The organism is Pseudomonas sp. AC172 (assembly GCF_979258595.1).
On the sequence record NZ_OZ409868.1, the window covers coordinates 5188983 to 5246653 of the forward strand.

Consider the following 57671-nt stretch of genomic DNA (forward strand, 5'->3'; position numbering starts at 1 on the left):
AACAGCGCCCAAGGCGCCGCAGGCTCTACTCTGCGGCAGACGGGAGTGAGAATGGCACGCGGATACCGGCGGCGCCAGTCTCCCCGCGACCTTTGTAGGGGCAAAAGCGGGGTGATTCCGACAGAACGACCGGTATTTACGCCAGCAAGGCCGGAAGCTGTTTGTTCAGGGCGAGTTTTTCCATCACCGCTGCGCCGGTCAGCGCGTAACCGAGCAATTGGCCGTCGGCGCTGTGGCACAGGGCCTTGATGTCGGCGCCCTGCCCTTCGACGGTCCAGACGCCTTCGCTGCCCCGTGGTGGCGGCGATACGACCAGCGGGCACACCGGGGTTTTCACGGTGATCGGCATCGGGCCGTAGCTCACGGCGGTCGGGTCACCGGCGAGGGTTTGTGCCAGCGCTCGCGCACAGCTCATGAGGGGCATCACGTACAGCAGATTCAGCCCATCGACCTCGGCACAATCGCCCAAGGCGTAGATGTTGGCGTGGGAAGTTTTCAGGTGCCGGTCGACCACGACGCCGCGATTGACCTGTACGCCGGCAGCCGCCGCCAGATCGATACGTGGGCGCAGGCCGATGGCCGACACCACCACGTCGCAAGGGATGACCTGGCCGTCGGACAGATGCGCTTCCAGGCCGTCGGCGACTTTTTGCAGGCGGGTCAGCACCGGGCCAAGGTGGAATTTCGCACCGAGGCTTTCCAGCCCGGCCTGCACCGCTGCCGCAGCGGCGGGGTGCAGCAGCATCGGCATGACTTGTTCACAGGGTGCAACCAGTTGCACTTCGTAGCCGCCGAGGATCAGGTCGTTGGCGAATTCGCAGCCGATCAGGCCGGCGCCGAGCAGCAGCACCCGGCGCTTGCCCGCCGCAGCGGCACGGAAACGCGCATAGTCTTCAAGATCATTGATCGGGAACACCCGATCGCTGCCATCACCTTCGATCGGTACGCGCACGGTTTCTGCGCCCCAGGCGAGGATCAGGTCGCGGTAGTACACCGCCTCTTCACCGATCCACAGGCGCTTGTGGCCGGCGTCGATACCGCTGATACGCGTGTGCGTGCGCACTTCGGCCTTCAACTGCTCAGCCATCGCGCCTGGTTCGGCCATGCTCAGGCCATCGGCATCCTTGTTCTTGCCGAAACCGGTGGAGAGCATCGGTTTGGAGTAAGAGCGGCCGTCATCGGCGGTGATCAGCAGCAACGGGGTTTCGCTGTCGAGCTTGCGAAACTCGCGGGCCAGGTTGTAGCCCGCAAGGCCAGTGCCAATGATGACGACAGGTGCGCTCATGCCTTACTCCTTTGTTTTTCTTGCTTAGTTGATTTCGATCATTTCGAAGTCCAGCTTGCCGACGCCGCAGTCCGGGCACAGCCAGTCTTCCGGCACGTCCTGCCACAGGGTGCCCGGCGCAATGCCGTCCTCCGGCCAGCCGTCGGCTTCGTTGTAGATCAGGCCGCAGACCACACATTGCCACTTTTTCATTCAGGTACTTCCTCAGGGTTCAGGCTTGGTGCCGGCGCGGACGGTCGATGGGTGTTGCACTGCCATCCGGCTCAGGGCGTTTTGTACTGATGGAGCCGGTCAGATGCAAGCCTGTTCGACGCAATGGCGACCCGGATCAATCAATAGCGCAACTCGCCATGGTAAGCTCGCCGCCTCATTTGCGGCCAATAATGACTCATTGTGCAACATTCAAATGCCTGCCCGACCCCGCTCTGGCTGACCCAAAGCCGACTGACGCCCCTCCCCGATTCGTTGACCCTCGACTGGTTGTTCGACGAAGGCTCCCTGACCCGCCGCCTGACCCAGCTGTCCGACGATGGCTTCAGCGTTACGCCGTTGTTCGAAGGCTGGGACACCCTGCGCACTGACGAATGTGCAGCGCTGGATCTGGCTGAGGGCAGCGAAGGCTGGGTGCGCGAAGTGTATTTGCGCGGCCACGGTGAAGCCTGGGTGTTTGCCCGCAGCGTCGCCTCACGCGCCGCCTTGCAGGGTGACGGCTTGCACATGGACGAGTTGGGCAGTCGCTCGCTGGGCGAACTGTTGTTTTGCGATCAGGCGTTCCAGCGCCGCGCCCTCGAAGTTTGCCACTACCCTGAACAATGGCTGCCGCCCGCCGCCAAAACGCCTGAGCTGTGGGGGCGTCGTTCGCGCTTTGATCGTGGCGCGCTGAGCGTCCTGGTTGCGGAAATCTTCCTGCCGAGCCTGTGGACCGCCGCCCGCGCCCATCCGGAGAACTGCTGATGTATCAGAGCCTGCTCAAGTCGCTGAACCGCTTGAACCCGCGCGCCTGGGATTTCATTCAGTTGACCCGGATGGACAAGCCGATCGGCATTTACCTGCTGCTATGGCCGACCCTGTGGGCACTGTGGATCGCTGGTAAAGGTTCGCCGTCGCTGGCCAACGTGGTGATTTTCGTCCTCGGCGTGGTGCTGACCCGCGCCGGCGGCTGCGTGATCAACGACTGGGCCGATCGCAAGGTCGACGGCCACGTCAAACGTACCGCGCAGCGGCCATTGGCTGCCGGCAGAATCAGTTCGAAAGAAGCGCTGGTGTTCTTCGCCCTGTTGATGGGCGTGAGTTTTCTGCTGGTGCTGTGCACCAACGCGCCGACCATTTGGTTATCGCTGGGCGGTCTGGCGCTGGCCTTCACTTATCCATTCATGAAGCGCTACACCTATTACCCGCAAGTGGTGCTGGGCGCGGCGTTTTCGTGGGGCATGCCGATGGCGTTCACCGCCGAGACCGGTGAGCTGCCGGCGGCGGCGTGGCTGCTGTGGATCGCCAATCTGCTGTGGACGGTGGGTTACGACACCTATTACGCGATGACCGATCGCGATGACGATTTGAAGATTGGCGTGAAATCCACGGCGATTCTGTTCGGCGAGGCGGATCGGGTGATCATCCTGAGCTTGCAGGCGTTGTCGCTGGGCTGTCTGTTGCTGGCGGGCTCCAGATTTGAGCTGGGGATCTGGTTCCATCTCGGCTTGCTGGTGGCCGCTGGCTGCTATGCGTGGGAGTTCTGGTACACCCGCGATCGTGACCGCATGCGTTGTTTCAAGGCGTTTTTGCACAACCACTGGGCCGGGTTGGCGATTTTTGTCGGGATCGTGCTGGATTACGCATTGCGCTGAAGATTTAAACCTGTGGGAGTGAGCTTGCTCGCGAAAGCATTGGGTCAGTTGCCACATAGGCTGACTGAGACGACACCTTCGCGAGCAAGCTCGCTCCACAGGGGATTTGCGTTTATTTGTGCTCGTGCACTACGTGCCAAACTTCCTTCATGCCATCGCCTTTCATTTCTCCAGGCTTCTCATCCTTCATGAAGGTATACAGCGGCTTGCCGTCGTAGGCGTATTGCATCATGCCGTCATCGCGCTTGATCACTGTCCATTTGCCTTCAGCCTTGGCACCCGCCGGCGCCATCATCGGCGGCCAGTTCTTCGCGCAATCGCCGTTGCACATCGACTTGCCGCCAGCGTCCTTGTCGAACGTATAAACGGTCATGCCTTTGTGGTCGACCATCATGCCGTCCTTCATCATGGCCGGCTCGGCGGCCATGGCAAATCCAGGCAGAGTCAGGGCCGCAGCCATCAGCAGTGCTTTAAAAGAAACAGTCATTTGAGTCATGGAAGCCTTCTTTTGTGGTTGTCAGGATTCGGACTTAGAGCTTAGTTCAGGATTTGCACAATCGCTGCCGGACTAAAATACTGTCACACGACTGCAATAATTCCGTTATCTAATGCGGCGCAAGACAGTTAAATGACAAGAGGATTAAGGCATGGTTGGCAGGAGCATTCTGATCGTCGACGACGAAGCGCCCATTCGCGAAATGATCGCCGTTGCGTTGGAAATGGCCGGCTATGACTGCCTCGAGGCAGAGAACTCGCAGCAGGCACACGCCATCATCGTTGACCGCAAGCCAGACCTGATTCTGCTCGACTGGATGCTGCCGGGCACCTCGGGCATCGAGCTGGCCCGTCGTCTGAAGCGTGACGAGCTGACCGGGGACATCCCGATCATCATGCTCACCGCCAAGGGCGAAGAGGACAACAAGATCCAGGGTCTGGAAGTCGGCGCCGACGACTACATCACCAAACCGTTTTCCCCGCGCGAACTGGTCGCCCGTCTCAAAGCCGTGCTGCGCCGCGCCGGCCCGACCGACGGAGAAGCGCCGATCGAAGTTGGCGGTCTGCTGCTCGACCCGATCAGCCACCGCGTGACCATCGACGGCAAACCAGCCGAGATGGGCCCGACCGAATACCGTCTGCTGCAATTCTTCATGACCCACCAGGAACGCGCCTACACCCGTGGCCAGTTGCTGGATCAGGTCTGGGGCGGCAACGTCTATGTTGAAGAGCGCACCGTCGACGTGCACATCCGCCGCCTGCGCAAGGCCCTCGGCGACGCCTACGAAAATCTGGTACAAACCGTGCGCGGCACCGGCTACCGGTTTTCCACCAAAGCATAAAAAAACAGCTGCAAGCTTCTAGCTGTAAGCGGCAAGAAACTGCGAGCCGCTCAAGCTTGTAGCTTGCAGCTTGAAACTTGAAGCTGCGGCTAAGGACGCCCCCGTGAATCAAAACTGGCATGGCACCCTGATTCGCCACATGCTGCTGCTGGTCACCGCCTGCCTGGTGATCGGCCTGATCACCGGCTATTACGGCTGGAGCCTCGCGGTGGGTCTGGGGATTTATCTGGGCTGGACGCTCAAGCAATTGCTGCGGCTGCACGAATGGCTGCGCCAGCACCAACCCGACGAAGCACCGCCCGATGGCTATGGCCTGTGGGGTGAGGTGTTCGACAGCATTTACCATCTGCAACGCCGCGATCAACGCGTGCGCGGGCGCCTGCAAGCGGTGATCGACCGGGTTCAGGAATCCACTGCTGCGCTGAAAGACGCGGTGATCATGCTCGACAGCGACGGCAACCTGGAATGGTGGAACCGCGCCGCCGAAACCCTGCTCGGTCTCAAGACCCCGCAAGACAGTGGCCAACCGGTGACCAACCTGGTGCGCCATCCGCGCTTCAAGGAATACTTCGAGCAGGACAGCTACGCCGAGCCGTTGGAAATCCCCTCGCCGACCAATGATCGCGTACGCATTCAGCTGTACCTGACCCGCTACGGCAACAACGAACACTTGATGCTGGTGCGCGACGTCACGCGCATTCATCAGCTGGAACAAATGCGCAAAGACTTCATCGCCAACGTCTCCCACGAATTGCGCACACCGCTGACGGTGATCTGCGGCTATCTGGAAACCCTGCTCGACAACGTCGAGGAAGTGAATCCGCGCTGGAGCCGCGCCCTGCAGCAGATGCAACAACAGGGCGGGCGCATGCAGACGCTGCTCAACGACTTGTTGCTGCTGGCGAAACTGGAAGCCACTGATTACCCGTCGGACAACCAGCCGGTGCAGGTCGACACCTTGCTGCAATCGATCAAAAGCGATGCGCAGCAATTGTCCGGATCGAAAAACCAGCGCATCACGCTGGAAGCCGACGCCGGCCTGTTGCTCAAGGGCAGCGAGGCGGAATTGCGCAGTGCGTTTTCCAATCTGGTGTTCAACGCGGTGAAGTACACCCCGGCCGAGGGCAACATCCGCATTCGCTGGTGGGGCGACGATCAGGGCGCGCACCTGAGCGTGCAGGATTCCGGGATCGGCATCGACAGCAAACACCTGCCGCGCCTGACCGAACGCTTCTACCGCGTCGACTCCAGCCGCAACTCCAACACCGGCGGCACCGGGCTGGGTCTGGCCATCGTCAAACATGTGTTGCTGCGCCATCGCGCGCGCATGGAGATCAGCAGCGTGCCCGGTCACGGCAGCACGTTCACCTGCCATTTCGCCCCGGCTCAGGTCGCCCAGGCACGGCCGATCAGCGCCGCTGAGTAATGTCGCACTAGGCAATCGCCAGGTCAGCCGCTACATTGGCTGACTTGTGCCTGCCTTTCAGGCACGACTTTTCTCTCTCTTGAATCACACGGAACCCGCAAAACTCCATCATGGACCCTTCCCCTGGCTTGTCCCTCGCAACAATATTCGCCGATTTCGGCATGATCCTTTTTGCTCTGATCCTGGTTTTGCTCAACGGCTTTTTCGTTGCGGCAGAATTCGCCATGGTCAAACTGCGCTCGACCCGGGTCGAGGCCATCGCTGATCAGAACGGCTGGCGCGGACACATCCTGCGCACCGTACACAGTCAGCTCGATGCGTACCTCTCGGCGTGTCAGCTCGGTATCACTCTCGCCTCCCTCGGCCTCGGCTGGGTCGGTGAACCGGCCTTTGCGCACATTCTCGAGCCGCTGCTGAGCGCGGTCGGCGTGCAATCGCCGGAAATCGTCAAGGGTGTGTCGTTCTTCACTGCGTTCTTCATCATTTCGTACCTGCACATCGTGGTCGGCGAACTGGCTCCGAAATCCTGGGCGATCCGCAAACCCGAGCTGCTGTCGCTGTGGACGGCGGTGCCGCTGTACCTGTTCTACTGGGCGATGTACCCGGCGATCTACCTGCTCAACGCCAGCGCCAACGCGATTCTGCGTATCGCCGGCCAGGGCGAACCCGGCCCGCACCACGAACACCATTACAGCCGTGAAGAACTGAAACTGATTCTGCACTCCAGCCGTGGCCAGGATCCGAGCGATCAGGGCATGCGCGTTTTGGCCTCAGCGGTGGAAATGGGCGAGCTGGAGGTGGTTGACTGGGCCAACTCCCGTGAAGACCTGATCACCCTCGAATTCAACGCGCCACTGAAAGAAATCCTCGCGATGTTCCGTCGCCACAAGTTCAGCCGTTATCCGGTCTACGACAGCGAACGCCAGGAGTTCGTCGGCCTGCTGCACATCAAGGATCTGCTGCTGGAACTGGCGGCGCTGGACCACATTCCCGAGTCATTCAACCTGGCCGAGCTGACCCGACCGCTGGAGCGCGTGTCGCGGCACATGCCGCTGTCGCAGTTGCTGGAGCAGTTCCGCAAGGGCGGCTCGCACTTCGCCGTGGTCGAGGAGGCTGACGGCAACATCATCGGCTACCTGACCATGGAAGACGTGCTTGAGGTGCTGGTCGGCGACATTCAGGATGAACACCGCAAGGCTGAACGCGGGATCCTCGCCTATCAGCCGGGCAAGCTCTTGGTGCGTGGCGACACGCCGCTGTTCAAGGTTGAACGCCTGCTGGGTATCGACCTTGATCACATTGAAGCGGAAACCCTTGCCGGGCTGGTCTACGAGACTTTGAAGCGCGTACCTGAAGAGGAAGAAGTGCTGGAAGTCGAAGGCCTGCGGATCATCATCAAGAAGATGAAAGGGCCGAAGATTGTCCTGGCGAAGGTGTTGATGCTGGATTGATGGGCTGATCCGGCACAGCGCCGCCCCTATCGTGAGCAGGCGCGCTCCCATGCTTTCCAGGGTGGGAGCGAGCCTGCTCGCGAAGGCGTCAGATCAGACACCTCATCACTGCTTGCCCAGCGCAAAGTTGGGCAACGCCCCCAGTGGCTGAACGAACTGATACGGGATCGACACCAGCCCCTCCCCCGTATTGCGCTGCACCACAAAGTGCAAGTGCGGGCCACTGCTATTGCCGGTATTACCGGACAGCGCCAACGGACTGCCCACCGCCACCCGTTGCCCCTCACGCACGCTCACCGAACCCTGCTTGAGGTGCAGGTACACGCCCATCGTGCCATCGTCGTGCAGCACCCGCACAAAGTTGCCGGACGCATCGTTGCCGCGTCCGCTCTGTGCGTTTTCGGTTTTCACCACCACCCCGGCCCGCGCGGCAATGATCGGCGTGCCTACCGGCATGGCGATGTCCATCGCATAACGATTCTTCGGCCCATAGTGGCTGTATTGGCCGTTGGCGCCCTGACTCAGGCGGAACGGCCCGCCTCGCCATGGCAGCGGATAGCGATAGCCCTGCGCGATGCCAGCGGGGTCGCCGAGAGAATAGTGAAATTGTGGCGTGTACACCAACGGTTGCTTGCCAGACACCGCCGTCAGCAGCGCCAACCGGGTATTGCTGCGCGCTGGCAGCACGCGGTGGATGGTTTGCGCCGGGGCGCCACGCACATTGCTCAGTCCGGTGAATGCCAGGGCAATTTTGACTGGCGCATACAGATCGTTGCGCACGAAGACCACGTCAGTGCCCTTCTGCTTCTTGATATCGAGGTACACCTGGCGCTCCAGGCGTTCGACCATGCGGTCCTGAAAGACGAACACCTGCGCACCTTTGCTCGGCCGGTCGCTGTAGGAGACCACGCCGTTGGCATCGGTGGATTTGTAAATGGTCATGGCCACAGCCGAGGTGCAGGCCATGAAGAGACCACAGAAAAACAGCAGGCGCGCGAGCATGGGCAAGAGTCTGTCGAAAGGAAGGCCTGGAAATGAGCCTAGCAGGTGAAGCAGACCAGGCTAGTCGACAGATGTTTCAAATTAGGCAGTCTGGAAAATGGATGGCGTATGGGATGGCCCCTTCGCGAGCAGGCTCGCTCCCACATTTGGAATGCATTCCAAGGTGGGAGCGAGCCTGCTCGCGATAGCGGACTGTCAGGCGACGAAAATTACGCGCCCGGAACGAAGTGCTTCTGCGCCGTGCCGCGCGCGATCAGGCGGGAGATGTAGTCGAGCTTTTGCGCATCCTGATCGACGAAACGGAAGGTCAGTTGCAGCCATTCGCTGTCCGGTTTCTGCTCAAACGCGACGACCGCGTGCAGGTAACCATTGAGACGGGCAATCTCGGCGTTGTCGCCCTGCTCCAGATCGAGCACGGCGCTGTCGAGGATCTGCGGCAGGGTGTCGGTGCGTTTCACCACCAACAACGCTTCCTTGATGCTCAGAGCCTTGATCACACATTGCTGAGTACCACTTGGCAGGCGCAACTGACCCTGGCCACGACCGCTGGCCGGCGCCGACGCGGCGACTGGCGCCTTGACCGGTGGGCTGTTAAGCAAACCACGCGATGGCGCAGCGGCGGGTGCTGGCGCGGCAGCAGCCGGCTTGGCAAACGGGTTGACCGCCGCTGCTGCCGGTGCACCGCCGACCACGGCAGGCTTGCCGCCGGTCAAGGCGCTCAGGGAATCGTTGCCGAACGCCGAGTTCATCTTGGTCGGCGCGCTGTTCATCAGGGTGTCGAGTTTGCCAACCTTGTTCAGCGCCTGTTTGACCTTGGTCAGCAGTTGCTCGTTGGTGAACGGCTTGCTGACGTAGCCGGAAACGCCGGCCTGAATCGCCTGCACGACGTTTTCCTTGTCGCCACGGCTGGTGACCATGACGAACGGCATGGTCTTGAGGTTGTCTTGCTCGCGGCACCAGGTCAGCAGTTCGAGGCCAGACATTTCCGGCATTTCCCAGTCGCACAGGACCAGGTCGAACGCCTCTCTGGCCAGCATGGCCTGGGCCTTTTTACCGTTGACGGCGTCCTCGGTGCGGATCCCCGGGAAGTAATTACGCAGGCACTTTTTCACCAGGTCACGAATGAACGAAGCATCGTCCACGACCAACACACTGATCTTGCTCATCCAACACCCCTATTAAAATCCCGGCAAGCATAACGCTGGCTGATGGCACATTGCCAAAACTCTTCAGTCACGCCGGGACTTTTCGTTCGCGGGTGCTGCTTTTTAATTCGCTTCTGCCTATGAAAAGCACAAACAAAAACGCCCGGCCAAAGGGCCGGGCGCTTTTCTCAGGCAATCTTACTTATCGTCAGCATCGCCCGGAACATTAGCGGTTTCGCCGCTTGTACCTTCAACTTCTTCTTTCATGCGCTTGAGGCCCATGTGGCGCACGTCGGTGCCGCGCACCAGGTAAATGACCAGTTCGGAGATGTTGCGCGCGTGATCGCCGATGCGTTCCAGCGAACGCAGCACCCAGATAATGCTCAAGACCCGCGAGATAGAGCGCGGGTCTTCCATCATGTAGGTGGCCAGCTCACGCAGCGCGGTCTTGTATTCGCGGTCGATGATCTTGTCGTACTGCGCCACCGACAACGCCAGATCGGCGTCGAAACGGGCAAACGCGTCCAGCGCATCGCGGACCATGTTGCGCACCTGGTCGCCAATGTGACGAACCTCGACGTAACCGCGCGGCGCTTCGCCTTCTTCGCACAGTTGAATCGCTCGACGAGCGATCTTGGTCGCTTCGTCGCCGATGCGCTCGAGGTCGATCACCGACTTGGAAATGCTGATGATCAAACGCAGGTCGGATGCTGCCGGCTGGCGACGGGCGAGAATGCGCAGGCATTCTTCGTCGATGTTGCGTTCCATCTGGTTGATCTGGTCGTCGATCTCACGCACCTGCTGAGCCAGACCGGAATCGGCCTCGATCAGCGCGGTCACCGCGTCATTGACCTGCTTCTCGACCAGCCCGCCCATGGCCAGGAGGTGGCTGCGCACTTCCTCAAGCTCAGCGTTGAACTGCGCGGAGATGTGATGAGTGAGGCCTTCTTTGGAAATCATGCATTCGCTCCGAAAAAGCGTTTAACCAAAAGCTGCAAGCTACAAGCTGCAAGCTGTTATGTGGTGATCCATGCCGCTTCGCTTCTAACTTGCCGCTTGAAGCTTGCCGCTCGCAACTGCTTCAATCAGCCATAACGACCGGTGATGTAGTCTTCGGTCTGCTTCTTCGCCGGATTGGTGAACAAGGTATCGGTGTCGCCGAATTCCACCAGTTTGCCCATGTACATGAACGCCGTGTAGTCGGACACCCGCGCGGCCTGTTGCATGTTGTGCGTGACGATGACGATGGTGAACTTGGACTTCAGCTCGTAGATCAGCTCTTCGACTTTCAGCGTCGAGATCGGGTCGAGGGCCGAGCACGGTTCGTCGAGCAGCAGCACTTCCGGCTCAACCGCGATGGTGCGGGCGATGACCAGACGCTGTTGCTGACCACCGGACAGACCGAGTGCCGATTCATGCAGACGGTCTTTGACTTCGTCCCACAGCGCCGCGCCTTTCAATGCCCACTCGACCGCTTCGTCGAGGACGCGCTTCTTGTTGATGCCCTGAATGCGCAGGCCATAGACCACGTTTTCGTAGATGGTCTTCGGGAACGGGTTGGGCTTCTGGAACACCATGCCGACACGACGACGCAACTCTGCAACGTCTTCGCCTTTGCGATAGATGTTGTTGCCGTACAGGTTGATCGCGCCTTCTACGCGGCAGCCGTCAACCAGATCGTTCATGCGGTTGAAGGTGCGCAGCAGCGTGGATTTACCGCAGCCGGACGGGCCGATGAACGCGGTCACGCGCTGTTTCGGGATGTTCATGCTGACGTCGAACAGTGCCTGTTTCTCGCCGTAGTACAGGCTCAGGCCCGGTACTTCGATGGCCACGGTTTCCTGTTCGAGGTTCAGGCTCTGCTTGTCGCGGCCCAGGGCGGACATGTTGATGCCGTGGGTATGTGTTTCGTGCTGCATGGGAGGCTCCCTGTGCTAACAAATTCGGTTCGGAACACTGCTTGTTGCAGCTTCCATCAATATTCCAGTGGACGCGGTTCAATGTGGGAGCGAGCTTGCTCGCGAAGGGGCCCTTACGGCCGCCAAAAGCTTCGCGAGCAAGCTCGCTCCCACAGGGTTCGTGTCGTCCTTAGCTATCCAGTGCTTTGTATTTTTCACGCAGGTGGTTGCGGATATACACCGCCGACAGGTTCAACGTGGCGATCACCAGCACCAGCAACAGCGCCGTGGCGTACACCAGCGGACGCGCCGCCTCGACGTTCGGGCTCTGGAAGCCGACGTCATAGATGTGGAAGCCCAGGTGCATGATTTTCTGGTCCAGGTGCAGGTACGGGTAGTTGCCGTCCACCGGCAGCGACGGCGCCAGTTTCACCACACCCACCAGCATCAGCGGCGCCACTTCACCGGCGGCGCGGGCGACGGCGAGGATCATGCCGGTCATCATCGCCGGGCTGGCCATCGGGATAACGATCTTCCACAAGGTTTCAGCCTTGGTCGCGCCGAGGGCCAAAGAGCCTTCACGCACGGTACGCGGAATACGTGCCAGACCTTCTTCAGTCGCGACGATCACCACCGGCACCGCCAGCAGTGCCAAAGTCAGCGAGGCCCAGAGCAGACCCGGTGTACCGAAGGTCGGCGCCGGCAGCGCTTCGGGGAAGAACAAGCGGTCGACCGAACCACCCAGCACGTAAACGAAGAAGCCCAGACCGAACACGCCGTAAACGATCGCCGGAACACCGGCGAGGTTGTTCACCGCGATACGGATGATCCGAGTCAGGGTGTTCTGCTTGGCGTACTCACGCAGGTACACCGCTGCCAGCACGCCGAACGGGGTGACGATCATCGCCATGATCAACGTCATCATCACGGTGCCGAAGATTGCCGGGAAAATCCCGCCTTCGGTGTTCGCTTCACGCGGGTCGTCGGAGAGGAATTCCCAGATCTTGCCGAAGTAGAAACCGACTTTGGTGAAGGTGCTCATCGCGTTCGGCTGGTAGGCGTGAACCACTTTGCCCAGACCGATTTCAATCTCTTTGCCGTTGGCATCGCGAGCGGTCAAGGCATCGCGGTTGAACTGCGCATGCAGATCGGCCAGACGCGCTTCGATGTCCTGATAACGCGCATTCAGCTCGGCACGCTCGGATTCCATGTCCGCTTGTGCGGTGGCGTCGAGTTTGCCTTCCAGTTCCAGCTTGCGACCGTGCAGACGGATGCGCTCCAGGCCTGCGTTGATCGCACCGATATCAGTCTTTTCCAGCGACTTCAGTTGCGACGCCAGACCGTTCACACGGTTGATCCGCGCTTGCAGCTCAGGCCAGGCCGCCTCGCCCTCGGCGATGACTTTGCCGTCCTGTTTGACGTTGACCAGGTAGCCGTAGAAGTTGCCCCACTCGCGACGTTCGATCGCCATCAGTTCTGGCGGCGTGGTCTGGTTGGTCAGCCACTCGCCGACGATCCAGGTGAAGTCGTTGCCATTCAAATCACGGTTGCCGACCTTGATCAGCTCGCGGGTCATGAATTCCGGACCTTCATCCGGCACCGGCAAACCGGCGCTCTTCAGACGGGCACGGGGTACTTCTTCCTTCTGTACCACCTCACCGATGACCAGGTGATTGGCCTGACCCGGTACGTCGTAATTGGCATGCACCAGATCCGCCGGCCAGAAATGGCCCAGACCGCGCACGGCAATCACGGCCAGCAGGCCAATGGTCATGATGACCGCGATGGACACCGCGCCACCGCTGATCCAGACGCCCGGGGCGCCGCTCTTGAACCATCCTTTCAGGGAGTTCTGTTTCACAGACTTCTACCTTTGCTTAAAGCGACGAGTATTTCTTGCGCAGACGCTGACGAATCAGTTCTGCGAGGGTGTTCATGACGAAGGTGAACAACAGCAACACCAGCGCCGAGAGGAACAGCACGCGGTAGTGGCTGCCGCCGACTTCCGACTCGGGCATTTCCACCGCGACGTTGGCGGCCAGGGTGCGCAGGCCTTCGAACAGGTTCATTTCCATGACCGGGGTGTTACCGGTGGCCATCAGCACGATCATGGTTTCGCCGACCGCACGGCCCATGCCGATCATCAGCGCCGAGAAGATCCCCGGGCTGGCGGTCAGGATCACCACGCGGGTCATGGTCTGCCACGGCGTGGCGCCGAGGGCCAGCGAGCCGAGGGTCAGGCCGCGAGGCACACTGAACACGGCGTCTTCAGCAATCGAGTAGATGTTCGGGATCACCGCAAAACCCATGGCCAGACCGACCACCAGTGCGTTGCGCTGGTCGTAGGTGATGCCCAGATCGTGGGAGATCCACATGCGCATGTCGCCGCCGAAGAACCAGTTCTCCATGAACGGGCTCATGTACAGCGACAGCCAGCCAACGAACAGAATCACCGGAATCAGCAGCGCACTTTCCCAACCGTCCGGGACTTTCAGGCGGATCGATTCAGGCAGACGGCTGAAGGTGAAACCGGCGACCAGAATGCCGATCGGCAACAACATCAGCAGGCTGAAGATGCCCGGCAGATGCCCTTCTACATAAGGTGCGAGGAACAGGCCGGCGAAGAAACCGAGGATCACCGTCGGCATCGCTTCCATCAGCTCGATCACCGGCTTGACCTTGCGGCGCATGCCCGGGGCCATGAAGTAGGCGGTGTAGATCGCCGCGGCAACGGCCAGTGGCGCGGCCAGCAGCATCGCGTAGAACGCGGCTTTCAGGGTGCCGAAGGTCAGTGGCGAGAGGCTCAGTTTCGGTTCGAAATCGGTGTTGGCGGCGGTCGATTGCCAGACGTATTTAGGCTCGTCGTAGTTCTCGTACCAGACCTTGCTCCACAGCGCGCTCCAGGAAACTTCCGGGTGCGGGTTGTCGAGCAGCAATGGTTGCAGCTTGCCGCCGGCTTCGACGATGACACGGTTGGCGCGCGGTGACAGGCCGAATACGCCTTGACCATCGACCACCTGATCAACCAGCAGCGTGCGGTGTGCGGTGCTGTGGAACACGCCGAGCTTGCCGCTGGCATCCAGGGCGAGGAAGCCTTTGCGCCGCTCTTCGGCGGTGATTTCAACGATCGGCGTGGTGCCCATCTGGAAGGTGCGGATCTGCTTCAGGCGCAGCTCGCCATCGGTGTCGCGGGCCATGAACCACTGGGCCAGACCACCCTTGGAGTCGCCGACGATCAGCGAGATGCCACCGACCAGTTGCGTGGTTGCGGTGACTTCGGCGTCAGCGTTTTCCAGCAGTTTGTAGCGACCGTTGAGGCTCTTGTCGCGCAGGCTGAACACATCGGCCTGGGCGCGACCGTTGACCACGTACAGCCACTGCTGGCGCGGGTCGACGAAGATGTTTTTCACCGGTTCAGTCATCTGCGGCAGATCGATACGCTTCTGCTCGTTGGTGACTTCGCCGGTCATCATGTTTTCTTCGCTGGTCAGCGACAACACATTGAGTTGCGAACCGGTCGAACCGACCAGCATCAGCGTCGTGTCGGTGGCATTCAGGCTGACATGCTCCAGCGCACCGCCGGCTTCGTTCAGGGCGATCGGCGTCTCGCCATATGGATACTCGATGGCCGGGCTGATGGTTTTCTTGCCATCGGGGTAGCTGACTTTATAGGTGTGACGGAACACCAGCGCCTGACCGTTGGACAGGCCCACGGCCACCAGCGGATGGCCCGGCTGGTCCTCACCAATGGAAGTCACGGTGGCACCGGCCGGTACCGGCAGATCGACACGCTTCAGCTCAGCGCCACTGTCGATGTCAAAGAACAATGCCTGGCCCTTGTCGGAAACGCGCATGGCCACCTGATTCTGCTCTTCGAGCGAAATCATCAGTGGCTTGCCGGCGTCCTGCATCCAGGCTGGGGTGATCGAGTCTTTCGCGGTCAGGTCGGCACCCTGGAACAGCGGCGCAACCACGTAGGCGAGGAAGAAGAAGATCAGGGTGATGGCTGCCAGCACCGCGAGACCGCCAACGAGGACGTACCAACGGGTGAAGCGATCCTTGAGCGCGCGAATGCGGCGCTTGCGTTGCAGCTCAGGCGTATTGAAATCAATGCGCTTGGGAGGATTAGTAGTCATGTGGGAATTGGCCAGATCATTCATGCGCTCACCCTAGCGATCCTGTATGACAGAAAGATGACAATGCAGTGACGCAGCAAATCCACCGCCAGCGGGACTGGCAGAGGATCAAAAATTTGAGGTGTGGAAAAGGCCGGCCTGCAAGCAGATCCGGCCTTTTACCTGAGTCCGGTGGGGTTCACCCCGGACTCAATTTGTTACTTCTTTGCGACTTCAGCGCCGCCTTCCTGCAGACCCAGGTCAGCCAGTGCTTTTGCAGCAACCTTGGCTGGCAGCGGGATGTAGCCGTCTTTCACTACCACTTCCTGGCCCTGTTTCGACAGCACCAGTTTCACGAACTCAGCTTCCAGCGGAGCCAGAGGCTTGTTCGGGGCTTTGTTGACGTACACGTAGAGGAAACGCGACAGCGGGTACTTGCCGTTCAGGGCGTTTTCTTCGGTGTCTTCGATGAAGTCAGTGCTGCCCTTCTTCGACAGCGCAACGGTTTTCACGCTGGCAGTCTTGTAGCCGATGCCCGAGTAACCGATGCCGTTCAGCGAGGAGCTGATCGACTGCACAACCGACGCCGAACCTGGTTGTTCGTTGACGTTTGGCTTGTAGTCGCCTTTGCACAGGGCTTCTTCTTTGAAGTAGCCGTAGGTGCCGGATACCGAGTTACGACCGAACAGCTGCACTGGCTTGTTGGCCAGGTCGCCAGTCACACCCAGGTCACCCCAGGTTTTCACGTCGGCTTTGGCGCCGCACAGACGAGTGGACGAGAAGATCGCGTCAACCTGTTCCATGGTCAGGTGCTGGATCGGGTTGTCCTTGTGCACGAATACGGCCAAGGCATCCACGGCCACCGGGATAGCGGTTGGCTTATAGCCGTACTTTTGCTCGAAGGCCGCCAGTTCGGTGTCCTTCATCTTGCGGCTCATCGGGCCCAGGTTGGAGGTGCCTTCAGTCAGCGCAGGTGGCGCCGTGGCGGAGCCAGCGGCCTGAATCTGGATATTTACGTTCGGGTATTCTTTTTTGTAGTTCTCAGCCCAGAGGGTCATGAGGTTGGCCAAGGTATCGGAACCGACGCTGGACAGGTTGCCCGACACACCAGTGGTCTTGGTGTAGCTCGGGATAGCAGGGTCAACAGCGGCGAACGCGTTGGCAGTCGCAACGCCAGCAGCGACAAAAGTCATTGCCGCCATCAAACGCTTCAGTTTCATGCCTTACTCCTAGCAGATAGGGTGTGTTAAGTCGGGGCCAAGTATCAGCAGGCCGTGTGAACACTCTATGGCTGAAATATGACAATTGGATGAAAGGCCAGCATTCGGGTTTTACAAGATGATTCGTGGTGCCCTCATTCGCGAGCAGGCTCGCTCCCACAGTTGAAATGCATTCCAAATGTAGGAGCGAGCCTGCTCGCGAAAGGGCCGGTATTACTGGAGGAAATTGCGGATCAGCGCCCCTTCTTCCAGAGCCACGCCCCCACCAGAATCCCCATCGCGCACAGCACCGCCACATAGTAGGCAGGCCCCATCGCACTTTCTTTCAGCAGAAGGCTGACCACCATCGGCGTCAACCCGCCGAAGATCGCGTAAGCCACGTTGTACGAGAACGACAAGCCGCTAAAGCGCACCACCGGCGGAAACGCTTTCACCATCACATACGGCACCGCACCAATCGTGCCGACCAGAAAACCGGTCAGCGCATACAGCGGGAACAGCCAGCTCGGGTGATCGGCGAGGCTGTGATAGAACGTCCATGAGCTGATCAGCAAGCCCAGGCAACCGAACACAAACACGCGGCCGGCACCAAAGCGATCCGCCAGTGCGCCGGAAATGATGCAGCCGATGCTCAGGAACACGATCGCCAGACTGTTCGATTGCAGCGACTCGGTTGGCGAGAAGTGATAGACCGTTTGCAGCACGGTCGGGGTCATCAGGATCACCACAACGATGCCAGCGGAGAGCAACCAGGTCAGCAGCATCGAGATCGCAATCGCCCCGCGATGATCACGCAGCACAGCGCGCAGCGGCACTTCTTCAGCCAAGGCTTTACGCAACTGCAGTTCGGCGAACACTGGGGTTTCGTGCAGCCAGCGGCGCAGGTAGACCGAGAACAGGCCGAACACACCGCCCAGCAGGAAAGGAATCCGCCAGGCGTAATCGGAAACCTCGGCAGGCGTATAAATGCTGTTGATCGCCGTGGCGACCAGCGAGCCGAGCAGAATGCCGGCGGTCAGGCCGCTGGTGAGGGTGCCGCAGGCATAACCCATGTGCTTTTGCGGGACGTGTTCGGAAACGAAGACCCACGCCCCCGGCACTTCCCCGCCAATCGCCGCGCCCTGAATCACCCGCATCAATAAAAGAAGAATCGGCGCCCACATGCCGATCTGCGCATACGTTGGCAGCAGACCCATGATCAGGGTCGGCACGGCCATCATGAAAATGCTCAGGGTGAACATCTTCTTGCGCCCCAGCAGATCACCGAAGTGCGCCATGACGATGCCGCCCAGCGGCCGCGCGAGGTAGCCGGCGGCGAAGATGCCGAAGGTCTGCATCAGGCGCAGCCACTCGGGCATGTCGGCCGGGAAGAACAGCTTGCCGACCACGGTGGCGAAGAAGACGAAGATGATGAAATCGTAGAATTCCAGCGCGCCGCCAAGAGCGGACAGCGACAGAGTCTTGTAGTCATTGCGGGTCAACGGTCGTGCGGGTTGCTCGGGCTGCGCGAGGCTCGAAGGCGCTGTGGTCATGGCAAGGGCTTCTCTTATAGTCGGATCTGCCGCCACAACAACGCTGGCGGTGGCTTGGGCAGGTTCGGCACCATAGCAAATTGTTCGAAAAAGCACATAGAGGCGCGTAATTGACGGTCGAAATGAGAACCGGATGGTCGTCGCGGAGTCTACCGACCGATATACTCGCAACCTGCTCCGGTTTGTAGGGGGTTGCTGTGCGAAAACGTCGTTGGCCCGGCCTTTGCTCGGGATTAGCCGGTTTCGCAGAGTTTCTCCTTAGGCGCCTGATGGAAAACGTGACGAACGTAGTAGGTTCGGTGCTGAATCGTTTTTCCCGAAGACGGCTACCACCCGCAATACCAACAAGAGTCACGGGTCAGAGGCACCCTCGGCATGATAGAGCTCGAACAAGAAGATCCGATCCCGCAAGGCGACCTGGCCTTGCAAATCACCGCACTTCCACGCGAAACCAACGGCTTTGGCGATATTTTCGGCGGCTGGCTGGTGGCGCAGATGGATTTGGCCGGTACCGCAATGGCCAGCCGTGTCGCCGGTGGCCGTGTCGCGACCGTGGCCATCGACCGCATGGCGTTCCTTGTGCCTGTGGCAGTCGGCGCGCAATTGTCCTTTTATACCCAGACCCTGGAAATCGGCCGCAGCTCGATCCAGATGATGGTCGAAGTGTGGAGCGACGATCCGCTGTCCAGCGAGTGGCGTAAAGTGACCGAAGCGGTGTTCGTCTTCGTCGCCATCGACGGCAGCGGCCGCACTCGCTCGGTTCCGCCACGCGCGCGTTAAACCTCGCGGCCGTTTTGCGGTCGATAATCGTCCCAAGTGTCTGATCGAGAGCTGTCCCATGAACACGCCCAACGTTGAAGCGGTGAAACTGGATGAACTGAACTGCTGGCGCATTCGCCACGGTCAGGCCGAAGTGCTGGTGGCCCAGCAAGGCGCGCACATCCTCAGTTATCAGATCGATGGCCAGCCGCCGATCATCTGGCTCAACGACAAGGCCGACTTCAAGACAAGCAAAAGCATTCGCGCCGGCGTGCCGGTGTGCTGGCCGTGGTTCGGCAAGTTCGAACGCAACCCGCAGAGCGTGCAGGCCATGTACACCGGCGAGCAACCGGCACCCGCGCACGGTCTGGTGCGGGCGATGGATTGGGAGCTGGGTGGCATCGAAGCCGAAGAACATGGCATCAAAGTCGAGTTCAAACTGCCCTACCCCGACGGTGGCCTGCCGGGCTGGCCGCATCAGGTCGATCTGACCCTGACCCTGCATTTGTCCGAGCAACTGAGTTTCAGCCTGACCAGCCACAACCGTGGCAGTGACACCGTCAGCCTGAGTCAGGCGCTGCACACTTATTTCGCAGTGAGTGATGTGCGCAATGTGCATGTCGACGGCGTGGATGGCTTGAAGTACATCGAGACGCTGGATGACTGGAAAACCAACAGCCAGCAAGGCGACCTGCAGTTTGCCGGTGAGACCGACCGCATCTACCTCGACGCTCCGCCACAACTGAGCATCGTCGATCCGGCCTGGGAACGGCGCATTGTGCTGACGGCTACCGGTTCACGCACGGCGGTGATCTGGAACCCGTGGATCGACCGCGCGGCAGCGCTGGCGGATATGGATAACGATGGCTGGCAGCGCATGCTGTGCATCGAGACCGCGAACGTGATGGACGACATCGTCACGCTGTCACCGGGGGCGAGCCATACCATGGGCGTCAGCGTCGCGAGCAAATCACTCTAACCAGCACCGCAATACAAAATGTGGGAGCGAGCCTGCTCGCGAAGGCGTTGTATCAGTCGACATTCAAATGTCTGACACACCGCTTTCGCGAGCAAGCTCGCTCCCACAGTTGTTTTGTGGTGACTGTTAGAGATCAGACTCCTGCACCACCCGCACCTTGTCCGCTTCCAGCGCATACGCCGCGTCCGCCAGATCATTGCTGACCTTTTCAACCTTCAGCGTGCCGGTCACCCACAGCGGCGTGTAAATATCGTCCAGCTTCAAACCCTTCGGATAACGCACCAGCACCAGTTGATTCGGCGGCGGTGGCGGCACGTGGATGCACGCGCCCGGATACGGCACGAGGAAGAACAGCGTGCTGCGACCTTTGGCATCGGATTCCAGCGGCACCGGATAACCACCGATGCGGATGTGTTTGTCGTTCATCGACGCCACGGTTTTGGTCGAATACATCACCGCCGGCAGACCTTTGGCCTGTTTCATCCCGCCCTTCTCGGTGAAGGTGCCGGTGGCTTCCGGGGAGTTGTGGTCGATTTCAGGCATGGCCTCGAGGGCCTTTTGATCCGACTTGGGCATCAATTCGAGCCAGTCGGTTTCCGGCAGTTCGCCGGCGTGGGCCAAACCGCTGCCCAGAAAAAAAAGAGTCAACAGAAGACGGCGCATGAAGGTGCTCGGTATAGAAAGGAAGGAACAGTGAATCGCCGAGCATTCTAGCCCTCCCGGCCACTTTGGCAGAGAGGGCTTTGTCGCTTTGGATCAGTTCTTTTTGATCAGGCCGTAGATCACCAGCAACACGATCGCGCCGACCAGTGCGCCGATGAAGCCTGCGCCCTGACCTGCCTGATAAATACCCAGAGCCTGGCCGCCGTAAGTGGCTGCCAGCGAACCGCCGATACCGAGCAGGATGGTCATGATCCAGCCCATGCTGTCATCGCCCGGTTTCAGGAACCGCGCCAGCAGGCCGACGATCAAGCCGATAAAGATGGTTCCGATAATTCCCATGGCAATTCCCTCTCAGTAGTAGATATGCGAAGCCTAGTCAGACTTTGGCATCCTGCCATGAGAGAACGGCGGCCCCTGAATGGTTCCGCCGCTGCCACATGAAACTGCCGTTACTCGGCGATCAGCGCTTCGACCTTGACGATCTGCGCCTGCAGCGTGGCCATGTCGGCGCAACGCAGGTTGGCGTGACCGACCTTGCGCCCGGCCTTGAAGGCTTTGCCGTAGTGATGCAGATGGCAGTCTTCGATGGCGATGACTTTCTCAACCGGCGGTACCACGCCGATGAAGTTGAGCATCGCGCTCTCGCCGACCTTGGCCGTCGAACCCAGCGGCAGGCCGGCAACGGCGCGCAGGTGGTTTTCGAACTGGCTGCACTCGGCGCCTTCGGTGGTCCAGTGCCCGGAGTTGTGCACGCGCGGGGCGATTTCGTTGGCTTTCAGGCCACCGTCGACTTCAAAGAACTCGAACGCCATCACGCCAACGTAGTTCAACTGCTTGAGCACACGGCTCGAGTAGTCTTCGGCCAACGCCTGCAACGGGTGATCGGTGCTGGCCACCGACAGCTTGAGAATGCCGCTGTCGTGGGTGTTGTGCACCAACGGATAGAACCTGGTTTCACCATCACGAGCACGCACAGCGATCAGCGAGACTTCACCGGTGAACGGCACAAAGCCTTCCAACAGGCAGGAGACGCTGCCCAGTTCGGCGAAGGTGTCGACCACGTCTTCCGGCTTGCGCAGGACTTTCTGGCCCTTGCCGTCATAACCCAGGGTGCGGGTTTTCAGCACGGCCGGCAGACCGATCGAAGCCACTGCAGCATCCAGATCGGCTTGCGATTGAATGTCGGCGAAGGCGGGAGTCGGGATGCCCAGATCCTTGAACATGCTCTTTTCGAACCAGCGATCGCGAGCGATGCGCAGAGCTTCGGCGCTCGGGTAGACCGGGACGAATTGCGACAGGAATGCCACGGTTTCGGCCGGGACGCTTTCGAACTCGAAGGTCACCAGATCGACTTCATCGGCGAGTTGGCGCAGATGATCCTGATCGCCGTAATCGGCCCGCAGGTGTTCGCCCAGTGCCGCGGCGCAAGCGTCCGGCGCAGGGTCGAGAAAAGCGAAGTTCATGCCCAGCGAAGTACCCGCCAGGGCCAACATGCGGCCCAACTGGCCGCCACCGATTACACCGATCTTCATCTCAACAACCTCAGGCAATACGTGGGTCTGGATTGTCCAGGACGCTGTCTGTCTGCTCGGCACGGAAGGTTTTCAGCACCGCGTGGAACTGTGGATGCTTGGCACCGAGGATGCTCGCCGAGAGCAAGGCTGCGTTGATTGCGCCGGCCTTGCCGATAGCGAGGGTGGCGACCGGAATGCCTGCTGGCATCTGCACAATCGACAGCAGCGAGTCGACGCCCGAGAGCATGGCCGACTGCACTGGCACGCCCAGCACCGGCAGGTGGGTCTTGGCCGCACACATGCCTGGCAAGTGGGCTGCGCCACCCGCACCGGCGATAATCACCTCGATGCCGCGGCTTTCAGCCTCTTCGGCGTACTGGAACAGCAGATCCGGGGTACGGTGGGCAGAGACCACTTTGACCTCGTACGGGATGCCGAGCTTTTCCAGCATATCGGCGGTGTGGCTAAGGGTGGACCAATCGGACTTGGAGCCCATGATCACGCCAACCAGTGCACTCATCGTCGCGCCTCTTCTCTCTGGAGCGCCAGCAGGCGCGTCATAAAACAACAAGCCACGCAGGTTGCGTGGCTTGATTGTACGAAAAATGGCCGGACGTGCCGGCCGAAGGCCGCGCAGTATACCGCAAAGAAAGCAATAAACAGCCCCCCGCGCGACCATCTGTCATCTGCTGCAAATGCCCGGTTTTATTGACTTGAAGGTCAGCGCAGAGACACCCCCCGATCCCTGTGGGAGCTGGCTTGCCAGCGATGGCGTCGCATCAGTAAAAAGAGAGGGTGACTGACCCTCTGCAATCGCTGGCAAGCCAGCTCCCACAGGGTTTTTCATCAACCTCAGGTTCCGGTTGTACCTTGTGCAGCGCCGCCCTCAAGCTTGCGCCACAACAGGCGAACGTTGGCCTTGCGCACCAGCGCGCAGCGATACAGGCGAATCTCCAGCGGCACATGCCATTGCGGGCCACCGCAGACCACCAGTTCGCCACGCGCCAGCTCAGCACGCACGCTCAGTTGCGGCACCCACGCAATCCCAAGTCCTTCCAGCGCCATGCTTTTCAGGCTGTCAGCCATTGCGGTTTCATAGATGGTGGTGAAGCGCAGCTGACGCTGACGCAGCAAGCCATTCACCGAGCGACCGAGAAACGCCCCAGCGCTATAGGCCAGCAACGGCACGCTCGCCTCCCCTTCAAGATCGAACAACGGCTTGCCATCAACATCCGCCGCGCACACCGGCAACATCTCGGTCTGGCCCAAATGCAACGAGGGGAAAATCTCCGGATCCATTTGCATCGCCGCATCCGGGTCATAGAACGCCAGCATCAGATCGCAGCCGCCTTCACGCAACGCATGCACCGCGTCGCCAACGTTGGTCGCGACCAACCGCGTGGCGATGTTCAAGCCTTCATTACGCAGTTGCGCGATCCAGCGCGGAAAGAAACCCAGGGCCAGCGAGTGAGCGGCAGCGACTTGCATCACCTCGCCCTGCCCGCCTTCCAGATGATGAAGGTGACGCAGCACCTCGCCGAGCTGTTCGACCACGGTGCGTGCGGTCACCAGAAACAGTTGCCCCGCCGCCGTCAGTTCGATCGGCGTGCGCGAGCGATTGACCAGGGTCAGCCCCAGCGCAGCCTCCAGACTGCGGATCCGCCGACTGAACGCCGGCTGGGTCACGAAGCGCCGTTCGGCCGCTTGCGAGAAGCTGCGGGTGGCGGCCAGAGCACTGAAGTCCTCGAGCCATTTGCTTTCCAGATTCATCACGTCCTCCCGGACACGCACCAAAACAGGTCACACGTCTGCCGCACGCGCGGCGTCACATGGGCATTATGCCGAATGTGCATAGGGCAGTGCTTAACAGCATTGGCCCAAAATTTCCCACAAGCCTAGCATCGCAGCGTTCCGGCACAGACCGGGTCCATATCGAGATGATTTCTATCATGTCCTCCGCTGCATCTTTCCGCACAGAAAACGACCTGCTTGGCGCCCTCGAAGTACCGGCTCAAGCGTATTACGGCATCCAGACCCTGCGAGCGGTGAACAACTTCCGTCTCTCCGGCGTTCCGATTTCGCATTACCCGAAACTGGTTGTCGGTCTGGCAATGGTCAAACAGGCCGCTGCTGACGCCAACCGCGAGTTGGGTCACCTGAGCGAAGCCAAGCACGCTGCCATCAGCGAAGCCTGTGCCCGATTGATCCGCGGTGATTACCACGAAGAGTTCGTGGTCGACATGATTCAAGGTGGCGCCGGTACTTCCACCAACATGAACGCCAACGAAGTGATCGCCAACATTGCACTCGAAGCAATGGGCCACGAGAAAGGCGAGTACCAGTTCCTGCACCCGAACGACGACGTCAACATGGCGCAGTCGACCAACGACGCCTACCCAACGGCGATCCGTCTGGGTCTGTTGCTCGGTCACGACACCCTGCTGGCCAGCCTCGACAGCCTGATTCAGGCGTTCGCAGCCAAGGGCAAAGAATTCGATCACGTCCTGAAAATGGGCCGTACCCAGCTGCAAGACGCCGTACCGATGACATTGGGTCAAGAATTCCGTGCCTTCGCCACCACCATGGGCGAAGACCTGGCCCGTCTGAAGACGCTGGCCCCGGAACTGCTGACTGAAGTGAACCTGGGCGGCACCGCGATCGGTACCGGCATCAACGCCGACCCGCGTTATCAAGCGCTGGCGGTACAGCGTCTGGCCCTGATCAGCGGTCAACCGCTGGTTCCAGCCGCCGACCTGATCGAAGCGACTTCCGACATGGGCGCCTTCGTGCTGTTCTCCGGCATGCTCAAGCGCACTGCGGTGAAGCTGTCGAAGATCTGCAACGACCTGCGCCTGTTGTCCAGCGGCCCACGCACCGGCATCAACGAAATCAACCTGCCAGCGCGTCAGCCAGGCAGCTCGATCATGCCCGGCAAGGTCAACCCGGTCATTCCGGAAGCTGTGAACCAGGTTGCGTTCCAGGTCATCGGTAACGACCTGGCGCTGACCATGGCAGCCGAAGGCGGCCAACTGCAGCTGAACGTGATGGAGCCGCTGATCGCTTTCAAGATCTTCGACTCGATCCGCCTGCTGCAACGCGCCATGGACATGCTGCGCGAGCACTGCATCGTCGGCATCACCGCCAACGAAGCGCGCTGCCGTGAACTGGTCGAACACTCGATCGGTCTGGTCACCGCACTGAACCCGTACATCGGCTACAAAAACGCCACCCGTATCGCCGGCCTCGCCCTTGAAAGCGGCCGCGGCGTGCTGGAACTGGTGCGCGAAGAAGGTTTGCTCGACGAAGCCATGCTCGCCGACATCCTGCGCCCGGAAAACATGATTGCTCCACGTCTGGTTCCGCTGAAAGCCTGAACCGACACATTACTTGTAGCACCGCTCACCAGGTCGAGGGACTAGACACCTCTCACCTTTTGAGGGCTTGGGGATTTAGTCCCCAGGCCCTTTTTTTTAACTTCTTTGCGGGCAGGACGTTAAATGTTTTGTTTATTTGATACCGCCAAGATCGCAGCCTTCGGCAGCTCCTACATTGATTGACGTACACCTGTAGAAGCTGCCGAAGGCTGCGATCTTTTGATCTTTCAGCACCCTCGTTTCGTCGCTTGCACCACTACCGTGCAGACGGGCGCGTCACTGATCGGTATAGTGCCGCCCCTCTTCGCATGAGCGGTCGTCGGTAACGAGGCCACAACCCATGTGAAACCCGAACTAATAACAAACCCGCGAAATGGACCGGGACGAAACCTTCGCCTCACCCGTCGTGCCGCGCGCACACCGGTGTAACACGATGTTTCTCCCATCCAGCATTTGCTTACACAATAAACAGCGAGGAAAAATCCATGCTCGAAGTCATTAACGACTTCCTCTCAGGGAAAGTACTGATCGTGCTCATTGTCGGGCTCGGTAGCTACTTCACGATTCGCTCGCGTTTCGTTCAATTGCGTCACTTCTTCCACATGTTCGCGGTGTTCCGCGACAGCCTCAAGGGTAGCGCCGGGCAACTCAGCTCGTTCCAGGCCCTAATGCTCAGCCTTGCCGGCCGCGTCGGTGCAGGCAACATCGCCGGTGTCGGCATCGCCGTGACCTTGGGTGGTCCAGGTGCAGTGTTCTGGATGTGGGTGACCGCACTGGTCGGCATGTCCAGCAGCTTCTTCGAGTGCACCCTGGCCCAAGTCTACAAGCGCGCCGATGGCGACGGCCTGTACCGTGGCGGCCCGGCCTACTACATCCAGCACGGCCTTAAACTCAAAGGCATGGCTGTAGTGTTCTCCGTCCTGCTGCTGGTCACCTACGGCTTCGCCTTCATTGGCCTGCAGTCCTACACCGTGACCCACTCGCTGCAGAACGCGTTTGAATTCAACCCACAACACACCGGTATCGTCCTCGCGGTACTGCTGGCCATCACCTTCATCGGCGGCATCAAGCGCATCGCCTCGGTGTCCGACCTGCTGGTGCCGGTCAAGACGCTGGCCTATATCGGCGTGACCCTGTACGTGATCGGCACCCAGATCGAACACGTGCCAGCCATGCTGGAAACCATCTTCAAGAGCGCCTTCGGCCTCGACCCGGCCTTTGGCGGCCTGCTCGGCAGCGCCATCGTCATGGGCGTGAAGCGTGGCGTGTTCGCCAACGAAGCGGGCCTGGGCAGTGCGCCGAACGTCGCCGCCGTGGCCGCCGTGAAACACCCGGGCGCGCAGGGCGTGGTTCAGGCTTTCAGCGTGTTCCTCGACACCTTCGTGATCTGCACCTGCACCGCGCTGCTGATTCTGCTGTCGGGTTTCTACACCCCGGGCTTCGAAGGTGACGGCATCGTCCTGACCCAGAACTCGCTGGCCGCCGTGGTCGGTGACTGGGGTCGCATGTTCGTCAGCGTCGCGCTGTCGCTGTTCGTCTTCACCTGCATCCTCTACAACTACTACCTGGGCGAAAACAGCCTGCAGTTCCTCACCCGCAACCGCGCCGCGCTGATGATTTTCCGCGGCCTGGTGCTGGCGCTGGTGGTCTGGGGTTCGATGCAGGATCTTTCGACCGTGTTCGCCTTCGCCGACATCACCATGACCTGCCTGGCCTTCGTCAACCTGGTGGCCCTGGCCATGCTGTTCAAGGTCGGCATGCGCGTGATGCGCGACTACGACGGGCAGCGTCGCGCCGGCGTCAAACAGCCGGTGTTCGACTCCAGCAAATTTGCTGATCTGGACCTCGACCTTAAAGCCTGGCCGACCAACCCGTCTGCCGCTGCCGGCAAGACCGAAGCCGAGCCGCAAGGCGTACCTGCAGCGCAACGCTGACAGGTAAATGACGGGCGCATCCCCTGCGCCCGTCAGTTATTGTGGTGCAATAACTTGTAGGAGCGAGCCTGCTCGCGATAGCTGACTTTCAACCAACATCAATGTTGAATGATGAACCGCCATCGCGACCAGGCTCGCTCCCACAAGGACCTCATCCTTCCGGAGAATCCCCATGAATTCGTCGACCTACCCCGCCGCTCAAAACGTCATGGTGCTCTACACCGGCGGCACCATCGGCATGCAGGCCAGCGCCAATGGCCTGGCCCCGGCGTCCGGTTTCGAAGCGCGGATGCGCGAATACCTGCACAGCCAGCCTGAGCTCGTCGTGCCGCAGTGGCGCTTCCGCGAAATGTCGCCGCTGATCGACAGCGCCAACATGACGCCGGCCTATTGGCAGCAATTGCGTGAAGCGGTGGTCGATGCTGTTGATGTGCAAGGCTGCGACAGCGTGCTGATCCTGCACGGCACCGACACCCTGGCTTACAGTGCGGCGGCGATGAGCTTCCAGTTACTGGGGCTGAATGCTCGCGTGTGTTTCACCGGTTCCATGCTGCCTGCCGGTGTTACCGACAGCGATGCCTGGGAAAATCTCGGCGGTGCGCTGGTTGGCCTGGGCCAAGGTCTGGCGCCGGGTGTTCACTTGTACTTCCACGGCGAACTGCTGGCGCCGACCCGTTGCGCGAAAGTGCGTAGCTTTGGCCGTCACCCGTTCAAGCGTCTGGAGCGTCAGGGCGGCGGTGTAAAAGCGCCTTCGATTCCAGCGTCGCTGAATTACACCCAGCCGAAGCAACTGGCCAAGGTTGCCGTGTTGCCACTGTTCCCCGGCATCAGTGCCGAAGTGCTCGACGGCCTCCTCGACAGCGGCATTCAAGGTCTGGTGCTGGAATGCTACGGCAGCGGTACAGGGCCGAGCGACAACCCTGAGTTTCTGGCAAGCCTTGGCCGGGCGCGGGATAACGGCGTGGTGGTGGTTGCCGTGACGCAATGCCATGAGGGTGGCGTCGAGCTGGATGTTTACGAGGCTGGCAGTCGCTTGCGCGGTGTCGGCGTATTGTCCGGTGGCGGCATGACCCGTGAGGCGGCGTTTGGCAAGTTGCACGGGGTGCTCGGTGCGGGGCTGGAACCCGCGGAAGTGCGTCGGCTGATCGAACTGGATTTGTGTGGTGAGTTGCTCTGAGCAAGGCTCTGGAATGGCCCTCACCCTAGCCCTCTCTCGGAGGAAGGGGGGGACTGACCTTAGTGTCTGGCGCTATACGCCGACCTCAAAAAAACAGTCGATTATGGATTCGCCAGCGTTTTTTCAGGTCGGCGTATCTGGCCAATATTCCCCAATCGGCCCCCTCTCCCTTTGGGAGAGGGTTGGGGTGAGGGGCTGCTGCGGCATGCAACTTGCTGCATTCCAGCCATCCTCAGGCTGGAAGATCTTATGCTCCACTCCCACCTCACCACCCTCAACGCCGTCTCGCTGATCCTCAACACCTTCAAAGCCGAAGGCCTGTCGAGCGAAGCGCTGCTGGCCGGCAGCGGGATCAGTGCGGCGGATCTCAGCCGTGCCGACACGCGCATCACCACCAATCAGGAGATGCAGGTCTGCGCCAACGCGGTCGCGCTCAAGCGCGATATCGGTCTGGAATTGGGCCGGCGCATGCATGTTTCCTGCTACGGCATCCTCGGTTACGCACTGTTGACCTGTGCCACCTTCGGTGACGCTTTGCGCCTGGCGATCCGTTATCCGGCTCTGCTGGGAACACTTTTCGAACTGAGTCTGGAAGACGATGGCGAGCACGTCTGGTTCGTCGCCGCCGATTACCGCGAGAGCCCGGCGATGGCGGTGTTCAACGCCGAGTTCTGCCTGGTGTCGTTGAAAGTCATTTGCGATGACTTGCTCGGGCATCCGCTGCCCTTGCGCGCGACGCGGTTCGAGCACGCCGCGCCGGACTATCGCGACAGCTATGCCGAGCACTTCGACAGCCCGCTGCACTTCACCGCCAAGGACAACGCCTTTGCCTTCGACCGCCACTGGCTCGATCAACCGCTGCCGCTGGCCGATCTCATCACTCATCAAGCCATGGCCGAACGCTGCCGCAAGCAGAACCTGGAATTCACCGGGCGTCAGGCGTGGCTGGGGCGGATTCGGCAGCTGCTCAGCGCGCAGTTGAACGCAGCACCGGGGCTGGAAGGTCTGGCGCAACAGATGAAGTGTTCGCCACGCACCTTGCGCCGGCATCTCAAGGACATGGGCAGCAGCTATCAGGAACTGCTCGACGAACTGCGCTTCGAGCGGGCCAAGCAGATGTTGTGTGAGGACCAGTTGCCGATCTACCGCATCGCAGAAACTCTGGGCTTCAGCGAGACAGCGAGCTTCCGCCATGCGTTTGTGCGCTGGAGCGGCGTGGCGCCGAGTCAGTTCAGGACCTGAAGGGGCGAATTTCGGTCATGATTTTTGGCCATATCCATCCCCTTTTGGCCTTTCCTGCCGTTCTCCGATTCAGCTCGCACCGCAACACTGGGAGCAACCGAATCAGCCCTGCGGAGAACAACAAATGCTGACGATCTACTCGGACGATCACCACCTGCACCATGGCCGCTGTGAACTCATCGATGGCCAGCTCAAGCCGTGCTTCGAGATGCCGTCGCGCGCCGACCACGTCCTGCAGCGCGTCGAGAACCAGAACCTCGGCCCGGTCGAGGCGCCACAGGATTTCGGCCTGGAACCCATCGCCCGGATCCACAGCCGCGACTACCTCGACTTCTTCAAAGGCGCATGGGCGCGCTGGACTGAATTCAATACCGACGGTGACTTGCTGCCCTACACCTGGCCGGCGCGCACCCTGCGTGCAATCAAACCGACCAGCCTGCACGGCCAGCTCGGTTACTACAGTTTCGACGGTGGCGCACCGATCACCGCTGGTACCTGGCAAGCGGCCTACAGCGCGGCACAGGTCGCCCTGACCGCACAAGCGCAAATCCAGCGTGGCGCACGCAGCGCCTTCGCCCTGTGCCGCCCACCTGGACACCACGCCGCGAGCGATTTGATGGGCGGTTATTGCTACCTCAACAACGCTGCCATCGCCGCGCAGGCGTTCCTTGATCAGGGCCACAAGAAGGTCGCGATCCTCGACGTCGACTATCACCACGGCAATGGCACGCAGTCGATTTTCTACGAGCGCAGCGACGTGCTGTTCACCTCGATCCACGGCCATCCGGAAGCGGAGTTTCCGTTCTTCCTCGGCTACGACGATGAGCGTGGTGAAGGCGCCGGCGAAGGTTTCAATTTCAACTATCCGCTGCCCGCCGGCTCCGGCTGGGACGTGTGGAGCGCGGCGCTGGATCAGGCCTGCGACGAGATCGACCGCTACGGCGCCGACGTGATTGTCGTGTCGCTCGGCGTCGACACGTTCAAGGACGATCCGATCTCGCAGTTCAAACTCGACAGCCCGGATTATCTGGCGATGGGCAAGCGCATTGCCGCCCTCGGTAAACCGACGCTGTTCGTCATGGAAGGTGGCTACGCCGTAGAAGAAATCGGCATCAATGCGGTGAACGTGCTTGAAGGGTTCGAGCAATAAACGGATTCAAGCCAGACACACAAAACCAGACCTGCCGGTGCGGGTCTTTTTTTGGCCCGCTATATTTATCTACCGCACGCTTCACGCCGCCTGCCTCTACCTTGCCCGGATTCGCCGCCGTCCCGGCGCGCGCCCATCAGTGCAGAGGTGTTGCCCATGCCCGAAATCCCCTCGCCCAGCGCCGTAGATATCCTGACCCAACTGGTGACCGGCCCTTCGCTGCGAGAAGTTGCCTCGAAAGCGTTGCGACCGGCACTCAAGACGCTGTACCCGGACCTCGATATCGACCCTCAACTGGCCATGGTGGTGAGACCGGCCTGGGTCATTCAGGATAATGAGGTCGTCCCCGGACGCCACTTGATTGAATCGCTCACCGACACACTGGTGCGCCTGGGCCTCTCCGGCACTGCCGTGACATACCTCGACGGCGAACATTATCTGACCTTGCAGCCCGACCAGCCCGCCGCCATCCAGTTGCCGGTGAAAATCAGCGCCGTCGGCAAACTGCTCAACGAACTGGCACCTTTGTTGTTCATTGCCTTCAAGGAACAGCAAGTCGACTATTGGGACGAGTTCACCTACCCGGGGCAACCACGCTGGCAGCAACTGTCGCAAGCCTTGCGCAACCTGTGGAACGTCGAGGCCCATCCCGACTGGAATGCCAACCAGCGTGCCATGATCGAGGCGGTCTACCGGCACCCGGACAAACACCAGCGCCTGCCAACCGGCAAATACCAGGTACGCGCCTGCCTGATTGATCTGGACCGTAACGAGGGTCACGACCCAGAGCATCTGGCCCTGCTCGATACGGCGGTGCTGATCGGTACCGACGGCGAAAGCACCTGGATCATGACGTATTCCGTGATTCAGGGTTTCGAGTCTTTCGAATCACTGGATGAACTCGGCAAAGCCTTGCCCCGTCGCTACTGGAAAGAAGCCTCCGGTGCCGGGTTGAAATGGCGCTTGTTCGAACCACAGGGCAACTTCTTCGACTATCAGGCCTGTACCTTGATCGCGCTTGAAGCGGACGCCCTCGGCGAGATCAGTTTTTTTCAGGATTCGAACGCCAACCCGCTCTACCCGCATGCCGGGACGGTCGGCGATCCTCGAGAGCCGACACCACGCCTCAAACCTCATTTCGAGCGCTTGCGTCCGATGCTGCCCGCCTGGCTCGACAACGCGGCGCCTGCCGATCAAACCCGTTACAGCCGACATCTGCTGGACCTGACCATGGTGCAGCATACGAACAAGGGAAAATCCTTCCAGAGCGAAGTCATCAGCCTGCACGCCTTCGCCCGTGATGCCCTGAAACAACAGATGCTCAAGGAGCATCCGAACGCCGCCGAGGTAAAGATCGAGGACATCGAAATCAGCGTCACCAGCCTCGTGGTCTGGGGCACATTCGTGCTGCCCGGCAACACTCAGACCCAGACGCTGTCGCTGATTGAACTTGCCCTGCAAAACCTCGCGGGACAACCGATGGGCAATAAAACCGTACGCTACAAGGATGGCAGCGAGTTGCCTGACTGGATGACCGCGAGCTACCTGGAACAACTGGTGAGCACCGTCGATATCGGCCAGACCTACACCGCGCACCTGCAAAACCTGTTGATTGACGACAGCGAGCAAGCGCCGATTCTTCAAGGCCTCTACACCAGCCAGTTACCCATCGAACTGCCGCTGCTGGCGTTGCAGCAAAAAATACAAGGCAAGGCCGGCATCACTGATCAGGGCTACCGCTATGTGGTTGCAGCACTGTCCGGTAGCAGCGATGAACGCCATGTTGATCGTGAGGAAATCGTCATTCGTCCGCTGGCTTTCGTCGTCCACCGCACCACCTCAAAAGCCGACACTGTCTACAACATGTTTGTCATCGGTCCACGCGACGTCGACAAAGGTCCCTGTGTGCTTTACCGGCCGCTGTTCGAGATGGCGCTGATGCAGTTCCCTTCGCATGCCAACCTGCTGTACGAAATCCAGCAATCTCGCCATCTGCGTGAGTCGATTCTGGCCTGGTTGCCGGACGACGTGCGTTTCAATTACAGCCAGTTTGTCTTCACCGCGAGACTGCCTTCGGTTTGGACGATTCCGCAATTGCTCATCAACCCCAGTACCGCCCTCGATATGTCCGGTCCCGTTGCCCTGGGCACTGCGACGATTGAACAGGATGTGCTGGCGACGCTGCACAACAGCAACGTCCAGGCGCTGATGACCCAGGCCGACCGACAGTCGGTCTCCGATGCAGAGGCGCGCTGGGCCACGCTGAAACACGGCGGCTGGATGCTGTTCAACGCGGCATTGCCGTTCCTCGGCCGCAGCGTCGGTACAGCGGCGTGGATCTGGCAGATCATGGACGACCTGCAAGAAGTCAGCGATGTCGCCAATGAGCAATCCGGCAAGACCGCCTGGACGGCTATCGCCGACATCCTGCTGGCGTTGGGCATGGTACTCGCCCATTGCGCAGCGGTCGGCGACAAACCACACCGCGAATCGATCACGCTGGAAGACTCCACCCAGCCCATCACGACCACCCCGGTCATCAGCAAAACACTGCAGCTGCCGGATATCACCGGCAGCGCGCTGCCCGGCGCTCATCAAATATCGATCAACCCTTTTGCCGCACTGAAGCGATCGCCCGTCGCGCTGACCACGTTGCTCGACAGTTTTCAGATTGCCAAACCCAGGGGCATCGGCGATGCCACCAGCGAGGGCACGCACAGACACCTGCATGCGCGCCAGAAACAATGGTTCGCCCCCGTCGGCAAGCGCTGGTTCGAAGTCACGCTCAACGAACACGCGGATGTCCAGATCATCGACTCACGCCCACCGACGCGGCGGCTCGGGCCCTTGCTGAGCCGAACCGCCAATGGTCAATGGGTGGTCGATCTGCGCTTGCGTTTGCGCGGCGGCGGACTCGACTCAGCGCTTGAGAAAGCTCAGGACTTCAGTAAAAAAACCGCCAAACAGTTGAGCATCACCATCAGCGCTTTCGACAAGACGATGAAAGCCAAAGGCACTCAGCGTGACGCCGACCACGACGCGTTCAACAACGCACCAGCGCAAGACCGTGCGCAAGCGCGTCAGCGGTATCTGGATACGCTCGACTCACAGCACAAGGCCTATGGTGCGAGCATCGAACAGATCAAAGCGTTGAATAACAAGGAAACCATTCCCAACTACCGGGAGGTCATGATTCAACGACTTGAAATGCAGTTGTTCCTCGGCCAGGAATGGCTCCAGCTGCATACCAAGGAGTTCCAGGCGAGTCTGGAGACGATGCAGACAATGATTGCCGATGAAAGCGGTTTCGCCGTAGAGGTGTTTGTTCAGTCGTTCGAAACAATGACCGATCAGACCCAGGCCATTATTGAAAAGATAGAGTCGGCCCAGACCCGCTTTGACGAGCTGATGTTGCTGGGAAGTGATGCGGCCAAGGTGACTCAAACCTATCGCGAAGTGCTGCCCAAATATGATCTGAATGACCTCAAGCTGTTGCAGATCAGCCTCGGCCAGGAGATCTGCATCAAGGCAGGTGATACCACCACGGGCACCAACGCCTATCAGACCCTGTCCACGCTCATCGAAGATGCTGCACTGAATATCCAGAGCGCATTGAACCTGACCGCCGATGAAAGCCTCGACAACCTGCGCGAACGCAAGGACGCCTTGAGCAATGTTGCCGAACAATTTACCTCGATCAATCAACGTTTTGGCGATCTGCTGATCGACTATCCCGATCGGATCAACACCGAGCGACTGATGCATGTGCGCAATCGCGTCAAAGCGTTCAAGGCCCGCACAGATATAAAGTTGGCCGATTTGCTGCGCTACAAGCATTTGCTGGAACCGGCAGGGGGTCCTTCCCGGCAAACCTCGGCACGACAGATCATCAAAACCAAATCCAGACGTACGCTGGTTGGCCAGCGCAAACAAAGTCTCGAAGGCCAGGACACCGATCAGGTGGAAGTGCGGACCGCCCTGACGGGGGTCATCGCCACATTTGAGGAAGAATCACCCGGTGTCTGGGTCGAACAGCGCAGAGCCACACCGCAGCCACCCAGAATCCGTTCTGACCTCAACCACAGCATCCGGGATGGCCAGGCCCTGCTCGACGGCTTGGCCGCGTTCCACCGGCGTATCGAAGCCCAACTCAAACGAGGACCACGGATACCTGTCGAGATCGAAGAGCAATACCACAACCATGCCACCGCTTTGCGAGACGCCAACGCGGCCATCGACGAAGCCCTGACCCTGAGCAATCTGACGGCCGACCTGAAGAAACCCACCGAAGCACTCGGCCACAAACTCGACGAGGCTGCTCACACCCTTGAAACCAAAGGCACCGCCACGCGTATCAGGATGGTCAAGCAACAATTGCCGACGGCGGCCGGGATCGAGTGGCTGAAGAACAAGGGAGAGGTGACGATCGCACAAACCGTGACTCGACACCGACTCAACGTCCAGGCCAGAGACTTTCTCGATGAATATGAAATTCGCGATGCTCACACGCACAAAGTGTTGTGCTACGCCCATTTCCATTACAGCAGCGCACAAGCGCCTGTCGCCCCTTTCCCCGTCGGGCACATGAAAACCGTAGCGCAACGGTATATGCGCGGTGCCTATGAGCCACGTTTACTGAACGATCAGGCTCTGATCAATGTTCATCGCAGCGGCATTTCCAACCTGTCCGCGCAGGCGCTGTTCCTCACACTTGCCAGGCCTGTCGCAACCGAGCCAACGCAGCGTTGATCGCTGGCTCAGGAACGGCGGCGAAGCCCAGCACCAGTCCAGCGCGTTGCGCCAAAGGTGTCGTGGAATCGGGCAGCCAGTAGCTGCTCAAGCCGTTGATCTCGACATCGACGCGAGCAGCTTGCGCAATCAACTGCTGCTCGCGCTCGATGCTGTTAACAGCCACGGTCAGATGCAGCCCGGCGGACACCGCGGGCAAGTCGCCCACGCCGGCAATGGCGGTCGGCCAACCGTCGAGCAAGGTATTGCGCCGGCTCAGGGCGGCGCGGCGCATTCGCCGGATATGCCGCTGGAAATGCCCGGCCGCCATGAACTCGGCCATCACCGCTTGCGTACTCACCTCGGAATGCCGGACGTCCACGGCCCGGCGTTGCGAGAAGGCATCGACCAGCGCCGGGGGCAATACCAGATAACCGAGGCGCAATGCCGGGAACGCAACCTTGCCGAACGTTCCGACATACAGCACCCGCCCCTGACGATCGAGTGCCGCCAACGGTGCCAGCGGCGCCCCGGTGTAGCGGTACTCGCCATCGTAGTCATCCTCGACGATCCAGCCTTGGTTGCGCTCGGCCCAGGCGAGCAGTTCGAGGCGTCGGGCAAGGCTCATCACTACACCGGTCGGGTATTGATGAGAGGGCGTCACATAGGCCACGCGGCAATTGCCAGTGGCCGACAACGCCGAGCAATCCATGCCCTCTTCATCCACGGCAATACCGTGCAAACGAGCGCCCGCCACGGCGAACGCATGACCGGCCGCGCGGTAGCCCGGATTCTCGATCGCCACACCGTCGCCCGGCTCCACCAGCAACTGTGCACAAAGGCTAATGCCCTGCTGTGCGCCGCTGGTGATCACAATTTGTTCAGGCGAACACTGCATGCCGCGCGAACTGCGCAAATAAGCGGCGATCATTGCACGCAGGCGCGCATCGCCGGACGGATCGCCGTAACACAGTTGCTCCAGATCCGGTTTACGCCAGAAAGCCGCATTCAGCTTGGCCCACACCTCGAACGGGAACAGATCAAACGCCGGAACCCCCACCCTGAACGCTCGCGGCGGACCACTCGGTGGCCGGGCCAAATGGTTCTTTTCAATGCGCGAAAAACCACCGCTGTGGATAACTTTACTGGATGAAAGCACAGGTAAATCCAGCCAATTTGTGGATAAGGCTGTGGGTAAGCCTGTTGAAAACCCTGTGGATACTTTTGTGGATAGTTTTTTTGCTGGAGCCGTTATCGGCATCAATTGCGCGACATAAGTCCCGTCCCCGACCCGCCCTTCGATAAACCCTTCGGCATACAGTTGATCGTAGGCGCGCACCACGCTGTTACGCGAAATCCCCAACGCCGCCGCCAGATCGCGACTGGCCGGCAACCGCGTACCACTCGCCAACCGCCCATCCAGCACCCGCAGGCGCAACGCCTGATAAAGCTGACGACTCAATCCCTGGCGGCGATCAAGCTCGATACCGGCAGGGTTGAAGGGCATGGATAGCGTCGGCGAATCGGGCATGGCAATGGACCTATGAAATTGGTCATCAATGGCTCTTACAACAGACCAATAGCCTGCCTACGATGCAGGCATTCGCCAAGGAAAATCTGTCCATGTACACGCCACGCGCCTTTGCCATCGAAGACCTGTCCCAACTGCACGAACTGATCCTTGCTACCCGCCTCGCCATTCTGGTGACCCATGGCGAAAGTGGCTTGCAGGCCAGCCACGTGCCGGTGCTGCTGCATTGCGAACAAGGCGAGTACGGCACGCTGTACGGGCACCTGGCCCGCGCCAACCCACAGTGGAAAGACTTGCGCGACGGTGCCGAAGCCATGCTGATCTTCGCCGGCGCCGATGCCTACGTCAGCCCGGGCTTTTATCCGAGCAAGGCCGAGCACGGCAAAGTCGTGCCGACCTGGAACTACATCGCCGTGCATGCCTATGGCCACGCCGAAACTTTCAGCGACGGCGGACGCCTGCTCGACATCGTCAGCACCCTCACCGATCGTCATGAAGCCGGCCGCGCGCAACCGTGGTCCGTCGCCGATGCGCCTGCCGATTACATCGACGGCATGCTCAAAGCGATTGTCGGTTTCGCCATTCCCATCGACCGCCTCGAAGGCAAACGCAAGCTCAGCCAGAACCGCAGCGCCGAAGACATTGCCGGCGTACGCGAAGGCCTGGCGGCCAGCCCGGAAATCAATGATCAAACCCTCGCCCGATTGATGCGCTAAGGAAATCACCATGAGTCAGATCGACATTCGCCAGGTCAGCGCCGACGACCACGCCGCGTGGCTGCCGCTGTGGCAGGCCTACCTGCGGTTCTACAATAGCGAACTGCCGGAAGCTGTGACGGCAAGCACCTGGCAACGTTTTCTCGAACCGAGCGAACCGACCCACGCGGCATTGGCCTGGGCCGATGGCAAAGCGGTGGGCATGGTGCATTACATCTACCATCGCTCGAACTGGAGCATCGAAAACTCCTGCTACCTGCAGGATCTGCTGGTGGCGCCGGAGACTCGTGGCAGCGGTGTCGGCCGCCTGTTGATCGAACACGTTTACGCCACGGCCAAGGCTGACGGCTGCTGCAAAGTGCACTGGCTGACCCACGAATCCAACACCACCGCGATCCAGCTCTACGAGCGCATCGCCGAACGCCCGGGCTTCATCCAGTTTCGCAAAGCCATTTAAGGAGACGCGTACATGACCGCATCACTCGCTGACTGGAAAGGCGTCCCCGCCCCTACCGCCACCCTGCTCGAAGGTCGCTTCATTCGCCTGGAACGACTCGACCCGGCGCGCCATGGCGACGAATTGTTCGCCGCCCTCGAAGGCCCCGGCGCCGACCCGAAACTCTGGGATTACTTGCCCTATGGACCTTTTCCGGAACGCCGCACTTTCGACGCTTGGCTGAACAACCACGCGGCCGCCAGCGACCCGTATTTCTTCAGTGTTATCGACCGCGCGACCAATCAGGTGCAAGGCATTCTCAGCCTGATGTCGATCGTCCCGGGCCAGGGTCGCATCGAAATCGGCCACGTCACCTTCGGCGCGCCAATGCAGCGCTCGCCGAGAAGTACAGAGGCGGTGTACCTGCTGGCCAAGCATTCCTTCGACCTTGGCTACCGCCGCCTCGAATGGAAATGCAACAACGGCAACGCCCGCTCCAAGTACGCCGCCGAACGTCTGGGTTTCAGCTTCGAAGGCGTGTTCCGTCAGCACATGGTGGTCAAGGGTCAGAACCGCGATACCGCGTGGTACTCGATTCTGGATGGAGAGTGGCCGGCAATTGCGGCAGGTTTCGAGCAGTGGCTGTCGGATGAGAATCAGACGTCCGACGGGCAGGTGAAAGGCTTGGTCGAGTGCCGTAGTTAAATCGTCAAAGCAAAAGATCGTCCGAACGCGGCCTGAGCCTTCGGCAGCTCCTACACGGGATTGACGTTCACCGTGTAGGAGCTGCCGCAGGCTGCGATCTTTTGATCTGTTTTCAGCCCAGCTTTTGCGCAAGCACCGCGATGTGTTCCGGCCCGATCCCGCAGCACCCGCCCAAATGGCTGGCACCGCGCTGCTGCCAATCAATTGCCCAATGCAAGTAACCCGGCGGATCCAGATCCTCACGCAACGGATCGAGCCCGTCATTGGCCGTGGCTTCTTTTGGCTGCGGTGGAAACGCGTTGGCATAAGCGCCAATCTGAATCTTCACCCCCAGACGCTCGAAGGTGTCACGCGCGGCATCAATCGCGGCACCGATCACTTCCGGCTGACTGCAATTGAACAACAATGTTTCGACGCCCAATTCAGCCGCGACCGCAGCGGCTTCGGCGACTGGCTCTCCAGAGCGCAGGCGCGGCACTTCGTCGGTGTCTTCATCCTTCAAGGTGAACGACAACCAGAATGGTTTGCCATCCTTCGGCAACCCGGCGTGAATGGCTCGCGCCTCGATGATCGAACTCTGGGTTTCCGCCAGCCACAGATCAACGTGGGGGGCCAGGCCATTGACCAAGGGCGCCAGCAACTCGGTCACTCGGGTGGCCTCGAACAGATCCGGACGATAGGAGCCGAACAGCGGCGGCAATGAGCCGGCCACCCGCACGGATTTTCCCGAGGCCTGCACCGCACGTCGCGCCAGCTCTCCGGCCAACGCGGCAAGCGCCTGACCTTCAGCGGCGAAGCGCGCTTCGCCAATATGGAACGGCACCACGGCATAACTGTTGGTGGTAATCACATTGGCGCCACTGGCGATATAAGCAGCATGTACCGCCTCCACCGCTTGTGGTGCTTCACTCAACGCCAGCGCCGACCACTCCGGCTGGCGAAATGGCGCACCGGCGCGCTGCAACTCACGGCCCATGCCACCATCGAGAATAATCGTGCTTGCTGCGCCCATATGCTTTTCACTCATATGCTTATGAAAATAACTCACTATCAGAGTCGTTCTTATAACTATTTAATACGCACCATCCGGTTAATAACAACCTCTTTTTTGCTCAGGGATCGACTGTGAAACTTCAACCGCTACTGGCCCTGGGCCTGACCATTCTGGCCGCCTCCACGCAAGCCTTTGCTGGCACCACGCTGGACCGTATCGAGCAAAAAAAAGAACTGGTCGGCGTGCTGATGGAAAGCTATCCACCGTTCTCGTTTCTCAATGACCAGAACCAGCTTGATGGCTTCGACGTTGATGTCGCCAAAGCCGTGGCTGACAAGTTAGGCGTCAAGCTGCGACTGGAAACGCCGTCCTGGGACGTCATTGCCGCCGGCCGCTGGAGCGGGCGCTACGATATCTGCATCTGCTCGATGACACCGAGCAAGGCCCGCGCCGAGGTGTTCGATTTCCCGGTCGAGTACTACGCTTCGCCAGCGGTGATCGTGGTCAACGCCAAGGATGAGCGGATCCACAATGCCAGGGATCTGAGTGGCAAAAAAGTCGGCCTCACCAGCGCGTCCAGTTACGAAAGCTATCTGAACAAGAACCTGGTCATCGAAGGTGCCGAAGACACGCAGCTGCAATACCCGTTCGAAGATGTGCAGGTCGCGCCGTACGATACCGACAACGTCGCCTTCCAGGATTTGGGTCTGGGCGCCGGCGTGCGCCTGGATGCGATCCTCACCAACCTCGTCACCGCGCAGCCACGCCTGAACCAAGACAAACGCTTTAAACTGGCCGGCACGCCGCTGTATTCAGAGCCGAACTCGGTGGCCATCGAAAAGGGTGACGCGCAATGGGATGCCAAAGTGCGCGAGGTGTTCGCGCAACTGAAACAGGACGGCACCCTGAGCAAGCTGTCGCAAAAATGGATCGGCGCTGATATCAGCCAATGACTTCTTTCCCGACACCGCCACAGCCACCGCAACCGGTGGCTGAATCACGCCTGCAACGCTTGTTCGGTTTTCGTACGCGGCTGTACCTGACCTGGGCAACGCTGTTCTGCCTGTTCGCCGGGTTCTTCCTGAGTTTCGATCTGAAGTTCTCGATCATCCTCGACAAACTGCCCAATCTGGTCGGCCTGCACCTGGCGCCCAACGGTTTTCTACAGGGTGCGGCGCTGACGCTTTTCCTCTGTGTGTGCTCGATTGTCGCCTCGTCCCTGCTGGGCTTCATCACAGCATTGGCACGCCTGTCGAACAGCGCCGTGGCGTTCGGCATCGCCAGTTTTTACACCTCGTTCTTTCGCGGCACGCCACTGCTCATACAGATCCTGCTGATCTACCTGGGCTTGCCGCAACTGGGCATCGTGCCTGGCGCCATCGTCGCGGGCATCATTGCCCTGTCGTTGAACTACGGCGCCTACCTCAGCGAGATCTTTCGCGCCGGCATCCTCGGAGTCGACCACGGCCAACGCGAAGCTTCGCTGGCATTGGGAATGCGCGAGACGGTGATTTTCTGGCGCATCACCCTGCCGCAAGCCATGCGCACGATGATCCCGCCCACCACCAACCAGTTCATCTCGATGCTCAAGGACTCGTCACTGATCTCGGTGATGGGCGTCTGGGAAGTGATGTTTCTCGCGCAGTCCTATGGACGCTCAAGTTACCGCTATATCGAAATGCTGACGACGGCGGCGATCATTTACTGGTTGATGTCGATTGGCCTGGAGTTGATTCAGGCACGAATGGAGCGGCATTACGGCAAGGCTTACGTGCGGCGGAGCTAGGGGGATCGGCACCTTGCGGGCTGCGTCGGGTTTTAATGGGGCTCTCGGCGTACCCGCACAACGCCCATTTTCAGGCCAAACGGACGAAACACTGCATTCAACGATTTAAGTGTCTGGTTGCCCTCGCCGTGTTCGATATGCACCAGCGTGCGCACCGATATTTTGCACATCTTCGCAAACTGGGTCTGATGCAGACCGGTCACTTCCACGCGCAAACGGCGAACGGCTTCACCGATCTCCAGTGTCCCTTGGGCCAGCGCCTCTTGAATGCTTTCGATGAGCACCGTGCGCTCAGCTACCGTCATGCTCATTGCAGATCCCACTCTTTCAAGCGTTGCTCCAGATTTTTCAGATGAATGCCTGGGTGGTTCATGGTTCTGTCGGGCAAACCACTGGCCGTCAATATGTCTGGCAGCGCCGCCAGACGTTGGGCATCTTCGCGCAATCGTTCGAAAAGAGCCGGCGCATCACATAGCGCTGCCAGTGGGTCATCCGGTTCAGCAATGTCCGCCAATGCGCGGCAAACTCCACGCCAATCGACGTCTCCCGCTCGCTCCAGATCTCTTGGCCACTTGGTCGTACGGGTCACGCCCTCGTCATCCATGACCATAGGCGCCAGGTCATAAATCGGCGCCAGGCGAAAGTTGTTTGCCTGACGAATGATCGCGGTGTTACGACCATGGTTATCCGAGTTACCAAGGATTTTGTTGATCAGATCCCGGCGTAAGTAGTCCGTCACAAGAGCGGGTATCTGGCTGGCCTGCCCTGCTCTGCGCCAGAGCCCGGCGAGCATGTGAATGACCTCCATATGGTTCATCGCACTTCCCGGCGTCGTCACTTGAGCCAACGAGTAAATCGATTCGACAGCCAAGCGGCTTACCTCGCCGTCGCTCACCTTGCGATCAAAACGCTGCATCCACAAACTTGGTTTGTTCGCTTCTTCCAGTGCCAAGCCTTCGGCCGCGATCGTTTCGATACCGAGCTTCTGAAGCGCCTTGTAGTAATGGAATTCGCTTCGCAGGATGTCTTGATCGGTCAGACCGCCTCTGTTTCTGGCAAATTTCACAAACCAGTGCTGTCTGACTTTGTTGTCATCCAATACGGCATCGGGATACAGGAGACCAGCCTTGTTCTCGGCCAATAAAAGCTTCGGCGCTTCACCACCCGCGCCGGTAGCTCCACCGATTGCCGCACCCAGCTCATAGGCATATTCGAGAAAGCGGTTGTCACGCTGGATGACATCCTCACGCTTGAATCCGATTGGCTTGCGCTCATCGATCACCTCGGCCGACTCTTTTATGCGCATATTGCCGATGGGGGCTGGCGTGCTGCGACCGAGCAGATATAAATCGGCGCTGATGTTCGCCGGTTTTTCTTGACCTAGACGTGCAAGCAAAAAGCGTTTGGCTGCCCCTGCGGGAGCAATGTCGTGCACAAATGCCGGCGTTTTGGAACGATAGCCGTCCCAATCCAGTGGGTACAACGCACTGACGGCCTTGGAAAACGGAGAACCTATGACTTCAATATTTTCAGCAAGGTAGGCCGTTTCGTAGCCAAAACTGCAGCGACTCTCGAAACCCTTTTCAGGATCGTCGAAACTCAGAATCATCGCGTCTTGCCATCTACCCGCCGTGAATATCTGTAAGGTCAGGTTGTACATACTTTCCCACCTGCATTTAAATGCATTTCAGCAAAAGCTTTTTTACTGTTAGATGCAATATAGTGCATTTTAAAGCCAATAGAGCGCATAAATCTGCAACAAAATGCAGATAAAACCCTGATCATCAAGCTCTGAACGCAAAACAATGCAGATCAACCACCGACATCATTCTGTAAAAACCCTTCGCTATACAGGACGGCCCGCTTATAACAAAAAGGCCGTCCGACCATGCCGTTCCCGCCCCAGCGTCTGTCCCTCGCCATTGCCCTGTTGATCGCTGCCACATCGGCAAACGCTAAAACCGTGCAGATCGACACAGCCACCACTTCAGCGCAAACGCTGGGTGGTAGCGACACATTGACGATTTCCGCGCCGGGCAGCATCACCAACAGCGGCAAGGCCGTGAGCCTGAAAGACAAGACCAGTGGTGCGGGTGTGGTGATCGATAACGCCGGCAAAATCGTTTCCAGCGGTGGTCGGGCCATCGACAGCAGCGGCGACCTGACCCAGGCTCGCAACTACACGATTTACAACCGCAGCGGCGGGCAGATTCTCGGCGCCAACGACGCCTTGCGCATCGACAGCAACTTCGTCAGCGGCAGCCTGTTGATCGACAACAGCGGCGTGATTCGCTCCACCACTGGCCAGGGGCTGGACCTCGATGCGCTACGCAGCGACGGGGTGAAGACCACCATCATCAACCGTGCCGGCGGACTGATTCGCGGCGACGCCAGTGACGGCATGAAGACCGGTGCCAACGCGGCCATTACCAACTACGGCGAGATTTCCACCGGCGATTCGCACAATGCCGACGAGAAGTTCGACGGCATTGACATCGATTCCGCGAGCGGTGTCAGCGTGACCAACTACGGAGTGATTTCCGGCGGCCGTCACGGCATCACCACCGATCTTGGCGCGACGCTGATCAACTACGGGCAGATCACTGGCCGCAACGGTTCGGGTTTCGGCTCCGACGGCGATGGCACGGTGATCAACCACGGCACCATCACTGGCGCTTACTCAGGCTTGCAAGCAAACGGTGATGGCGATGGCGTGGACATCGACAAGATCGCCCATATCGAAAACTACGGGACCCTTCAGGGCGTCGGTGCCGGCGGGGTGGACAAGGGCGGTTTCGCCAACGGCAGCGAAGGTATCGCGCTGGGTGGCGGTTACATCCTCAACGCCAGCAACGCTTTGATCAGCGGTGCCGACAGCGCCATTCTGGTCGACGATGGCAGCGGCGGCTCCGGGCTGGCGGCGACCACGCTGGAAAACTTCGGCAACATTCAAGGCCTCAACGGTTTCGGCGTGAAGCTCGTCGGTGAATTCGCCGACAACGTCATCAACGCCGGCACGATCAGTGGCAGCAATGGCCTGGCGCTGGATCTGGGTGGCGGTAACGACAGTCTGACCCTGCGCAACGGCAGTCGCTTTGTCGGCGTGGTGGATGGCGGCAGCGGTTATGACCGTGTGGTGATGGAGGACGCGGCCGGTGGCAGCTTCGGCGCCAGTCGCAACTTCGAATGGCTGGAGGTCAAGCAAGGCGCGTGGACGCTGACCGGCCATGATGATTTCAGCGACGGCGGCGCGGTGCGCAACGGTGCCACACTGGTCAACCAAGGCAGTATCGCCGGCAACCTGACCGTGGATGCCGGCGGTGTGTATGCCGGTGGCGGTTCGGTGGGCAGCCTCACTGTCAACGGTACATTGCGCACCGATACCAGCCTCGGCCGCGCCACGATTGTTCGCGATTTGACCATGGGCAGCACCGCCACCCTCGCCTACGGCGTCAACGCCGATGGCAGCAGCGTGCCGGTACAGGTCGGCGGCATCGCCAATCTCAACGGCGCAACGCTTGCGGTGAATCCCGGCAGCGGCACCTATCCATGGCAGAGCCACTACACCGTGCTGCAAGCGGCACAGGTCAACGGCACCTTCGGCAAGGTCAGCAGCGACTACGCGTTCCTGACGCCGACCCTCGCCTACACGCCAACGCAGGTCGATCTGACCTACACCCGCAATGACGTGGCGTTCAATGAGTTCGCCGCGACCGGTAACGCCAGCAACGCCGCCAACAGCCTCGCCTCGATCGGTAAAAACAATGCGTTGTACAACGCCCTGCTCAATACCAGCCAAAGCAGTGCCGGCGCGGCGATCGAGCAACTGGCCGGTGCCAGCAACGCCAACCTGACCAGCGCCACCCTCGGCGCCAGCAGTCAGGTCGGCAGCAGCATGCTCTCGGCGATGCAGCAAATGGGCGGCAGCCCGGGATTGATGGTCGGTCTCGATCAGGGTGACACCCCCGTGCTGGCGGCCAATGGGGTGCCCTCCGAGGCGCGTAATCTGAACGATCCGAATGCGCGCGGCCGGCTCTGGCTGCAAGGTATCGGCGGCTACGGCAAGCTCGATGGCGAACACGGCAGCAGCGGTCTGGAACAACGCACCAAGGGCAGCGTGCTGGGCGCCGACTGGGTGCTGAGTCCGGCGTGGCGCCTGGGCGTACTGGGCGGCTATTCGAAAACCGATCTGGACGCGACCGGCGTCGACGGCAACGTCGAGAGCTGGCACGCCGGCGTCTATGCGTTGCATCAGAACGGCCCGATCTCGCTGCGTCTCGGCGCGGCGTACAGCGGCCATCAAGGTGAAAGCAAACGCACCATCGCCTTCAATGGTTTCAGCGACCGCCCGAAAGGCGACTACGACGCCGACAGCCAGCAAGCCTTCGCCGAACTCGGCTATGCCATGGGCAGCGGCCGCCTCAGCGCCGAACCGTTCGCCAGCCTCGGTTATCAGCGTTACCACCGCGACAGCTACAAGGAAAAAGGTGGCGCCGCCGCGCTGCAAGTCGACGGCCAGACCCAGGACAACTTCAGCAGTACTTTCGGCCTGCGCCTGGCGCACCTGAGCAGCCTGGACAACGGCATGAGCGTGACCCCGCGCATGGCCGCTGGCTGGAAGCACACCTACGGCGATGTCGGCAGCTCTACGCGTCAGGCGTTTGTGACTGGCGGCACGGCGTTCAGTGTCGATGGCAGCTCGCTGGATCGTGACAGCCTGGTGCTGGAAGCCGGGCTGGATGTGGGCATCTCGGCGCGGCATACATTGGGTGTGGGTTACAGTGGCGAGATCGGCAGCAACAGTCGCAATCATGGGTTGATCGGGCAGTGGCAGATGAGTTTTTGAGGGTTGAACAGCCGGCGGTGTCTGGAATGGTTGTAGGAAAAGGCGCCGCAGAAACCGAGTAAAACTTCGGGTTCCAGATCACACGGTCATTTTCTACAAAATGATCCGATGTCGCCTGCAAGCCTGCGGGAAGCAGCCGACATCGGATGTTTGAGCACATCAATAGAGTTGAGTCTTCTGTTCATCGAGACTCAACTCAATGCCCCTTCAACATTCGTTCAAACCAAAACACTTGGCTTTGGCCATTTCGCTGACGCTGACTTGCGTGGAGCTTGCCAATGCTCAGCAACCTTCTGAAGTCGCTGATTCAGCCGCAGTAGTGAATGCCACTGAATTCCCCGAAACCAGCGCTAAAGAAATGGCGCTTGAACGACTCAAGGGATTTCTCACCGACCCAAGTACGGTACCCATCGCTTTTAAAACCCCTGAAGAAACGTTTACAGGTACCGCTGTAAACGATTTGATAACGCTCACGGACGGCGCAAGCTTTACCGGCCTGCTGGATGGTGGCGGGGGAGATAACGTCCTGTTCCTGGATGCAGCGGCTGGCGGCGAGCTGAAAGACACGCGTAATTTCAACGGGCTGTTCGTCAGCCGGGGCGAATGGACGCTGAGTTCGAAGGCAGACTTCAAGGAAGGCGTGCTGGTGAACAGCGGTAGCGCTTTGACCAACCTGGGGAGCATCAAGGGCGACGTCTATGTCGAAAGAGGTGGCAGCTTTGCAGGTAAAGGCGCTGTGGGGAGCCTGGAGGTGGCCGGCCTGCTCACCGTCAACGGGGTACTAGGCAGCCCGCGCGTGAAAGGCGACTTGCGCTTGTCCCCAACCGCCGAACTGGCTTATGAGGTCACGCCCAGTGGCAGTCAAACGATCAAGGTCGATGGCACTGCCAGGCTGGAAGGTGCAACCCTGAACGTCGTTGCCGTTCCAGGAGAATTTCCGCAAAGTCGCCAGTACAAAATCATCGAAGCCGGAAAGATAGAAGGTGAATTCGGCAAGGTCGTTAACAACCTCGCCTTCATGGCTGCCACACCTCAGTACAACAAAAAATCCGTCGGACTGACTTACGCCCGCAACGGTGAGCCGCTTGCAAGCGTTGCCACGACAGGCAACGGTCGTTCAGTTGGCGACAGCATTGTCGAACCACAAGCGCCTGCGCCATCCGCAACGCCAACGCCAACGCCAACGCCAACGCCATTGACGGCATCTGCGCCGGTTCCAGTTCCAGTTGCGACTTCAACGACGACTGCTGTTGCAGACTCCGTCCCATCGCCAAGGCCGGACGAACCTCTTACTGCGCAAGTTAACGAGTCCGCCGAACAGCCCGCACCTGCGCCAATAAAACCTGCAAACGCAGCAGTCGCCGCGCTTCTGACCAGCGACAAAACCACCGCACCGGTCGCCCTCGAACAACTCGCCGCCGGCAGCAACGCCAACCTCGCCAAAGCCACACTGAGCAGCATCACTCCCGTAAGCGCGAGCATGCTCTCGGCCATGCAGCAACTGAATAGCCGTTACGGCTCTGCCTACAGCTCCGGCAACTCACCGCGGCAGGCGACCGGCGCGGCCGATTCCGGTCGGGTGTGGATTCAGGCGCTCGGCCATGGCGGCAAGGTCGATCGCGAGTTCGACAGCACCCTCAAACACGCCACTCAAGGTCTGGTCATGGGCGCCGACTGGCGGCTCGATGAGCAATGGCATATCGGCCTGGTCGGCGGAAAATCGCAGACCAGAATCGATGCCCGGCAATACGATGGCGACCTCGACAGCTGGCACCTCGGTGCCTACGCCGTGCGTCAGGACGGACCGTTCTCACTGCGTCTCGGGGCGACCTATGCCAGTCATGACGGCGACAGCAAACGTCGCGTGGCCTTCAACGGCTTCAGCGATCGTCTCAAAGGCAACTACGACGCCAACACTCAGCAAGCCTTTGCCGAACTGGCGGTCAATGTTGGCCGCCACAATGCGACACTCGAACCGTTCGCCAGCCTCGGCTATCAACGCTACCAGCGCGACAGCTACAGTGAAAAAGGCGGGGATGCAGCGCTGAAAGTCTTTGGGCAAACTCGCGACAATCTCAGCAGCACCTTCGGCCTGCGCACGGCGAAAATCACTCGGCTGGATAACGGCATGACGCTGACACCTCGATTCAGTGCCGGCTGGAAACACACCTTTGGCGAGATCGAAGGCGACACCCGCCAGCAACTGGTCAAGGGTGGCAAGCGGTTTGAGGTTGCCGGTGCAGCGCTGGATCGAAACAGCCTGTCGGTGGATGCCGGCCTCGATCTGGGGCTGTCAGCCAATCACTCTGTCGGCGTTGGTCTCACCGGTGAAATGGCCACTGACAGCCGCACCTACGGCGTGATGGGCCAATGGCGCATGGCGTTCTGATGGATTGAACATCGTCACTGTGGGAACGAGCCTGCTCGCGAATGCGATCTGTCAGTTGAATAAATATCGACTGACACTCCTCTTCGCGAGCAGGCTCGCTCCCACATAGGCCTCATGTGATGCAGACAAATTCCGCATAAAAAAAGGGGGGCACATGCCCCCCCGAGGTTTAAAGCGTTGGATCGCGGCGGTTATCTCAGCCTTCGATCTCGATCAGAATTTCGCCCGGGTTGACCCGGTCACCCTTGGCCACATGAATCGCGGTGACCTTGCCGGCAATCGCAGCCTGGACTTCGGTTTCCATCTTCATCGCTTCGGTGATCAACACAGCCTGGCCGGCCTTGACGGTGTCGCCTTCCTTGACCAGCACATCGACGATGTTGCCCGGCATGGTGGTGCTGACGTGACCCGGGGCCGACGCTTGTTTGCGCTTGCTGCTGCCACCGCCGACGAATTCGTTGAGTGGCTCGAACACCACTTCTTCCGGCATCCCATCGATGGACAGGTAGAAGTGACGCTTGCCTTCCGCCTTCACACCGACACCGGTGATGTCGACGCGGTAGGTTTCGCCGTGGACGTCGATGACGAACTCGGTCGGCACGCCTTCGCCGCCCGCTTTTGTCACACCGCCCGCTTCAGGAATCGGCAACAGCACTTCCGGCGTCAGGGTGCCGGCAGCACGCTCTTCGAGGAACTTGCGGCCGATGTCCGGGAACATCGCAAAGGTCAGCACGTCTTCTTCGGACTTGGCCAGTGCACCGATGTCGGCACGCAGTTTGGTCATTTCCGGCTTGAGCAGATCGGCCGGACGTACGTCGATGACTTCTTCACTGCCGATCGCCTGACGACGCAGTTTTTCGTTCACTACGCCCGGCGCTTTGCCGTAGCCGCCCTGCAGGTAGAGCTTCACTTCGTTGGTGATGGTCTTGTAACGCTCGCCGGCCAGCACGTTGAAGAACGCCTGGGTGCCGACAATTTGCGAGGTCGGGGTCACCAGCGGCGGGAAGCCGAGGTCTTCACGCACCCGCGGGATTTCCGCCAGCACTTCGGCCATGCGATTCAGGGCGCCCTGCTCTTTCAGCTGGTTGGCGAGGTTGGAGATCATCCCGCCCGGCACCTGGTTTACTTGCACACGGGTGTCGACGGCGGTGAATTCGCTTTCGAACTGGTGGTACTTCTTGCGCACGGCGTAGAAGTACAGGCCGATCTCTTGCAGCAGTTCGAGGTTCAGACCGGTGTCGTACTCGGTGCCCTTGAGCGCGGCGACCATCGACTCGGTGCCCGGGTGGCTGGTGCCCGAAGCGAAGCTGGAGATCGCGGTGTCGATATGGTCGGCGCCGTTTTCGATAGCCTTGAGCTGGCACATGGTCGCAAGACCGGCCGTGTCGTGGGAGTGGATGAACACCGGCAGCGATTGCTCGGCTTTCAACGCACGCACCAGTTCACCGGTGGCGTACGGGGTCAGCAGACCAGCCATGTCCTTGATCGCCACCGAGTCGCAACCCATGGCTTCCATTTGCTTGGCTTGTGCCACAAACGCATCGATGGTGTGCACCGGGCTGGTGGTGTAAGCGATGGTGCCTTGGGCATGTTTGCCGGCAGCCTTAACCGCTTCGATGGCCACGCGCAGGTTACGCACGTCGTTCATCGCGTCGAAGATACGGAACACGTCGATGCCATTCACCGCAGCCTTGGCGACGAAGGCTTTGACCACGTCGTCGCTGTAGTGGCGGTAGCCGAGCAGGTTCTGCCCGCGCAGGAGCATTTGCAGACGGGTGTTAGGCAACGCCGCGCGCAGTTGGCGCAGACGCTCCCACGGATCTTCCTTCAGGAAGCGGACGCAGGCGTCGAAGGTCGCGCCGCCCCAGCATTCCAGCGACCAGTAGCCGACTTTGTCGAGCTTGTCGCAGATCGGCAGCATGTCTTCGGTGCGCATGCGGGTGGCGAGCAGCGATTGGTGAGCGTCGCGCAGGATGGTATCGGTGACAAAGATCTTCTTGGACATTGTTGTATTCCTCACAGGCCTGCGTGGGCGGCGATGGCGGCGGCGATGGCCAGGGCCAGCTCTTCGGGTTTGCGCTTGATCGAGTAGTTGGTCAGCTCAGGGTGGCTTTCAACGAAGCTGGTATTGAACTGGCCGCTACGGAATTCCGGGTTGCGCAGGATTTCCTGGTAGTACGCGGCGGTGGTCTTCACGCCTTGCAGACGCATGTCGTCGAGGGCGCGCAGGCCACGGTCCATTGCCTCTTCCCAAGTCAGTGCCCAGACCACCAGTTTCAGGCACATCGAATCGTAGAACGGCGGAATGGTGTAGCCGGTGTAGATCGCTGTATCGGTGCGCACGCCCGGACCGCCGGGGGCGTAGTAACGGGTGATCTTGCCGAAGCTCGGCAGGAAGTTGTTCTTCGGGTCTTCGGCGTTGATACGGAACTGCAACGCGAAACCACGGTGCTGAATGTCTTCCTGTTTCACCGACAGCGGCAGGCCGGAGGCGATGCGAATCTGTTCGCGGACGATGTCGATCCCGGTGATTTCTTCGGTGATGGTGTGCTCCACCTGCACCCGGGTGTTCATCTCCATGAAGTACACCTCGCCCTCGGCGAGCAGGAACTCCACGGTTCCGGCGTTCTCGTAACCCACGGCCTTGGCCGCACGCACCGACAGGTCGCCGATGTAGGCGCGTTGCTCTGGAGTCAGCTGCGGGCTCGGAGCGATTTCGATGAGCTTCTGGTTGCGACGCTGGATCGAGCAGTCACGCTCGAACAGGTGCACGACGTTGCCGAAGCTGTCGCCGAGAATCTGCGCTTCGATGTGCTTGGGGTTGACGATGCATTTTTCCAGGAACACTTCGGCCGAACCGAAGGCCTTGGTCGCTTCGGAAATCACTCGAGGGAAATTCTGTTCGAGTTCTTCGCGGCTGTTGCAGCGACGGATGCCACGACCGCCACCACCGGAAGTGGCTTTGAGCATGACCGGGTACCCGATGCGGTCGCCCTCGACCAAGGCTTCTTCGATGTCTGCTACGTTGCCTTCAGTGCCCGGCGTCACCGGTACGCCCGCCTTGATCATGCTGCGGCGCGCTTCGGTCTTGTCGCCCATGCGGCGAATGACTTCTGCCGAAGGGCCAATGAATTTGATCCCGCGTTCGGCACAGATATCAGCCAGCTCGGCGTTTTCCGAGAGGAAACCGTAACCGGGGTGCAGTGCATCGCAGCCGGTTTCAACCGCCAGGTTCACCAGTTTGCGCGGGTTGAGGTAACCGGCCAGTGGCTCGGCACCAATGCTGTGGGCCTCATCCGCACGCTTCACATGCAACGCATGGCGGTCGGCGTCGGAAAAAATCGCAACCGAGCGAATGCCCATTTCGGCGCAGGCTCGCACGATTCGTACGGCAATCTCACCACGGTTGGCGATCAGGATCTTTGTTATCACTTGGAGGTTCCCTTGAGCCGGTGGCACCACGACCTGCTAGACCCAGGTCGACGCGTGACCAAATGTTTCAATTTAGTCGCAGGTCCACACTAGCGCTCATGAGGGATTAACAAAAATGAATAAAAATTGGGTCAGGCATAAGTAAAGACTTATAGTTGAAACATCAGCCCGCCGTCAGAGCTTGTAAAAAATGCGTAAGTCCTTGATGCGTATGACATTGCGTCAATTGCAGATCTTCAACGAAGTGTGTGATTTACGCTCCTACAGCCGCGCGGCCGAGGAAATGTCTCTCACACAACCGGCTGTCAGCCTACAGATTCGTCAGCTCGAGGAGCTGATCGGCCAGCCATTATTCGATTATGTCGGCAAAAAACTCTACATGACCGAGGCTGCCGAAGCACTCCAGCGCGCCAGCCGAGACATTTTCGGCCGCCTGGAAAACCTCGATATGCAGCTGTCGGACATGCAAGGATCTCTGCAAGGTCAGCTGAAACTGGCGGTAGAGTCCAGCGCCAAGTATTTCGTCCCGCACCTGTTCGCCGCGTTCAAACGTCAGCACCCGGAAGTGAATCTGCAACTGACCGTGGTCAACCGCGGCCAGGTCATCCGCAGGCTTTCCGACAACCGCGACGATCTGGTGATCATGTCGATGGTGCCGCAGGACATGGGTCTGGAATTCCTGCCGTTCCTCAACAACCCGATTGTTGCTGTGGCGCGCCCGGATCATCCGCTGGCGCATATGGGCCCGCTGCGCTTGCAGGATCTTGAACCCTATACATTGCTGATCCGTGAACCGGGTTCGGGCACGCGACTGGCGTGCGAAGAGTATTTCAAAGAGAAGCGCGTGCACTTCACCCAGACCCAGGAAGTGGCCTCGGCCGAAGCGCAGCGTGAATGTGTGCAGGCGGGTTTGGGCCTGGCGCTGTTGACGCGCCACGCCCTGAACCTGGAGCTGGCGACCGGCGGCCTCGTCGAGTTGCCGGTCGAGGAATTGCCGCTACTGCGTAGCTGGTGTCTGGTGCAAGCGAAAGCCAAACGCTTGTCACCGGTGGCGCACGCCTTCCTGGCGTTTATCCGCAGCGAACGGGTGCAGATCAGCGCGCTGGTTGAGCGTTTCGACGGGAAGCTGCGGGTGCCGCCTGCCAATGAGTGATCTCGGGAAAGTCGCCGATTTCGGCTTGAAGCTGACGGAGTTCGAAGCGATCTTCGATAGCGCGGCGAAATTCCATGCGGCGCTGGTCTTCCTGCTGACGACGGGTTTTCGCGGCGCTGTTGCGTTCTTCGTAGGGCTGAGCCATTTCGAGTCTCCCAAGGCGATGACGGGAGTTTCACGATAGGCGTGGGGGATGACGGTTTGGCTGCGCGCGGATGACAGTGCGATGAAACTTGTGGTGTTTTTGAGGACGCCTTCGCGAGCAGGCTCGCTCCCACATTTGATCTTGGTATGACACAAAATTGTGTTCACAGAAGATTCTCTGTGGAAGCGAGCCTGCTCGCAAATAAGGTCGGAACGACCTTAGATGGCTTCAGTCATCCAGCGCTTTGGCGGCTTTTGGCGACAAGCGCAAGCTGCGCAAACTGCGCTTCACGCTCTTGAGGTGATTGACCAGGCTCGGCCCGCGCGCCATGGCCACGCCCATCGCCAGCACATCGATCACCACCAGGTGGGCGATCCGCGACGTCAGCGGCGTATAGATTTCCGTATCTTCATGCACATCGATCGCCAGATTGACGGTCGACAATTCGGCCAGAGGTGTCTGGCTCGGGCACAAGGTAATCAGCGAAGCGCCGCTCTCACGCACCAGATTGGCGGTGATCAGCAAATCCTTGGAACGCCCGGATTGCGAAATACAAATCGCCACATCGGTCGGTTTCAACGTCACTGCTGACATCGCCTGCATGTGCGGATCGGAATACGCCGCCGCCGTCAGCAGCAAACGGAAGAACTTGTGCTGCGCATCCGCTGCCACTGCACCCGAGGCACCAAAACCGTAAAACTCGACCCGCTGCGCCTGCGACATCAGTGTCACCGCACGCTGCAACTCGATCGGATCGAGCCTCTCGCGAACCTCCATCAAGGTGTGCAAGGTGGTGTCGAAAATCTTCAGGCTGTAATCGGCGACCGAGTCGTCTTCATGGATCGCAAACTGGCCGAAGCTCGCACCGGCGGCCAGGCTTTGCGCCAGCTTGAGTTTCAGGTCCTGAAAACCGGAGCAGCCGATGGCGCGACAGAAGCGCACGATGGTCGGCTCGCTGATGCCGACGCTGTGGGCCAGGTCGGCCATGGAACTGTGCATCACCGCCGCAGGGTCAAGCAGCACGTGGTCGGCGACCTTGAGCTCCGACTTGCGTAACAGGTGACGTGACTGGGCAATGTGTTGCAGCAGATTCAAGGGGCTGGACTCTTCTTATGGGCAAGGATGTAGCACGCTTGTAGTTATACTACATGAATTGGCTTTTTGCCTGCTCAATGCGTAACTCGATGTCCCCATATCAGGCGCGATGAGGTGCATGTAGCCCTTAAAACGGTTTTTCCTGTTCACGCAAAAGCCCGGCCAGGCTGTCAGCCTCCACGGGCCGGCTGATCAGATAGCCCTGCACTTCATCGCAACGCTCGGCGCGTAAAAACTCCAGCTGATCCTGTCGCTCGACGCCTTCAGCCACTACTTTCAACGACAGCCCATGGGCCATGGCAATGATCGCGCGAGTGATCGCCGCATCTTCGCTACCCTCACCCAACCCGCGTATGAACGCCTGATCGATCTTCACGTAATCCACCGGAATGCGCTTGAGGTAACTCAACGACGAATACCCGGTGCCGAAGTCGTCGATGGCCAGTTTCACCCCCAGATCGCGCAACTGCTGGAAGGTCGCGATGATGTGTTCGACGCTATCGAGCAACTGGCTTTCGGTCAGCTCCAGCTCGAGGTAGTGCGGCGCCAGACCGGTTTCCTCCAGCACCTGGCGCACCAGACTGACCAGCTTGCCCTGACGCAATTGATGCACCGACAGATTCACCGAAACGCGGATCGGCTCCAGTCCCTGACGCTGCCATTCGCAGGCCTGCCAGCACGCCTGGCGCAGGACGAATTCGCCGATTGGCCCGATCAGCCCGGTTTCCTCGGCCAGCCCGATGAAATCCCCCGGCGGTACTCGGCCCATGGTCGGGTGATCCCAGCGCACCAGCGCTTCCGCCGCATTCAGCCGTCCGGTTTGCAGGCACAGCTTCGGTTGATAAAACACCTTCAGCTGCTTTTCCTCGATGGCTTTGCGCAACTGGTTTTCCAGCTGCAAGCGCTCAAGGGTGCTGGCCTGCAGGCTGTCGGTGTAGAACTGGAAGTTGTTACCGCCCAAGTGTTTGGCGTGTTGCATCGCCATGTTCGACTGGCTGACCAGCGCAGAAATCTCCCGGGCATTGTCCGGCAGCATGCTGATGCCCATCGAGGCGCTGACCACCAATTCATGACCTTCAACCGTCAGCGGTAAACGCAGCTTGGTCGACAAGCGCGTGGCGACCCGGGCCAGACTCGACAGGTTGCCATAGGCATCGAACAACACCGCGAATTCATCCCCGGACAAGCGGGCGATGGTGTCGGCTTCCGGCAAGGCGTTGACTAATCGGCGCGCCATTTTCTGCAGTAACTGGTCGGCAATCTCATGGCCAAGGCTGTCGTTAAGCAATTTGAAACGATCGAGATTGATGTGCAGCAACGCCAGACTGCGTCGACCCTGACGCGAGCGCTGATGCGCTTCGTGCAAGCGCTCGCGGAACAGCGAGCGGTTAGCCAGTCCGGTGAGTTCGTCGTAGTGGGTCAGATAACGCATGCGCTCTTCGGACTCACGCCGCGCCGACAGATCGGCGAAGAAGCCAACGATATGACTGACACTTCCCCGACCATCACGCACCGCATTCAGTTGCAGCCACTGCGGATACAGCTCGCCGTTCTTGCGCGTCTCCACCAGTTCGCCCTGCCAACTGCCGTGCTGCTCCAATGCATGACGGATCGCCACGTAATGGCGACGAGCATCGCGGCTGCATGGCAGCTCGACGACGTTGCGCCCGAGCATGTCCTCGATGTCGTAACCGGTAACATGGCTGAACGCCTGATTGATCGCGATCAGCGCGTAATTCGGGTCGAGAATCACGATGCCTTCACTGGCCGCTTCGAACACCGTTGCCGCCAGCCGCTGCTGCTCTTCGAGACTTTTACTGGAGCTGATGTCGCGCCGGGTGCCGACCATGCGGATTACCCGGCCACTTTCGCTGCGCTCTACCGCGCGGCCACGGTCTTCGATCCAGACCCAATGGCCATCGCTGTGACGTACGCGGTATTCGATCTGGTAGTCCTCGGTGCGTCCCTTCAAATGCTCGATCAACGCGTATTTCAGCGTCGGCACATCGTCTGGATGCAGACGTGGCTTGAGGTCGCGCAGGAGCGCCGTGACGTATTCCGGAGCGAGGCCGAACAGTTCCTGAATCTGCGTGTGGTGGACTTCGTCGGTTTGCAGGTTCCAGTCCCACAGCCCCAGCTCACTGGCCTTCAACGCCAGCGCCAGGCGTGCTTCGCTTTTGCTCAAGGCCTGATTGGCGGCGTCCAGTTCTCGGCTGCGCTGGGCAACGCGGTCTTCGAGTTCGACCTGGGCTTCGCGCAGCTTGCCCTCGGCGCAGCGGCGCTGGTCGATTTCCTTGGCCAGTTCCAGATTGAGCTGCTCGCTGCGCGACTGCGTCTGTTGCATGTGTTCGATCAAGTGCTGGTTCTGGAAGCGCCGCAGTAAACCGCGATCAATCAGCCGATTGACCTGCCACGCCACCACGCTCAGGGAGCCGAGCAGGATCAGCCCGAGCCAGCCCCAACCGCGCGCCTGTTCGTCGCCGCCCCAGAACAGATAACCGATCGCCGGCAACAGGCAGGGCAAGGTAAACGACAGAAACGCCGGTAGGCTAACCGCATAGGCAACGCTGGCCGACAGGGTTGCAGCGCCAATCAGGCCGAACACCCAGGCTTGTTGCATGAAATTGTCGGCGGGCACCAAGGCGATGCCGGCGCCGGCCAGGGTCAG

The 57671-nt window shown here is 60.0% G+C and carries 46 protein-coding genes (1 of these 46 only partly in view); 21 read left to right on the plus strand and 25 right to left on the minus strand.

Annotated features, from left to right (window positions below; translation table 11 throughout):
* Positions 1 to 136 precede the first annotated feature (136 nt).
* Positions 137 to 1285 carry an NAD(P)/FAD-dependent oxidoreductase gene (locus ACZ0A4_RS23535; protein WP_463576524.1) on the minus strand — a complete coding sequence of 383 codons (1149 nt, stop codon included), beginning with the start codon at positions 1283 to 1285 and terminating at the stop codon, positions 137 to 139.
* 24 nt (positions 1286 to 1309) lie between these two features.
* On the minus strand, positions 1310 to 1477 hold the full coding sequence (locus ACZ0A4_RS23540; protein WP_463576525.1) for a rubredoxin: 168 nt from the start codon (positions 1475 to 1477) through the stop codon (positions 1310 to 1312).
* 201 nt (positions 1478 to 1678) lie between these two features.
* On the opposite strand from ACZ0A4_RS23540, the gene ACZ0A4_RS23545 reads away from it, so the two are divergent.
* Together ACZ0A4_RS23545 and ubiA are read left to right on the plus strand one after the other, a co-directional pair.
* Positions 1679 to 2239: a chorismate--pyruvate lyase family protein gene (locus ACZ0A4_RS23545; protein WP_463576526.1), complete on the plus strand. Its 561-nt coding sequence runs from the start codon at positions 1679 to 1681 to the stop codon at positions 2237 to 2239.
* Positions 2239 to 3129 (plus strand): 4-hydroxybenzoate octaprenyltransferase, encoded by an 891-nt coding sequence (gene ubiA / locus ACZ0A4_RS23550; RefSeq protein ID WP_463576527.1) that lies wholly within the window; start codon positions 2239 to 2241, stop codon positions 3127 to 3129. Before ACZ0A4_RS23545 ends, ubiA begins: the two co-directional genes overlap by 1 nt.
* Before the next feature lie 112 nt (positions 3130 to 3241).
* Here ubiA and ACZ0A4_RS23555 read toward each other — a convergent pair whose 3' ends face one another.
* Positions 3242 to 3625 (minus strand): COG4315 family predicted lipoprotein, encoded by a 384-nt coding sequence (locus ACZ0A4_RS23555; RefSeq protein ID WP_077575084.1) that lies wholly within the window; start codon positions 3623 to 3625, stop codon positions 3242 to 3244.
* 151 nt (positions 3626 to 3776) lie between these two features.
* Here ACZ0A4_RS23555 and phoB point away from each other — a divergent pair, with 151 nt between their 5' ends.
* The 3 genes from phoB to ACZ0A4_RS23570 all read left to right on the plus strand — a co-directional run bounded on the left by phoB (position 3777) and on the right by ACZ0A4_RS23570 (position 7343).
* Positions 3777 to 4466, plus strand: coding sequence for a phosphate regulon transcriptional regulator PhoB (gene phoB / locus ACZ0A4_RS23560; protein WP_007896474.1), 690 nt, complete (start codon positions 3777 to 3779; stop codon positions 4464 to 4466).
* A 139-nt stretch (positions 4467 to 4605) separates the two neighbouring features.
* Positions 4606 to 5892: a phosphate regulon sensor histidine kinase PhoR gene (gene phoR, locus ACZ0A4_RS23565; protein WP_463577623.1), complete on the plus strand. Its 1287-nt coding sequence runs from the start codon at positions 4606 to 4608 to the stop codon at positions 5890 to 5892.
* 110 nt (positions 5893 to 6002) lie between these two features.
* A complete protein-coding gene (locus tag ACZ0A4_RS23570; RefSeq protein ID WP_007920256.1) occupies positions 6003 to 7343 on the plus strand; it encodes a hemolysin family protein in 1341 nt (446 codons plus the stop codon).
* A 105-nt stretch (positions 7344 to 7448) separates the two neighbouring features.
* On the opposite strand, the gene ACZ0A4_RS23575 is transcribed toward ACZ0A4_RS23570, so the two are convergent.
* From ACZ0A4_RS23575 to ACZ0A4_RS23610, 8 genes are all read right to left on the minus strand, one after another.
* Positions 7449 to 8345 (minus strand): peptidoglycan DD-metalloendopeptidase family protein, encoded by an 897-nt coding sequence (locus tag ACZ0A4_RS23575; RefSeq protein ID WP_463576528.1) that lies wholly within the window; start codon positions 8343 to 8345, stop codon positions 7449 to 7451.
* Between the two features lie 209 nt (positions 8346 to 8554).
* A complete protein-coding gene (locus ACZ0A4_RS23580) occupies positions 8555 to 9511 on the minus strand; it encodes a response regulator (protein ID WP_463576529.1) in 957 nt (318 codons plus the stop codon).
* A 177-nt stretch (positions 9512 to 9688) separates the two neighbouring features.
* The gene (gene phoU / locus ACZ0A4_RS23585) at positions 9689 to 10450 is read right to left on the minus strand and encodes a phosphate signaling complex protein PhoU (protein WP_007954334.1); all 762 of its coding nucleotides are present in this window, start codon (positions 10448 to 10450) and stop codon (positions 9689 to 9691) included.
* A 125-nt stretch (positions 10451 to 10575) separates the two neighbouring features.
* On the minus strand, positions 10576 to 11409 hold the full coding sequence (gene pstB / locus ACZ0A4_RS23590; RefSeq protein WP_093429626.1) for a phosphate ABC transporter ATP-binding protein PstB: 834 nt from the start codon (positions 11407 to 11409) through the stop codon (positions 10576 to 10578).
* A gap of 169 nt (positions 11410 to 11578) precedes the next feature.
* Positions 11579 to 13249, minus strand: coding sequence for a phosphate ABC transporter permease PstA (pstA, locus tag ACZ0A4_RS23595; RefSeq protein ID WP_463576530.1), 1671 nt, complete (start codon positions 13247 to 13249; stop codon positions 11579 to 11581).
* Positions 13250 to 13265: 16 nt separating this feature from the next.
* The gene (locus tag ACZ0A4_RS23600) at positions 13266 to 15299 is read right to left on the minus strand and encodes an ABC transporter permease subunit (protein WP_175555629.1); all 2034 of its coding nucleotides are present in this window, start codon (positions 15297 to 15299) and stop codon (positions 13266 to 13268) included.
* A gap of 422 nt (positions 15300 to 15721) precedes the next feature.
* On the minus strand, positions 15722 to 16723 hold the full coding sequence (locus ACZ0A4_RS23605) for a phosphate ABC transporter substrate-binding protein PstS (RefSeq protein ID WP_034152107.1): 1002 nt from the start codon (positions 16721 to 16723) through the stop codon (positions 15722 to 15724).
* Positions 16724 to 16956: 233 nt separating this feature from the next.
* Positions 16957 to 18255 (minus strand): MFS transporter, encoded by a 1299-nt coding sequence (locus ACZ0A4_RS23610; protein ID WP_463576531.1) that lies wholly within the window; start codon positions 18253 to 18255, stop codon positions 16957 to 16959.
* A gap of 375 nt (positions 18256 to 18630) precedes the next feature.
* Here ACZ0A4_RS23610 and ACZ0A4_RS23615 point away from each other — a divergent pair, with 375 nt between their 5' ends.
* Entirely contained in the window at positions 18631 to 19035 is a 405-nt protein-coding gene (locus ACZ0A4_RS23615) for an acyl-CoA thioesterase (protein ID WP_003229628.1), read from the plus strand.
* 58 nt (positions 19036 to 19093) lie between these two features.
* A complete protein-coding gene (locus ACZ0A4_RS23620; RefSeq protein WP_463576532.1) occupies positions 19094 to 19993 on the plus strand; it encodes a D-hexose-6-phosphate mutarotase in 900 nt (299 codons plus the stop codon).
* 126 nt (positions 19994 to 20119) lie between these two features.
* On the opposite strand, the gene ACZ0A4_RS23625 is transcribed toward ACZ0A4_RS23620, so the two are convergent.
* The 5 genes from ACZ0A4_RS23625 to ACZ0A4_RS23645 form a co-directional block, all read right to left on the minus strand.
* On the minus strand, positions 20120 to 20656 hold the full coding sequence (locus tag ACZ0A4_RS23625; RefSeq protein ID WP_463576533.1) for a DUF3299 domain-containing protein: 537 nt from the start codon (positions 20654 to 20656) through the stop codon (positions 20120 to 20122).
* Between the two features lie 93 nt (positions 20657 to 20749).
* Positions 20750 to 20995 (minus strand): GlsB/YeaQ/YmgE family stress response membrane protein, encoded by a 246-nt coding sequence (locus ACZ0A4_RS23630; protein WP_003229635.1) that lies wholly within the window; start codon positions 20993 to 20995, stop codon positions 20750 to 20752.
* A gap of 110 nt (positions 20996 to 21105) precedes the next feature.
* A complete protein-coding gene (locus ACZ0A4_RS23635) occupies positions 21106 to 22188 on the minus strand; it encodes a 5-(carboxyamino)imidazole ribonucleotide synthase (RefSeq protein WP_463576534.1) in 1083 nt (360 codons plus the stop codon).
* Positions 22189 to 22198: 10 nt separating this feature from the next.
* The gene (gene purE / locus ACZ0A4_RS23640; RefSeq protein WP_007920220.1) at positions 22199 to 22690 is read right to left on the minus strand and encodes a 5-(carboxyamino)imidazole ribonucleotide mutase; all 492 of its coding nucleotides are present in this window, start codon (positions 22688 to 22690) and stop codon (positions 22199 to 22201) included.
* 332 nt (positions 22691 to 23022) lie between these two features.
* Entirely contained in the window at positions 23023 to 23940 is a 918-nt protein-coding gene (locus ACZ0A4_RS23645; RefSeq protein WP_463576535.1) for a LysR substrate-binding domain-containing protein, read from the minus strand.
* 179 nt (positions 23941 to 24119) lie between these two features.
* Between ACZ0A4_RS23645 and ACZ0A4_RS23650 the strand changes: the two genes are divergently transcribed.
* The 6 genes from ACZ0A4_RS23650 to ACZ0A4_RS23675 all read left to right on the plus strand — a co-directional run bounded on the left by ACZ0A4_RS23650 (position 24120) and on the right by ACZ0A4_RS23675 (position 35796).
* A complete protein-coding gene (locus ACZ0A4_RS23650; protein WP_158958425.1) occupies positions 24120 to 25544 on the plus strand; it encodes an aspartate ammonia-lyase in 1425 nt (474 codons plus the stop codon).
* A gap of 485 nt (positions 25545 to 26029) precedes the next feature.
* Positions 26030 to 27478 carry an alanine/glycine:cation symporter family protein gene (locus tag ACZ0A4_RS23655; protein WP_463576536.1) on the plus strand — a complete coding sequence of 483 codons (1449 nt, stop codon included), beginning with the start codon at positions 26030 to 26032 and terminating at the stop codon, positions 27476 to 27478.
* A gap of 172 nt (positions 27479 to 27650) precedes the next feature.
* Positions 27651 to 28655, plus strand: coding sequence for an asparaginase (locus tag ACZ0A4_RS23660; protein WP_463576537.1), 1005 nt, complete (start codon positions 27651 to 27653; stop codon positions 28653 to 28655).
* Between the two features lie 249 nt (positions 28656 to 28904).
* Entirely contained in the window at positions 28905 to 29897 is a 993-nt protein-coding gene (locus ACZ0A4_RS23665) for an AraC family transcriptional regulator (RefSeq protein ID WP_463576538.1), read from the plus strand.
* A 124-nt stretch (positions 29898 to 30021) separates the two neighbouring features.
* The gene (locus ACZ0A4_RS23670; protein WP_463576539.1) at positions 30022 to 31047 is read left to right on the plus strand and encodes a histone deacetylase family protein; all 1026 of its coding nucleotides are present in this window, start codon (positions 30022 to 30024) and stop codon (positions 31045 to 31047) included.
* Between the two features lie 156 nt (positions 31048 to 31203).
* Positions 31204 to 35796 carry a dermonecrotic toxin domain-containing protein gene (locus tag ACZ0A4_RS23675; RefSeq protein WP_463576540.1) on the plus strand — a complete coding sequence of 1531 codons (4593 nt, stop codon included), beginning with the start codon at positions 31204 to 31206 and terminating at the stop codon, positions 35794 to 35796.
* Here ACZ0A4_RS23675 and pdxR read toward each other — a convergent pair.
* Complete coding sequence (gene pdxR / locus ACZ0A4_RS23680; protein WP_463576541.1) at positions 35753 to 37306, minus strand: MocR-like pyridoxine biosynthesis transcription factor PdxR; 1554 nt, start codon at positions 37304 to 37306, stop codon at positions 35753 to 35755. The genes ACZ0A4_RS23675 and pdxR overlap by 44 nt on opposite strands.
* 92 nt (positions 37307 to 37398) lie before the next feature.
* Between pdxR and ACZ0A4_RS23685 the strand changes: the two genes are divergently transcribed.
* From ACZ0A4_RS23685 to ACZ0A4_RS23695, 3 genes are read left to right on the plus strand one after another with little or no spacing between them, the layout of a single operon-like run.
* Entirely contained in the window at positions 37399 to 38022 is a 624-nt protein-coding gene (locus ACZ0A4_RS23685) for an FMN-binding negative transcriptional regulator (protein ID WP_026000519.1), read from the plus strand.
* Between the two features lie 10 nt (positions 38023 to 38032).
* Complete coding sequence (locus ACZ0A4_RS23690) at positions 38033 to 38479, plus strand: GNAT family N-acetyltransferase (RefSeq protein WP_463576542.1); 447 nt, start codon at positions 38033 to 38035, stop codon at positions 38477 to 38479.
* Positions 38480 to 38491: 12 nt separating this feature from the next.
* On the plus strand, positions 38492 to 39163 hold the full coding sequence (locus ACZ0A4_RS23695; protein WP_463576543.1) for a GNAT family N-acetyltransferase: 672 nt from the start codon (positions 38492 to 38494) through the stop codon (positions 39161 to 39163).
* 112 nt (positions 39164 to 39275) lie between these two features.
* Here ACZ0A4_RS23695 and ACZ0A4_RS23700 read toward each other — a convergent pair whose 3' ends face one another.
* Positions 39276 to 40175: a homocysteine S-methyltransferase family protein gene (locus ACZ0A4_RS23700; protein ID WP_463576544.1), complete on the minus strand. Its 900-nt coding sequence runs from the start codon at positions 40173 to 40175 to the stop codon at positions 39276 to 39278.
* 113 nt (positions 40176 to 40288) lie between these two features.
* On the opposite strand from ACZ0A4_RS23700, the gene ACZ0A4_RS23705 reads away from it, so the two are divergent.
* Together ACZ0A4_RS23705 and ACZ0A4_RS23710 are read left to right on the plus strand one after the other, a co-directional pair.
* Positions 40289 to 41110, plus strand: coding sequence for an ABC transporter substrate-binding protein (locus ACZ0A4_RS23705; protein ID WP_463576545.1), 822 nt, complete (start codon positions 40289 to 40291; stop codon positions 41108 to 41110).
* A complete protein-coding gene (locus ACZ0A4_RS23710; protein ID WP_463576546.1) occupies positions 41107 to 41943 on the plus strand; it encodes an amino acid ABC transporter permease in 837 nt (278 codons plus the stop codon). Before ACZ0A4_RS23705 ends, ACZ0A4_RS23710 begins: the two co-directional genes overlap by 4 nt.
* A gap of 32 nt (positions 41944 to 41975) precedes the next feature.
* Here the strand turns inward: ACZ0A4_RS23710 and ACZ0A4_RS23715 are convergent, their stop codons facing one another.
* Together ACZ0A4_RS23715 and ACZ0A4_RS23720 are read right to left on the minus strand one after the other, a co-directional pair.
* A complete protein-coding gene (locus ACZ0A4_RS23715; protein ID WP_194935738.1) occupies positions 41976 to 42254 on the minus strand; it encodes a helix-turn-helix domain-containing protein in 279 nt (92 codons plus the stop codon).
* A complete protein-coding gene (locus ACZ0A4_RS23720) occupies positions 42251 to 43603 on the minus strand; it encodes a type II toxin-antitoxin system HipA family toxin (protein ID WP_463576547.1) in 1353 nt (450 codons plus the stop codon). The genes ACZ0A4_RS23715 and ACZ0A4_RS23720 overlap by 4 nt, the downstream gene beginning before the upstream one ends.
* A 228-nt stretch (positions 43604 to 43831) precedes the next feature.
* On the opposite strand from ACZ0A4_RS23720, the gene ACZ0A4_RS23725 reads away from it, so the two are divergent.
* Positions 43832 to 46789 carry an autotransporter outer membrane beta-barrel domain-containing protein gene (locus ACZ0A4_RS23725; RefSeq protein ID WP_463576548.1) on the plus strand — a complete coding sequence of 986 codons (2958 nt, stop codon included), beginning with the start codon at positions 43832 to 43834 and terminating at the stop codon, positions 46787 to 46789.
* A 199-nt stretch (positions 46790 to 46988) separates the two neighbouring features.
* Complete coding sequence (locus tag ACZ0A4_RS23730; RefSeq protein ID WP_463576549.1) at positions 46989 to 49178, plus strand: autotransporter outer membrane beta-barrel domain-containing protein; 2190 nt, start codon at positions 46989 to 46991, stop codon at positions 49176 to 49178.
* A gap of 196 nt (positions 49179 to 49374) precedes the next feature.
* Here ACZ0A4_RS23730 and oadA read toward each other — a convergent pair whose 3' ends face one another.
* Both oadA and ACZ0A4_RS23740 read right to left on the minus strand, forming a co-directional pair.
* Complete coding sequence (oadA, locus tag ACZ0A4_RS23735) at positions 49375 to 51183, minus strand: sodium-extruding oxaloacetate decarboxylase subunit alpha (protein WP_331693160.1); 1809 nt, start codon at positions 51181 to 51183, stop codon at positions 49375 to 49377.
* An 11-nt stretch (positions 51184 to 51194) separates the two neighbouring features.
* A complete protein-coding gene (locus tag ACZ0A4_RS23740) occupies positions 51195 to 52610 on the minus strand; it encodes an acetyl-CoA carboxylase biotin carboxylase subunit (RefSeq protein ID WP_053125176.1) in 1416 nt (471 codons plus the stop codon).
* Positions 52611 to 52800: 190 nt separating this feature from the next.
* Between ACZ0A4_RS23740 and ACZ0A4_RS23745 the strand changes: the two genes are divergently transcribed.
* Entirely contained in the window at positions 52801 to 53763 is a 963-nt protein-coding gene (locus tag ACZ0A4_RS23745; RefSeq protein ID WP_141125979.1) for a LysR family transcriptional regulator, read from the plus strand.
* On the opposite strand, the gene ACZ0A4_RS23750 is transcribed toward ACZ0A4_RS23745, so the two are convergent.
* From ACZ0A4_RS23750 to ACZ0A4_RS23760, 3 genes are all read right to left on the minus strand, one after another.
* On the minus strand, positions 53705 to 53908 hold the full coding sequence (locus ACZ0A4_RS23750; RefSeq protein ID WP_116028569.1) for a PA3496 family putative envelope integrity protein: 204 nt from the start codon (positions 53906 to 53908) through the stop codon (positions 53705 to 53707). The genes ACZ0A4_RS23745 and ACZ0A4_RS23750 overlap by 59 nt on opposite strands.
* Before the next feature lie 228 nt (positions 53909 to 54136).
* Entirely contained in the window at positions 54137 to 55003 is an 867-nt protein-coding gene (gene hexR / locus ACZ0A4_RS23755) for a transcriptional regulator HexR (protein WP_463576550.1), read from the minus strand.
* A 127-nt stretch (positions 55004 to 55130) separates the two neighbouring features.
* Positions 55131 to 57671 carry the 3' portion of a putative bifunctional diguanylate cyclase/phosphodiesterase gene (locus ACZ0A4_RS23760; RefSeq protein ID WP_463576551.1) on the minus strand. Its footprint extends 330 nt past the window's final position, so only the last 2541 of its 2871 coding nucleotides appear in the window; its start codon lies off the right edge, out of view — the gene reads right to left on this strand; the stop codon is at positions 55131 to 55133.

Excerpts from the sequence above, each read along its gene's own strand:
- ACZ0A4_RS23535 (WP_463576524.1), bottom strand. The coding sequence starts at position 1,285 with ATGAGCGCACCTGTCGTCATCATTGGCACTGGCCTTGCGGGCTACAAC.
- ACZ0A4_RS23540 (WP_463576525.1), bottom strand. The coding sequence starts at position 1,477 with ATGAAAAAGTGGCAATGTGTGGTCTGCGGCCTGATCTACAACGAAGCC.
- ubiA (WP_463576527.1), top strand. The coding sequence starts at position 2,239 with ATGTATCAGAGCCTGCTCAAGTCGCTGAACCGCTTGAACCCGCGCGCC.
- ACZ0A4_RS23555 (WP_077575084.1), bottom strand. The coding sequence starts at position 3,625 with ATGACTCAAATGACTGTTTCTTTTAAAGCACTGCTGATGGCTGCGGCC.
- phoB (WP_007896474.1), top strand. The coding sequence starts at position 3,777 with ATGGTTGGCAGGAGCATTCTGATCGTCGACGACGAAGCGCCCATTCGC.
- phoR (WP_463577623.1), top strand. The coding sequence starts at position 4,606 with ATGCTGCTGCTGGTCACCGCCTGCCTGGTGATCGGCCTGATCACCGGC.
- ACZ0A4_RS23570 (WP_007920256.1), top strand. The coding sequence starts at position 6,003 with ATGGACCCTTCCCCTGGCTTGTCCCTCGCAACAATATTCGCCGATTTC.
- ACZ0A4_RS23575 (WP_463576528.1), bottom strand. The coding sequence starts at position 8,345 with ATGCTCGCGCGCCTGCTGTTTTTCTGTGGTCTCTTCATGGCCTGCACC.
- ACZ0A4_RS23580 (WP_463576529.1), bottom strand. The coding sequence starts at position 9,511 with ATGAGCAAGATCAGTGTGTTGGTCGTGGACGATGCTTCGTTCATTCGT.
- phoU (WP_007954334.1), bottom strand. The coding sequence starts at position 10,450 with ATGATTTCCAAAGAAGGCCTCACTCATCACATCTCCGCGCAGTTCAAC.
- pstB (WP_093429626.1), bottom strand. The coding sequence starts at position 11,409 with ATGCAGCACGAAACACATACCCACGGCATCAACATGTCCGCCCTGGGC.
- ACZ0A4_RS23600 (WP_175555629.1), bottom strand. The coding sequence starts at position 15,299 with ATGCAGGACGCCGGCAAGCCACTGATGATTTCGCTCGAAGAGCAGAAT.
- ACZ0A4_RS23605 (WP_034152107.1), bottom strand. The coding sequence starts at position 16,723 with ATGAAACTGAAGCGTTTGATGGCGGCAATGACTTTTGTCGCTGCTGGC.
- ACZ0A4_RS23610 (WP_463576531.1), bottom strand. The coding sequence starts at position 18,255 with ATGACCACAGCGCCTTCGAGCCTCGCGCAGCCCGAGCAACCCGCACGA.
- ACZ0A4_RS23615 (WP_003229628.1), top strand. The coding sequence starts at position 18,631 with ATGATAGAGCTCGAACAAGAAGATCCGATCCCGCAAGGCGACCTGGCC.
- ACZ0A4_RS23620 (WP_463576532.1), top strand. The coding sequence starts at position 19,094 with ATGAACACGCCCAACGTTGAAGCGGTGAAACTGGATGAACTGAACTGC.
- ACZ0A4_RS23625 (WP_463576533.1), bottom strand. The coding sequence starts at position 20,656 with ATGCGCCGTCTTCTGTTGACTCTTTTTTTTCTGGGCAGCGGTTTGGCC.
- ACZ0A4_RS23630 (WP_003229635.1), bottom strand. The coding sequence starts at position 20,995 with ATGGGAATTATCGGAACCATCTTTATCGGCTTGATCGTCGGCCTGCTG.
- ACZ0A4_RS23635 (WP_463576534.1), bottom strand. The coding sequence starts at position 22,188 with ATGAAGATCGGTGTAATCGGTGGCGGCCAGTTGGGCCGCATGTTGGCC.
- purE (WP_007920220.1), bottom strand. The coding sequence starts at position 22,690 with ATGAGTGCACTGGTTGGCGTGATCATGGGCTCCAAGTCCGATTGGTCC.
- ACZ0A4_RS23645 (WP_463576535.1), bottom strand. The coding sequence starts at position 23,940 with ATGAATCTGGAAAGCAAATGGCTCGAGGACTTCAGTGCTCTGGCCGCC.
- ACZ0A4_RS23650 (WP_158958425.1), top strand. The coding sequence starts at position 24,120 with ATGTCCTCCGCTGCATCTTTCCGCACAGAAAACGACCTGCTTGGCGCC.
- ACZ0A4_RS23655 (WP_463576536.1), top strand. The coding sequence starts at position 26,030 with ATGCTCGAAGTCATTAACGACTTCCTCTCAGGGAAAGTACTGATCGTG.
- ACZ0A4_RS23660 (WP_463576537.1), top strand. The coding sequence starts at position 27,651 with ATGAATTCGTCGACCTACCCCGCCGCTCAAAACGTCATGGTGCTCTAC.
- ACZ0A4_RS23665 (WP_463576538.1), top strand. The coding sequence starts at position 28,905 with ATGCTCCACTCCCACCTCACCACCCTCAACGCCGTCTCGCTGATCCTC.
- ACZ0A4_RS23670 (WP_463576539.1), top strand. The coding sequence starts at position 30,022 with ATGCTGACGATCTACTCGGACGATCACCACCTGCACCATGGCCGCTGT.
- ACZ0A4_RS23675 (WP_463576540.1), top strand. The coding sequence starts at position 31,204 with ATGCCCGAAATCCCCTCGCCCAGCGCCGTAGATATCCTGACCCAACTG.
- pdxR (WP_463576541.1), bottom strand. The coding sequence starts at position 37,306 with ATGCCCGATTCGCCGACGCTATCCATGCCCTTCAACCCTGCCGGTATC.
- ACZ0A4_RS23685 (WP_026000519.1), top strand. The coding sequence starts at position 37,399 with ATGTACACGCCACGCGCCTTTGCCATCGAAGACCTGTCCCAACTGCAC.
- ACZ0A4_RS23690 (WP_463576542.1), top strand. The coding sequence starts at position 38,033 with ATGAGTCAGATCGACATTCGCCAGGTCAGCGCCGACGACCACGCCGCG.
- ACZ0A4_RS23695 (WP_463576543.1), top strand. The coding sequence starts at position 38,492 with ATGACCGCATCACTCGCTGACTGGAAAGGCGTCCCCGCCCCTACCGCC.
- ACZ0A4_RS23700 (WP_463576544.1), bottom strand. The coding sequence starts at position 40,175 with ATGGGCGCAGCAAGCACGATTATTCTCGATGGTGGCATGGGCCGTGAG.
- ACZ0A4_RS23710 (WP_463576546.1), top strand. The coding sequence starts at position 41,107 with ATGACTTCTTTCCCGACACCGCCACAGCCACCGCAACCGGTGGCTGAA.
- ACZ0A4_RS23715 (WP_194935738.1), bottom strand. The coding sequence starts at position 42,254 with ATGAGCATGACGGTAGCTGAGCGCACGGTGCTCATCGAAAGCATTCAA.
- ACZ0A4_RS23720 (WP_463576547.1), bottom strand. The coding sequence starts at position 43,603 with ATGTACAACCTGACCTTACAGATATTCACGGCGGGTAGATGGCAAGAC.
- ACZ0A4_RS23725 (WP_463576548.1), top strand. The coding sequence starts at position 43,832 with ATGCCGTTCCCGCCCCAGCGTCTGTCCCTCGCCATTGCCCTGTTGATC.
- ACZ0A4_RS23730 (WP_463576549.1), top strand. The coding sequence starts at position 46,989 with ATGCCCCTTCAACATTCGTTCAAACCAAAACACTTGGCTTTGGCCATT.
- oadA (WP_331693160.1), bottom strand. The coding sequence starts at position 51,183 with ATGTCCAAGAAGATCTTTGTCACCGATACCATCCTGCGCGACGCTCAC.
- ACZ0A4_RS23745 (WP_141125979.1), top strand. The coding sequence starts at position 52,801 with ATGCGTAAGTCCTTGATGCGTATGACATTGCGTCAATTGCAGATCTTC.
- ACZ0A4_RS23750 (WP_116028569.1), bottom strand. The coding sequence starts at position 53,908 with ATGGCTCAGCCCTACGAAGAACGCAACAGCGCCGCGAAAACCCGTCGT.